Raw genomic sequence first — 40,874 nt, forward strand, 5'->3', positions numbered from 1 at the left:
GCGCCGCGGTGAGCACGCCGTGCAGGTACGCGTACGGTTGTCCGCCGCGCAGCCGGTTGGCGCTGAGGTCGGCGGCGGCGAACAGGCGGTAGATCCACCAGATCGCCGCCGGGATCAGGAACGCCGTCAACGCGACGGCCAGAGCCGGTGGCCCGGGGTGCGCAGGCAGGGCGTCGAGCACGTCGACGAGGATGGAGCCGAGCAGGATGATCGTGAACCCGCCGAGCCGGTCGGGCAGGTGCGCGGGGTCCACCGGCACCCGCGTCAGTCTGCGCCGGCCGAGCCAGGGTGTGAGCAGGTCCACGGCCAGGACGGCCGCCCACAGCCACGGTCGCACGCCCGGCGGGGCGGCGACGGACCCGGCCCAGCACAGGAAACCGACACCGAAGCCTGGCAGGTAGACGTCGCTGACCGCCCGCGCGCTCGCGTCGAGGTGACGGGCCCGCAGATACAGCGCCAGCAGGCAGCCGCGCACCAGCACATAGGCGGCCGGCAGCAGCCAGGTGCGCGGAGCATCCGCGATGCCCAACGTCATGGCACCCGCGCCGGCGGTCGCGGCCAGGACGGCGAACTGGTGGAACGTGTCGCCTTGTTCGAACCGGTTGTCGAAGAACGCCTGCCCCAGCCAGGCCCACCACACGACGACGAACAGCCCGAGCGTCACCGCGAGGTCGGCCGGGTGCACGTCCGGGCCGCTGCCCAGGCGGCCGCTGACCGCCCCGACCGCCACGACGAACGCCAGGTCGAAGAAGAGCTCCAGCCACGAGGTGTGTCGGCCCGGCTGCCCCGCCACCAACAGGGGCGTACGCCTCGAACTCCGGTCGCTCACCGAGCACTCGTACCATGCCAACGTCCTCGGGTCCTGGCCAACCGCCCAGTTCGCCAGCGGGTGGTGGTCACCGCCCGCGCGGGCCGCAGGTGGTCGCCCGGCCCACCGCCCGTGGCCGGCTGTCAGCCCCCGGCGCCCTCTGCCGCCCCGTCCGGCGTGAAGGCGCCATCCGCCTGGCCGGTGTCGAGGTAGACATGTTGGTGCCCCTGCCCGGCGTCGATGTTGATCTGGTCGAGCTGCGCCGCGGCCACCGACCACGTGGTCGTGGCGAGGGTGGCCTGACGGGCCGCCAGCAGCAGGTGGTCCTTGCGTCCGGGAACGGGCGCGGTCGCGGCGAGCGCAACCGTGTCGACCGCGACGGCGGCCTGCTCGACGGCGCCCCGCAGGCCCCCGCGTGCGACGTTGGTCGCGGTGGTGCCCGACGGGGGGTCGGCGAACTGGTCAAGTTGCTGGCGCATGGTCTGCTGCCACTGGCGGACCTGGGAGGCCTCGGGCATGCGTCCGGCTTCCGCGTCCTGCTTGATCGCGCGGATGATCGGCGAGATCTGGTCGCCGGTCCGCCGCGCCATCCCGGTCAGTTCGATGATCTGCTGGACGTCGCGCTCGGCCTCAGCTTCGTGGATCTCGGCGATGCTCGCCTCGGTCGGAGTTGGTCGTCCGGCCGAGAAGCCGATCAGCCCTCCGATGAGGCCCGAGACGAGCACCGCGACGGCGACGCCGGCCAACAGCTGAGTCTTGTAGCGCCGCTGTCTAGCGGGCGGCTGGGCGAGATAGGAGGGCTTCCCAGTTCGACGCGACATCGTGTGCCCTCCTACCGATCCGGCTCTTGGCCCGGAGACTAACGGCTTCTGTGATAGCCGTCGATAGTTCGGTTCTGGGCGCCCGAACTTTGGTCGGTGAGGACCAAAGCTGTCGCGGGGTATGTCGGTGAGACCCGGCCGCAGTCGTTCGCCCGGGGCGCACGCGGCGCGGCGCCCGGACATCGCCGGGCTCCGCGCCGCGTGGTTCGCGCACTCGCCACCGCCCCTTTCGAGGCGTGTCCACCGCTAGCGAGCGTTCGAGCTGTTGAGGGGCGTCAGGGAAGAACCTGGAAGGTGAAGGTCTTGGTTCCGGAGCTGATGGTGCTTCCGGTGGCGGCGAGTTGGCCGGTGACCTCGAAGCTGACGGTGTAGGTGCCGGCCGCGTCGAAGCCCCAGTTGACGTGGGCGTGCGTGTTGCGGCTGACGTTCAGGCTGTCGGGCAGCCCGTTGCCGCTGTCGAACAGGACGGTGGGGATGCCGCCGGACACGGTGTAGATGCTGAAGCTGGCCGGGCCGGCGAAGCTGGTCAGCTTGAACGTGAGCTGGTTGTTCTGCAGCACCCCACTGGGCACGTCGGTGGTGTTCCAGCCCGCCCAGAGCAGGCCGGCGGTGTTGGACTGCGGCAGGACCCACGCCTGGCCGCCGGTGCCGAGGAAGGACCAGGCCGAGCCGGACGGAACGGCGGTGCTGGCGGCGTGGGGCACCTGGAAGACGACGTCGCCGGGCTGGCGTTCCACGTCGGTCGTGCCGGTGCCGTCGAGGACGTCGACGGTGAGCGCGCCGGCGGCATAGTCGACGTCGATGATGTCGACGTGGCCGCTGGACAGCACGACGGGCGCCGCCGTGGCGGGGCCGGCGGTGCCGGCGAGCAGCGCGGCGACCAGGGCGGTGCCGGCCAGGAAGCGGTGACGGATGCGCACGTTGATCACGCCTTCACGGTGAAGTGCAGGGTTGCGGGGGCGGAGGTGATCGTCTGGCCCGTGGCGGCGAGGGTGCCGGTGGCCCGGAGGGTGACGCAGTAGGCGCCGGAGCGGTCGAACGCCCAGTTGGCGTGGCTGTGATCGCCGGCGGTCAGAGCGATCGTGTCGGGCAGTCCGTCGCCGCTGTCGGCGAGGATCGCCGGTTGGCCCACCGCGTTCTCGGTGTAGATGGCGAGTTGTCCGGGGCCGGCCACGGACTGCACCGTCAGAGCGAGCTCGTCGTCGAGGAAGACGCCGGGCTCGACCTCCTCGGCCGCCAGGCCGGGCCAGATCAGGTCGCTGTTCTGCACCTCGGGCAGGATCCAGACCTTCGCGACGCCGGGCGTGCCGAGGAACGCGAAGTCCGGGCTCGCGGGAACGGTGACCCTGGCCTGACGCTTGACGACCAGCTTGACCTCGTCGGCGGCGTACTCGATGTCGTTGTCCTCGTCGTGGACGCCGACCTCGAGGGTTCCGTCCTCGTAGGCGACGTCGGCGACGTCGAGGTGACCGGCGCTGAGCGTGACGAGGGCGCCGCTGTCAGCCTGGGCGGGCGGCGCGGCCGCGACAAGGGCCGCGGTCACGACCCCCGAGGCGAGCAACAGGTGGATGGGCTTGCGCACGTACTGCTCCTTCCCTGCGGTCCCAAGCGGACCGAACGGTTAATGAAAACGATAGTCGTTTCGTTTAAGCGGGGGAAGGGGTTGAACGAGCAGAGCGCCCGCGCTCGTGTCGGCGGACGACGGGCGCGGGCGCTCTGTGGTGCGACGGCTCAGGTGGTGGCCAGCGATCGGACCCGCTGCCGCCGCCGGCCGAGCAGGCCGTAGCGGGGGGCGGCGACCCAGCAACCGGCGAACACCGCGGTCAGGGCGAGCACGATCAGGCCTCCAGATGCCAGGTTGTAGTAGTAGGAGACGTACAACCCGGTGACCGCGCAGGCGACACCGATGGCCGCGGCGAGCAGCATCATCACGCCGAGGCGTTCGGTGAGCATCCGCGCCGCGGCGGCCGGTGTGATCAGCAGCGCCAGAACGAGAATGTTCCCGACCGCCTGCAGGGATATGACGATCGCCAGGGTCACCATCACGTAGAGCGCGGTGTCCAGCCAGAAGACCGGCAGCCCGGACGCCGCCGCGGTCTCCCGGTCCAGACTGACCGTCACCAGTTCCTTGCGCAGCAGCAGAGTCGCCGCGATCAGCACCGCGCCCACCACCGCGACGGTGATCACGTCGCCGTCGGACAGCCCGAGGATCTGACCGAACAGGAAGGAGGCGAGATCACCGGTGTACGTGCTCTGGGTGCTGATCAATACGATGCCGAGGCCGAACGCGAACGCGAAGAACACCCCGATGACGGCGTCCTCCTTGAGCCGCCGGTTCTGCGACACCACCGAGATGGTCAGGGCCGTGACGACCCCCGCGATCGCCCCACCGATCGCGAGGTTCGCGCCCAGCACGTAGCCGACCGCCACCCCGGGGAACACCGCGTGGGCGACCGCGTCGCCGATGAACGCCATCCCGCGCAGCACCACGAAGCTACCGACCACCGCGCAGACCACGCTGGCGAGCACCGCTACCGCGAACGCCCGCTGCATGAACACGTGCTGCCAGGGCTCGGCCAGGATCTCGATCACTTGGGAACTCCCAGCACGGTCAGCAGTTGGTCGGAGGAGGTCACGCCGAAGGCCCTCAGCCAGATCGCCGGATCCCGAAGCTCCGCAGTCGGCCCTTCGGCAACGACCCGCTGGTTGAGCAGGCAGAGCCGGTCGCACGCGGCGGCGGCGGCCGGCAGGTCGTGGGTCGTCATCAGCAGCGCCGTGCCGTCGGCGCGCAGTCGGGCGACCAGGTCGGTGAGCAACTCCTGGGTGGGGACGTCGACCCCGGTGAACGGTTCGTCGAGCAGCAGCACCGCCGGCCGGGACGCCAACGCCCGGGCGACCAGCACCCGTTGCCGTTGCCCCCCGGAGAGCTGCCCGACCGGGCGGTCCCGCAGGTCGGTCAGCCCGGCGCGGGCCAGCGCCTCATCCACCGCCTCCCGGTCGGCGGCCCCGGAGCGGCGTAGCCACCCGATGGCACGGGTACGCCCGGTCAGCACGGCGCCGGCCACGGTGACCGGGAAGTCCCAGGCGAACTCGTGCCGTTGCGGGACGTATCCGATCAACCGCCGCGACCGCGTGACCGGTTCACCGCCGATCAGCACCTGGCCGCTCTCGACGGGCAGCAGACCCAGCACCGCCCGCAGCAGCGTCGTCTTGCCCGCCCCGTTCGGCCCGATGAGCCCGACCATCTCTCCGGCGCCGACGGTGAGGTCGACACCGTCGAGGGCGAGACGTTCACCGAGCCGTACGCGCAGCGATTCCACCCGCAGCGCCGCGGTCACGCCGACTCCGCGCTGGTCAGGCCCGTGTGGCGTCGACGACGAGCGGCGACCAGCAGCAGGGCTCCGACAGCGACCAGCGTGCCGCCGCCGCCGACCGCGGTCAGTACCCACCCCGCACCGGTACGCGGCAGCGGACCCGATCCGGTGTCGGAACCGGTGCCGGCACCACCGTTGCCCGAGCCCGAGCCCGAGCCGAAGCCGCTGCGCGGATCGGTCGCGTCGCCGACGGCGATGGTGAGGGTCTTCGTGTCGGTCACCGCCTTACCCGCGGTGGTGGTGGCGCTCATCTGCACGGCCAGCCGGTAGAGGCCGGGCTTACTGAACGCCCAGTTGCCGTGCGCATGGGTGTTCGGCGGGATGCTCATCTGCTGCGGCAGGGCCTTGGCCGAGTCGAACAGCACGTCGGCCTTGCCGAACGAGCCGGTGAGGAAAAGCGTGAACCGTCCCGGCCCGGTGGCCCCCTTCAGCGCCCAGGTCACGTTGCCCTTCGTGCCCGCGACGACGGACTCGTGCTGGGTGTTCCAGCCGGGCCAGACGATGCCGGACTGTTGCGCCTGAGGCAGCAGCCAGACCGAGTCACCCGGCCTGCCGAGGAAGTCCGCGCCCGCCGGCACCTCGACCTTTGCCGTGTCCCTCACGTGCAGCACGACGTCGGACAACTCCCGCCACACCGGCGGGCTGACGGTGTCGTCCTTGATCCTGATGGTCCAGGCGTCTCCGGTCAGCTGCGGGCCCATGTCGACGTGCCCGTCGGCGATCACCTTCCGGCCGGCGGCGGCGGTCGTGGGAGCAGCCACCTGGGCGGCCGGTGCGGTCAGGGCCCGTGGCGCGGCGGCGGGCTTCGCGCCGGTCCCGGATGGGGCAGCGGACGTGCGCGGGGCGCCACGCTCGTCGGGGGCGGCGGGTCGGGGAAGGGCCGGCGCCGGCAGCGGCGCCGTCGGGCCCGGGTTGATCGTCGGAACGCGCACCCGGTAGCTCTCCTGCGTGCTCACCTCCTCGCCGGAGGGCAGGGTGACCGACGCGGCCAGGGTCACCCGGTGCTCCCCGGCCGCGTCGAACATCCAGATCAGGCTGCCGGCGCGGGTCGCGGCGGGCAGCCGTGCGGTGTCCGGAGCGGCCGGCCCGGTGCCGAACAGCGGAGTCGGCACCCCCAGCGACGAGAGCGTGTACGCGGTGAACCGGCCCGGGCCGTCGACCGCGCGCAGCGACACCTCCACCACGTCGCCGATGGTCGCGCCGCGTCGTACCCCGGTCGTGTCCAGCTGGGGAAAGCCGTTGTCGCCGCTGCTCAGTGACCACACCGGGTGCCCGGGTTGGCCGAGGAACGCGAAGTTCTTCCCGGCCGGGACCCGGCCGGCGGAGCCGCCGGCCGGGCCGAGCAGGACGGCAGCGGGGTCGTGGCCGGGCAGTCCCCGCCCGGCCTGCGTCGCGTCGCGGACCCGCAGCGCGAGCGCCGAGTTGTCGAGGGCGACCGAGACCAGGTCCGTTCCCGCCGCGGTGGCGGTGGCCGGCGCGGCCGTGACCGGGGCGGCGCCGACCATCAGCGCGAGTACGCCGAGCGCCAGGCCGGCGGCTCCGACCCGCATGCATCGCAGTTTCATCATTTCCTTCCCAGGCAGCGCAGGAGTTCGTCGGCGTTGTGCCGCATCATGGCGACGTAGGTGGTGGCGTTGGCGTCGAAGGCGTCGCCGTAGACCAGGCAGATGTCGACGCCCTGGTCGGTGGCGACCCGGCGCAGGACGCTGGCGCGGGCCGCGAGGTTCGGCTCGATGAACACCGCCGGGACCTTGAGGTTGCGGATGGTCTCGGAGAGCTTGGTGACCTGCGCGGCGCTCGGCTCCTGCGCCGGGTTCGGCACCACGAAGCCGGCGATGGTCAAGCCGTAGGCCTTGGCGAGGTAGCCGAACGCGTCGTGGGTGGTGATGAGCTGCCGGCGTTCCGCCGGGATCTTCGAGAGCTGGCCGGCGACGTAGGTGTGCAGGTCGCTCAGGTCGGCCAGATAGCGGTCCCGGTTGGCGTGGTACGTCGGGCCGCCCCCGGGGTCGACCCTGCTCAACGTGTCGGTGATGACCTGCACGTACGCCTTGGCGTTGCGGACGTCCTGCCACAGGTGTGGGTCGATCTCGCCGTGTACGTGTTTGCCGAGCACCGCCTGCGGCAGCTGCCACACCGAGCCGCCCGCGGCACCGAGGAAGCCGAACCGCTTGTCGTCCGGCACCTGCTCGATGGCGCGGTTCGGCACGTCGATGACGACCTGCTCGGCGGGGATGTCGCCCTGCTCGTCGGTACGGGCGAAGACCGTCGCGGTGTCCAGGTCGACGGCGAGATCCGTGTGCCCGGCGTCCAACAGCCGGCTGCGGCCGTCGCGCAGCAGTCCTCGGGGCTCGATCCCGACGGCGAAGGTGAACGTTCCCGAGCCGAGCTGGCGCACCGGGCTGCCGTCGCCGGCGTCGACCGCGGCGGAGAGCGTCACCCGGTACTCCCCCGGCTTGCTGAACGCCCAGTTCAGGTGGGTGTGCGCGTCCGGCGGCAGCACCGCGACGTCCGCGCCGTTCATGCCGTCGCCGTTGTTGTAGTAGATCTGCGGCTGGCCGAGTGCGTCGGTGAGGTAGACGGCGAACTGGCCGGGACCGTCCACTCTGGTCGCCGACAGCCGGATGTCCGCGCTGCGGCTCGGGCCCTTGCCGCGTACCGCCAGCCCGAGCCAGAGCACGTCAAGGCCGACGTCCTCGATCAGCGGGATCAGGGTGGCGCCGTACTGCTCGGCGCCCTCGGCGAGGGAGATGTTCGGTGCGCCCCTCGGCACGTTGTTGTCGAAGAGCTTGATCAGGGCGTGCTCTTCGAGCAGCAGGTGGTTGGTGAACGCCGCGTCGGCGCGGGCGACCTTCGCGGCGTCGGACGGGGTGGGCTCGTAGGAGTGCGGGTCACCCCCGGCGGGCACGACCGTCTCCACGGAGACCCGGTCGCCGCCGACGTTGCGGACCAGATCGGCGAGGATCTCGGTGCTGACGGCCACCGACACTCGCCCGTCGTCCCCGGCCCGGCCTGGTGCGCAGCCACTCGTCAGGATCGCCAGGGCCAGGGCGGTCGCCCCGGCGCGGCGGATGCGTCTCATCACGTGGTTCTCCCCGTGTGGTCGGTGGTGGGTTCGCGGTCGTTGTGGGTGGTGTCGTCGTGGCCGGCTCCGGCCGGTGCCGGGTCAGGGTGGGACCCGGCCGGGGTCGGCTGCGCCGAGGCGGGTATCGTCCCGGCGGCGACCACCTCGGCGCGGCCCTGCGCCCGGGCGAGGTCCAGGGCGCGTCGGAGACGTCGGTGGCGACGCCGTCGAACGCTGAGCAGGCACCACCCCACAAGTCCGCACGCCACCAGCAGGAGAAGCTGCGGCCAGGGCGGCGCCCACAGCGAGGCCCGCGCGACGACGGTGGCCGGTGGTGGGTCGAGGACCTGACCGTCGACCGGTTGCGGTGCCACGGCGGCGGTCGCGGTCAGCCGGACCAGTGGTGGCACGCCGTGCATCCGGACGGTGGTGCGCACGGCGCCGCCGGGCAGGATCTCCGGCAGCGCGGCACCGTCGACGGTACGGCCGGCGAGGCCGAACGGACCGGCCACCTCGAGCGACGGCTGCCCGGTGAGCCGGACGTTGCCGGTGTTGCGGACGTCGAACGTGGCGGTGACGGTGCCGCCACGCAGCGGATCGACCGACCGGTCGTGGTCGACGACGAGGTTCTCCACCGCCAGCGCGGGTGCGAGTTCGCCGGTGACCCGCAGGTGGATCCGGGAACCCACCCGGTGGTCGACGGCGACCTGGTTGCCCTGGCCGTTGGTGGTCGCGGCGGTCAGGGAGGCGACGATGCCACCGGCGTGGTCGCCGGGGGTGGCGTTGCTCGGCACCGTGAGGGTGAAGGGCACGTCGAGGCGGGACGTCGACGGAACGGTCACGGTCTGCCTCGGCAGCCGGACCCATGAGCCGACGTCGACCGGTTGCCGACCGGCCGGCAGCAGGTCGTAGCCGCCGCGCAGGGTGGTGAAGGCGTCGCTCGCGTACAGGGCAAGGGTGACCGGCCGGGTCGAGTGATTGGTGATGCCGACGTGGTCCGTCACGCTCGCGCCCGGGTTCAGCTTGTACGTGAAGGCCGACCGACCGTTCGGCCCTTTCGCCGTCGACGGGGCGATGCTCACGGTGATCGCGGACGGCGGCGCGGACGCGCGAGGTTGGGGCGGCGAGGACGGCCCAGGGCTGGGCGCGGCAGCCGGGACGATCCGCGGAAGCGACGCTGCCGGAGCCGGGACGAGCGAGGTGAGGGCGAGGGTCGCGACGAGGGTGGGGAGCAGGAGCACAGGCACAGCGATCCGTTTCACGAAGGGGTGGCCGTCGCGGCGCTGGGTGGTGGAAGGGCCGGGGCGGACCGTGGTGCGTCCGCCCCGGCCCGGCGGTCAGATCGCCGTCAGGACGAGCGTCGCGGTGTACGTGCCCGCGGCGGTCTCCGTGGGCAGGCTCAGCCGCAGCCCGGCACCGAGGCGTGCGGTACCCCGGCCGGCGCCGTCGGGCGCCGAGCCGAGCACCGCACTGGCGCCCAGCCCACCGTCGGAGCCCACGGCGTAGGGCGCCACCTCCGCTCCGGCGGTGATGCCTTGGCCGTCGGCCTGCGCGAGCACCCGCGGAGTCCATCCGAGGTAGCCCGCACTGAACGACGCACCGCCGTCGGCGGTGAAGTCCTGCGGGATCTGACCCGACGCGCTCCAGCCCGGACTCGCGCCGCGGGTGTCGGTGACGGTCACCGGACGCAGCTCGCCGACGCTCTCCCACCGGTCCCCAGCGGCGGAGAGCTGGGCGGGCGGCAGGACCACGGCGCGGTCGTCGGGGTCGACGCTGATCGTCAGCGCGCCCGCCGTCGCGTCGATGGCCGCCGTGATGGTCTGCGACGCCCCGGGGGTCTCCGGCGGGAACGCCACCCAGAGCGACACCGGTTCGCTGGTGGCGACGACCTGGTGGTCGTCGTCGTACAGCTTCGCCACGTACTCGCAGGCGTTCAGCTCGCGAGTGGCGGTGAAGGTGTAGGCAGCGCCGGCCTCGCCGGGAATCACCGAGAACTGCTCGGCGCCGGCACACCTGCTGAACCAGTGGTAGTGGTCCAGCTCGGTCTGCGGAGTCTGGACCGCGTTGAGCGTGACGGTGTCACCCGGCTGGTACTCCTCGGCCATCCCGTTCACCGCCAGGGCGACGGTCGGGTCGGCGTCGGGCAGGTCCCCGACCACGAACGAGTAGTCGACCGGACCGGTTCTGATCCCGGTGCCGTCGGTCAGCGTCGCATCGGCCTGGAACCTCAGGGTGTAGCTGCCCTCGGCGGTGAACGCCCAGTTGGCGTGGGCGTGGGTGTGCACCGGCACGTCGAGCGCGTCGGGCAGCCCGTCACTGCTGTGGAACTTCACCAGCGGACCGCCGAACACGTCCTGCATGAACAGCGACACCTCGCCCGGCCCGGACACGTCGACCAGGCTCAGCCGCACCTTGTCCCCCGCGAACACCCCGGAATCGAGGGTCGTGGTGTTCCAGCCGGGCCAGAGCAGGTCCGGGTCCTGGGTCATCGGCAGCAGCCAGATCTGCGAGCCGGCCGGCCCGAGGAAGGTGAACCTCGGATCGTCGGGCACCGGGGTCGCCGCCTGGGGCAGCACCTGGAACGTCACGTCCGCCGGATCCCGCGTCACCGCCGGATTGACCGTGTCGTCGTGCACCTTCAGCGACAACCGGCCGTCGTCGTAGTGCACGTCGACCGCGTCGGTGTGCCCCTTCGACAACACCGCCCGGTCGGCTGCCGACGCGGCCGCCGGCGCCAGCACCACACTGGCTGCCAGCACCGCCCCGGCGATCAGGGCCGCCGCACCGGGCGGCCTCGTGGCAATCTTCATACCTCCCCTTCCAAGAGCACACCTCGAAGCGGGTGCCCGGTTCTCACTGCCGGTCGTCGACCGGCAGGTGACTCGTGGGAGCGCGGGTCACCAGGACGCCTTGCGGATGCCCGGCAGCTCACCGCGCAGCGCCATCTCGCGGAACCGCACCCGCGACAACCCGAACCGGCTCAGCACGCCGCGAGGCCGGCCGTCGACCTGGTCACGGGAGCGCAGCCGCACCGGGCTGGAGTCCCTCGGCAGTCGGGCCAACCGGCGTACGGCCTCGTCGCGCGCCGTCGGGTCCGTCCCCGGGTGGGCGATGATCCGCTTCAGCTCCGTCCGACGCTCGGCGTGTCGGGCGACGAGCACCGCTCGGCGGGCCTGCCGGTTGCCCAGGCTGGAGCGAGCCATCAGCGCGCCTCGCGGAACTCGACGTGCCGGCGCACGATCGGGTCGTACTTACGCAGCACCAGCCGGTCGGGATCGTTGCGGCGGTTCTTGCGGGTCACGTAGGTGTAGCCGGTGCCCGCGCTGCTGCGCAGGCGGACGATCGGACGTACGTCGGTCTGGCGGGCCATCAGATCCGCACCCCCCGGCCACGCAGCTCGGCGACGACCTTCTCGATGCCCTTGCGGTCCACCGTCTTCAGCGCCTTCGCGGTGAGAGTGAGGGCGACCCAGCGACGCTCGGACGGCACCCAGTAGCGGTGGTTCTGCAGGTTCGGATTCCACCGACGGCGGGTCCGCCGGTGCGAGTGGGACACGGCGTTGCCGAAGCTCGGCTTCGCCCCGGTCACGTCACAGCGTCTGGACATTCGACTCCTTCTCGAGACGGCAACCTTATCGGTAACGGTTTTCATTTTTATATCAGCCGTTCGGTCGAGTTGCCGCCGGGGGGGGTCCGCACGGATGCCGTCACCCCGACCCCGCGCCCACGGCGCATGTCGGCGCACGCCAGCGCGCGTCCCACCTGGACACCGGGGGGTGACGTGGTCTCGCGCCGGTCGTTTGCCGGCGGCCCTGGCGGCTGTGGCGTGCGCAACGGGCGAGCGAAGGGCGATGTCGGCGCGCGCGTGCGTCAGGACGGCAGCCCACCTCGGGGCGTGAAGCGCCGCCGCGGTCAGGCGTCGCGGGTGTGATCCGCCCGCGGCGGTCGGCAGAGTGCTGGCTCAGACCGCGCAGGCGGCGCAGGTGCCGAAGATTTCCAGCGTGTGGTTGACGTCGGCGAAACCATGCTCCTGCGCGGTTCGCCGGGCCCAGGTCTCGACGGTCGGCCCGGTGATCTCGATCGTGCGGGCGCAGTGCCGGCACACCAGATGGTGGTGGCGGGAGCCACTGCACCGGCGGAACAACTGCTCACCGCTCGGCAGCCGCATGCTGTCCACCTCACCGGCCTCGAGCAGGGCCTGCAGCGTGCGGTAGACGGTGCTGAGGCCGACCGCGACACCCCGGGCGCGCAGGTCGGCGTACAGCGCCTGCGCGCTGCGGAACTCGTCGGAATCGTCCAGCAGGGCGATCACTTCGACGCGCTGGCGGGTACTGCGGCTGGCACCGGGGGAAGCATCACCCATCTGTCCGGCTTTCCTTCCGCCCTCGCGGGTTCTCGACCGTGGCGGCCCCGTTTCCGAGACCGCCACGACTCCCCGGATCCGCCCACCGGAGGTACCACGCTCCACGGCGAATCTGCGCGCAACGATAACCAGTTTCATAATCGTCTTCAAGCACGCTCGTCGTGGCCCGCTGCCGCATGCGGAGCGGGGTCGGTGCGACGCCAGCCGGGCCGGGGACGGTCTCGATGTGCGCCGGCGCGACGACGTCGCCGCGGCGGCGGGCCGACCGGTACGCCTACCGGCGCGGAGCGCCGCCGCTGACGAGTTGGCGCCCGTGAGGGAGGATCAACGCGCGCACTGTGCGCAGGTACCGAAGATCTCCAGGGTGTGACCGACGTCGGTGAAGCCGTGCTGCGCGGCGACCTGGTCGGCCCACCGCTCGACGGCCGGCCCGGCGACCTCGACCGTGCGCCCGCAGTTGCGGCAGACCAGGTGGTGGTGGTGCTTGCTCTGGCTGCACCGGCGGTACAGCTGCTCGCCTCCCGGCAGCCGGGTGGAGTCGATGTCACCGGCGTCGACCAGCAGTTGCAGCGTCCGGTACACGGTCGTCAGGCCGACCCGCGCGTTACGGGCGAGCAGCATCTGGTGCAGTTGCTGTGCCGTATGGAACCCCTCGACCTCCCGCAGCAGCGCCAGCACCTCGCCGCGCTGCCGGGTGTTCCGGGTCACATTCGGCATCGCCTGATTCACCGTGGCCGCCACCCTCCGTGATCCCGGCCGCCGTCGACCGGCCGGTTCCGACGCCCGACGCGCTGTCGGTCGGACCATTATGCGTCGAACGACCGCAGCTGTGGCCGTGCCATTTCGGACAGACCTCGGCGCTCCCGGTCCGCGAGGGGCTGACCAGGCCGGCGTCGGCCCCGCCTCAGCGGTTGACTGCGCGTGACGTCACGGAGAGATTACAACGTCACGGCATCTATCGACATCGACTACCAAAACCGCCAAGGATTCGCTCACGAGCGCCCTGCACCCACAGGGCCCTGTTCTCTGGAGGAAAGAGAACGTGAGTGAACCCCGCAACCTGAGCAGGCGTACCTCGGCCCTGCTCTTCGCGTCGGTCCTGGCGGCCAGCGCCGCGACCGTGACGGGTGGCGCCGCGACCGCGAGCGCCGCCCCGTCCACACCCGACACCGGGCAGGCGACCCCCGCCGAGGCGTTGGGCTCGCACGACGCCAAGCTCCTGGCCGTGGCCGAGGCGAAGCACGCGCCGACGGTGACGCTGATCGTGGCCACCGGGAAGGATGACGCCAGCGCCGTCGCCAACGGGGTCAAGGCCCTCGGTGGAACGGTCAACCGACGCTTCGACCAGATCGGGTACGTCCTGGCCACCGTGCCCACCGCGAAGGTGCTCAAGGCCGCCGCACTGCCCGGCGTCTCCGCGGTCGACCTCGACGAGACCATCCAGCTGCCGGACCCGACCCCCGAGGTGGCACCGTCCGGCGCGAAGCCGGCGAAGCAGGCGGCCACGCTCGCGGGCCCCAGTGCGGGCACCGGCGCGACCAACCCGTACATGCCGACCAACGAGACCGGCGCGGTGGCATTCAAGGCGGCGCACCCCACGTGGGACGGCCGTGGGGTCACCATCGGCATCATGGACTCCGGCGTCGACCTCGACCAGCCGGCCCTGCAGAAGACCACCACCGGCGAGCGGAAGATCGTCGACTGGGTCACCGCGACCGACCCGGTCACCGAGAACGACGGCACCTGGCGGCGGATGAACACCGAGGTGAGCGGACCGTCCTTCACCGCCGCCGGCGCCACCTGGACCGCGCCGGCCGGCGCCTACCGCTTCAACGTCTTCCGCGAGTCCATCACCGCGGCCAGCGACCCCGCTGGCGACGTCAACCGCGACGGCGACACCACCGACGTGTGGGGCATCCTGTACGACCCGCAGACCCACGACATCCGGGTCGACGTCGACCAGGACAACGACTTCACCGACGAGGCCGTGATGCGGCCCTACCGGGAGAAGTTCGACGTCGGACACTTCGGCACCGACAACCCCGCCACCGCCGTACGCGACCAGATGCCGTTCGTGGTCGAGTACCGCGAGGACGTCGACACCAGCCCGCTGAACATCCCGGGCACGTCCGACTACGTCAACATCGGCATCATCGAGTCCACCCACGGCACGCACGTCGCCGGCATCACCGCCGCGAACGACATGCTCGGCAACACCGCCTTCGACGGCGCCGCCCCCGGCGCCAAGATCGTCTCTGCCCGGGCCTGCTCGTGGGGCGGCGGCTGCACCGCCGCGGCGCTGACGACCGGCATGGCCGACCTGGTCATCAACCGCCACGTCGACGTGGTCAACATGTCCATCGGCGGCCTGCCGACGCTCAACGACGGCTCCAACGCCCGCGCCCAGCTGTACAACAACCTGATCAGCACGTACGGCGTGCAGATGTTCATCTCCGCCGGCAACTCCGGCCCCGGCCTGAACACCGTCGGCGACCCGTCCGTCGCCGAGAACGTGGTCAGCGTCGCGGCGAACATCAGCAAGGACACCTGGCTGGCCAACTACGGCTCGGTTGTCCGCAAGGACAACGCCCTGTTCAACTTCTCCTCCCGCGGCCCCCGCGAGGACGGCGGCTTCAAGCCGAACATCACCGCCCCCGGATCGGCGATCTCCACCGCGCCGACCTGGCAGCCGGGCAATCCGGTTCCCGAGGCCGGCTACCCGCTGCCGCCGGGCTACCAGATGCTCAACGGCACGTCGATGGCCTCCCCGCAGGCCACCGGTGCCGCCGCACTGCTGCTCTCGGCCGCCAAGGCGACCGACAAGGGTGTCACCCCGGCCGCGCTGCGCCGGGCCATCTACACCTCGGCCAAGCCGATCGCGGACGTCGCGACGTACGCCCAGGGCTACGGCATGCTCAACGTGCCAGGCGCGTGGAAGCTGCTCGCCAAGAACGTCGAGACCCGTTCGTACACCTCCGACGCCCCGGTCTGCTCGGAGCTGTCGGAGAGCCTGACCCGCTACGACCGCGAGCTGAACCGGTTCGTTCCGAACCCCAACCGAGGCGCCGGCGTCTACAACCGCTGCGCTTCGGCCGAGGGCGGGCAGAAGGTCGGCCAGAGCCGGACCTACCAGGTCAAGCTCACCCGGACCAGCGGCCCGGCCGGCTCGGTCACCCACAAGGTGGCGTTGCGAGGCAACGACGGGACCTTCTCCGCGCCGAAGTCCGTCGCCCTGCCGTTGAACAAGACCGTCACGATCGCGGTCACCGCCAAGCCCAGGTCCACAGGTGCGCACGGCACCATCGTGACCGTCGACGACCCGAAGACCTCCGTGATCGATTTCGAGGTCTCCGCCGTCGTCGTCGCGTCCAACGACGTCACCAAGCCCAGCTTCTCGTTCGCCGCTGAGGGCTCGGTGCAGCGGAACGGTTTCGTCTCGTACTTCGTCACGGTGCCGGCGGGTGCCGGCGCGCTGCAGGTGAACCTGTCGGGCATCGCCACCGGGTCGCAGACCCGCTTCATCGCCATCAACCCGTACGGCGTTCCGGTGGACCCCACCGCGAGCACCGCCTGCTACACCAACTTCTCCGACGCCGCGGCCTGCAAGCCGCAGGAGCGGGACTACCAGAACCCGATCGCCGGGGTCTGGGAGATCGAGGTCGAGTCCCGGCGGACCTCGCCGTCGCTGAACAACCCGTTCCAGCTTCAGGCGCGGGTGCAGGGTGTCACTGTCGAACCATCCGTGATCGACCTGCCGACGGTCACCGCGGGTCAGCCGACCTCGGCGAACTGGACGCTCACCAACGCGTACGGTCCGGTCGCGGTGACCGGTCAGGGCGGCGCGCTGTCCAGCGTGCACACCGAGCGGCCGACCATCGCCGAAGGCGCGCAGCAGGAGTACCTGGTCGACGTGCCCGCGGGCGCGACGAGCTTCACGGCCCGGATCGGCAACACGGCCAACCTCGGTGCCGACCTGGACCTGACGGTGTTCCGCGGCGACACCCAGGTCGGCCAGGCGGCCGACGGTGACTCCGAGGAAGCCGTCACCATCGCCAACCCGCCGGCGGGCAGCTACCGGGTCGTCGTCGACGGATACGCCGTCGACGGGCCGGGCACCAGCACCGCGTACGACTACCGGGACTCGTTCTCGGCCCCGTCGCTCGGTGCGCTCACCGCCCCGGTCACCGCGCTCGCCCTGCCGCACGGCGCCACCGCCACCCTCACCGGGACGGTGACCGCCCAGTCCACTCCGGGCGCCGGTCGGGAGTTGTTCGGCGAACTCGCCATCGTCACCGCCGACGGCGCGGTCGTCGGCCGCGGCGCCGTCCACATCGGTGCCGTCAACTGATCCACTGATCCGACGCTGGGGCTCGTTTCCGATCTTTCGGGACGGGCCCCAGCGTCTACACCTGGACGCCTCGGCGCCCGCAGCCCTACCGCCGCTACTGCCGGGACCGTGACGACCCAAGACCCACGTGAACCCGGTCAAAACGCCCGCAACGGCCGATACACTCGGCCCGCGTCAGCTACCCGCCCCTCCTGCTAGCACGCCTTCGACAATCGGCATGACCGTCCAGCGGTGGAAGGGAGCTGCGTTGACCGCGCCCGAGCACGTCGCCCCAGCGGGCGAGGAGCAGACCGGATCGTCGCAGGCGGTCGCCGACCGACCCCACCCACCGGCGGACGGCCGCGGCGGCGGGCTGCGGTCCCTGATCCCCACCCGGATCGGCTCCGTCGAGATCTTCACGGCGCTGCTCGTCCTCCTGCTCGCCCTGAACGGACCGCTGACCGAGCTGCTCTCCAGGCCGGCCCTCGCCACCTGGACGACGGTCTTCGTCTCGGTGATGGTGCAGGCCGTCCCGTTCCTGGTCTTCGGCGTCCTGCTCTCGGCGGTGATCGCGGTCTTCGTGCCGCGTTCCTTCTGGGCCCGCGCTCTTCCCCGGCATCCGGCCCTCGCGGTCCCCGTGGCCAGCGCGGCGGGCGTCGTTCTTCCGGGCTGCGAATGCGGTGCCGTGCCGATCGCCGGCTCCCTGATCCGTCGGGGCGTCACCCCTGCGGCCGCCCTGGCCTTCCTTCTCGCCGCGCCGGCGATCAACCCGATCGTGCTCGCCGCGACCGCTGTCGCGTTTCCGAACAATCCCGAGATGGTGGTCGGCCGTGCCGTCGCCAGCCTGATCGTCGCCATGGTGATGGGCTGGCTCTGGCTGCGCCTGGGTCGCGCCGACTGGATCCGGCTGCCGCACCGGCCCGACCTCGACCGACTGCCACGCGGCGAGGCATTCTGGTCCGCCGTGCGGCACGACGTGGTCCATGCCGGCGGGTTCCTCGTGATCGGCGCGGCGGCTGCGGCCAGCATCAACGTCCTGGTACCCGAGCGGTGGCTGCAGACTCTCGCCGACCAACCGGTTCTCTCGGTCCTCGCGCTGGCGGCACTCGCCGTGCTGCTGTCCATCTGCTCCGAGGCGGACGCGTTCGTCGCCGCCTCACTGTCACAGTTCTCGCTCACCTCCCGACTCGCGTTCCTGGTGGTTGGTCCCATGGTCGACCTCAAACTGATTTCCATGCAGGCCGGGATCTTCGGCCGGCGGTTCGCCGCCCGCTTCGCGCCGGCGACCTTCGCGGTCGCGGTCGCCGTCGCCGTCGTGACCGGGATGGTGCTGCTGTGAACCGCCAAGCCCAGGCCTGCGTCATGATCCTCCTCGGCGGCGCCGTGCTGCGGGCCACCGTCACGGACCTCTACCTGCGCTACGTCAAGGAGGAGTTGCGCCCCTTCCTCATCGCCGCGAGCCTCGTGCTGATCGCCGCCGCCGCGATGACCCTCTGGTACGAGCTCCGGCCCGCCTTCGCCCTTCACGAGCCGGACGGACCCGCCGCCGACCGGCCGGACGAGGCAGACGCCGCAGCCACGACCGACGAACACGGGCCCGCTCACCACGCCCATCACGAGCCGCGGGTGGCCTGGCTGCTGATCCTGCCGGTCGTCGGGCTCCTCATGGTCGTCCCGCCCGCCCTCGGCTCGTATGCCGCAGGTCAGGCCGGCACCGCTCTGACGTCGGAGGAGGAGTACGAGTATCCGCCGCTGCCCGCCGGCGACCCGGCCAGGACCAGCCTCCTCGACTACGCCGCCCGGGCGCTGTGGGACAAGGGCGAGTCGATCGACGGCCGCCGTGTCCAACTCACCGGTTTCATCACGCCCGGGCCCGAGGGGCAGCCGATCCTTGCCCGGATGATCCTCTCCTGCTGCGCCGCCGACGGCCGACCCGTCAAACTCGGCATGACCGGCGACGCCCCCACCGGCCTGGCCAACGACACCTGGGTCCAGGTCATCGGCCGCTACAGCGACCGGCGCGGGCGCGACCCGATCAACGACGAGGAGATCCCCTATATCGAGGTCGAGTCGTGGCGGGAGGTGCCGGCGCCGGCCGATCCGTACGAGTAGATACCGCCGCGGTCAGCGCCGGTTCACACCGGGTCGGGTTGAGCCGACGAGTCGTCGAGCCAGGGGCCGAGCAGGGCCATGGTGCGCTGGTGGAGGTGGTCCCGGAAGCTCGCCTTCCGGACCTGTCCGGCCGACTCGGCGACCCGACTCTCGTCGAGGTAGGCGCCGCTGGGCACGCTCGGGTCCTGGGCGGCGTGGATGACGTTCGCGGCCCCGTAGGCGGCGGTCTCACCCTGGACCGCGAACATCGCGTGCAGCAGCCGGGTGTCGACGACTCCCGGGTGGACGCTGACGATCCCGGGCCGGTAGTGCCGGGACTGGCGGACGGCGTGGGCGACCAGCGCGAGCTTGGAGCGCGCGTACGCAGCAGCCGGCTGGTAGCCGCGCTCGAACTCAAGGTCGTCCAGGTCGAGGTGGGCGGACAGATGGGTCGCGGACGACACGTGCACCACCCGGCCCGTCTCAGGGATGAGCGGCAGGAGGCGCTCGGTGAGCAGGACGGCCGCCAGGTAGTTGGTTTGCAGCGTCGCCTCGTGGCCGTCCGCGCTGCGCTGGCGGCTCTCGGCGCCGGGGCGGCCCGCGTTGTTGATCAGCAGGTCGACCTGGTCGGTGAGGTTCGCCACCTGGCGGGCCAGGGCCACGACGTCGTCGAGTCGGTCGAAGTCGGCCGGCGCGTAGACCACCTCGGCCCGGCCGGCGTTGCGAACCTCGTCCAGCAGCGGCAGCACCGCCGAGTGTGGCTGCGGCCCGTGGACGATCAGGCGTCGGGCCGATGCGGCGAGGCGCTGGGCCGCGGCCGCACCGATCCCACTGGTGCCGCCGGTGAGCACGACCGTTCCGGGTGTCTGGTCGCCCATCCTCGATCGCCCTCCGCTCACCGTGCGACGTTCGTCCTGCCATCATCGGCCGAGCGGCGCGCCGATGCGGGCTGATTCGGCCCGCGCCTCGCGCACGGGTGGCCCGGCCCGGATCGCCTGATCCCGGGCCGGGCCGGACGCCGACCTGCCGATCAGTTGAACGCGGCGGCGAACATGCCGGGCTGGTAGGAACCTCCCCGCTGGTGCACGATGACGGCGAGCCGGTTGGCCGCGTTGATCAGGGCCACCAGGGCGACCAGGGCGGCGATCTGGTCGTCGTCGTAGTGCGTGCGTACCCGGGCCCACGTCTCGTCGGACACGCCGTGGTGGGCGTCGGCGAGCCGGGTGCCCTCCTCGGCGAGCGCCAACGCGGCCCGCTCGGCCTCGGTGAACACGGTGGACTCGCGCCAGGTGGCGACCAGGTGGAGTCGGACCGAGGTCTCACCGGCGGCGGCGGCCTCCTTGGTGTGCATGTCGACGCACCAGCCGCAGCCGTTGATCTGGCTGGCGCGCAGCGCCACCAGCTCCTGCGTGGACTTCGGCAGCGGCGACTGCTGGATCACCAGGCCGGCGTTGGCGAAGCGCTTGGCGAACTTGACGGCGACCTCGTTGCCGAACATGTCGAATCGGGCATCCATGACTTCGTCCTCTCCCGTGGCGTTGCGCTGGACGAACATGAGATGCCGGCGGCCCGATCCCTGTGACGTGGCGGCTACATGACGCGCGCCACATCGCTCCTGCCCGCCACCGCCACGGCGTATCGGTCCAGCACCAGCCGAGGGATCACCGGGCTGGTGACGAGCGGGGCGGTGACGGCGTCCGCCCCGGCGCGGCGCAGTGAACGGTGGAAGATCCCGTCGCCGAGCAGGTACGCGGCGACCACGACCCGTCGGGCGCCTTCGGCCCGCAGCCCGGCGACGACCTCGGGCACGCGCGGGGTGCTCGTCGAGGCGTACGCGACCCGGGCGGGCATCGGCAGCGCCTCGGCGATCGAGGCGACGTCGGCGCGGGATCGGGCGTCGCTGGAGCCGGCTGCGGCGAGCACGACGGCGTCCGCCGGCCCGGCGGCGGCGATCCGCCGGGCGAGCACGTCGACCAGCTCCGGATCGGGGCCGAGCGGTGGTGTCACGGTGACGTCGTGGCCTGCGGTGGCGTTCGGAACGTCGACGCGTACGTGGTAGCCCGCGCTGAGCAGCAGGGGCAACACGACGGCGGGCCGATCCAACTGGGGCGCGACCTCGGCGAGCCGGGGCCGCTGCACGTCCAGGTAGGACAGGTGCAGGTCCAGCTCCGGTGCGTGCCCGGCGACCGTCCGCGCGAGGCCGCGGATCTGGGTCTGGCCGGCCGCTGAGCGGGTCCCGTGGGCGACCAGGACCAGCGCCGGTGCGCTCATGGGTCGACCCGGAGGCGGAAGCCGCGCTTGACCACCGTTTCGATGTAGCGGGTGTCGCCGAGGGCGGCCCGCAGGCGGGCGACGGCCTGGTTGACGGCGTGGCTGTCCTGGTTCAGGGGCAGGGCGGCGGAGAGCTGGGCGCGGGAGAGCACGGCGCCGGGCCGGGCGGCGAGGCTGGTCAGGATCGCCATCGACGCCGGGGCGAGGGGACGCAGCTCGCCGTGGATCACGACGGCGTGTCCGCGTAGTTCGATCACGGTGCCGGCGACGCGGATGCGCCGGGCCCGACGCGGCAGCTCGTCGGTCACCGCCTTCACGAGCGCGCCGAGTCGGGCCCGTTCGGGCACGAGTGCCGGCACCCCGTGCTCGCGCAACGGGGCGGCGGTGACCGGGCCGACGCAGGCGGCCACGACCCGCTCGGCGAAGAGTCGTAGCAGTCGGGGCGTGTCGGGTGCCGCCGCGTCGAGGAGGGTGCGCACCGCCGGGGCGCTGGTGAAGGTGGCGGCGTCGATCTGCCCGGTGAGGATCAGGTCGACCAGCCGGCGCACCGGGGCGGTGTCGTCTGGTGCCCGCCACCGGTAGACGGGCACCTCGATCACCTCGGCTCCGGCGGCCCGGAGCGCCGCGACGAAATCGGCCTGGGGGCCGCCGTGCAGTTGGACGGCGATGCGCCGGCCGGCGACGCCCTCGTCCAGGAGGCGGCGCAGGATCTCCTCGCACGACTCGGTCGGCGCCGACCACTCCTCGCTGAGCCCGGCGGCGCGGATGGCGCCGCACGGTTTTGCGCCGCGGGCGAGCAGCCGGGCCTGGCGCAGGCGGGTGCGCAGCGGGTCGCCGACGCCCCACCCTTCGGCCGCCTCCAGCCAGCCGCGGAAGCCGATGCCGGTGGTGGCGATGACGATGTCCGGGGCGCGCCCCACGCAGGCGAGAGTGGCGCTGTGCAGGGCTTCGTCGTCGAGCAGCGGCACGATCGTGATGGCGGGTGCGGTCACCACGCGCGCGCCGCGTCGCCGCAGGAGGGCGACGAGTTCGTCGCGGCGCCGCTCGGCGGTGACCGCCACGGTGAAGCCGGCCAGCGGCGGGAGGTCCCCCTCCCCCGCCCGGGCGGCGGCCGGCGACGGTGTGCCGCCGGCCGGCGACGCGGCGACCGCACCGACCGGGGACGCCCCGGTGGCCATCAGGGCACCGCCACTTCGACCAGGCCGTCGCGGACGCGGGCGGGATAGACCGGCACGACCACTCCCGGCACGTCCAGGCACGCCCCGGTGTCCAGGTCGTACGCCTGCTTGTGCATGGGCGACACCACGATGTCCCTACCGCCCCGGGTGCCGACGATGCCCCGGGAGAGCACGTTGGCTGCGCAGAGTGGTTCGTGGTTGCCGGTCGCCCGGACCGTCCCGTCGTGCAGCCGGAAGACGGCGATCTGGACCTCGCCGACGAGCGCGGCGGCGCCTCGTTCCGGGAGCAGGTCGGTCAGACGGCACACCTGGCTCCAGCGGGTACCGGCCGTCGTCGTGGTCATCGGATCACCTCCGTCAGTCGCACCTGGGTTCTCGACGGCACGGGCTGGTCTCGTTCGACGGCGAACGAGATCGCGGGGTCCGGCGCCGCGGGGTCGTTGACGAAGGAGACGAAGCGGCGCAGCTTCTCCGGGTCGTCGAGGACAGCGCGCCACTCGTCCACGTAGCAGGTCGTGTGCCGGGCCATCGCCGCGTCGAGGTCGGCGCAGAGGCCGAGGCTGTCGTCGACGATGACCGCGCGCAGGTGCTCCAGCCCGCCGTCGAGGGCTTCCAACCAGGCGGCGGTGCGTTGGAGGCGGTCGGCGGTGCGGATGTAGAACATGAGGAACCGGTCGATGGTGCGGATCAGCTCCTCGGTGCTGAGGTCCGAGCGGAACAGGTCGGCGTGCCGGGGCCGGAAGCCGCCGTTGCCGCCGACGTAGAGGTTCCAGCCGTTCTCGGTGGCGATGACCCCGAAGTCCTTGCTCCGGGCCTCCGCGCACTCCCGCGCGCAACCCGACACCGCGGCTTTGATCTTGTGCGGGGCGCGCAGCCCGCGATAGCGCAGCTCCAGCGCGATCGCGAGGCCGACGGAGTCCTGCACGCCGTAGCGGCACCAGGTGGACCCGACACAGGACTTCACTGTTCGCAGCGCCTTGCCGTACGCGTGCCCGGACTCGAAGCCGGCGTCGACGAGGCGGCGCCAGATCGCGGGGAGCTGCTCCACCCGCGCCCCGAACAGGTCGACCCGCTGCCCGCCGGTGATCTTCGTGTAGAGACCGAAGTCGCGGGCCACCTCGCCGATGACGATCAGTTTCTCCGGGGTGATCTCACCGCCCGGTATCCGCGGCACCACCGAGTACGTGCCGTCGCGCTGCAGGTTGGCCAGGAAGTGGTCGTTGGTGTCCTGCAGGGCCGCCTGCTCCCCGTCGAGAACATGGCCGGTGCCGAGCGAGGCGAGGATCGAGGCGACGACCGGTTTGCAGACGTCGCAGCCCCGACCGGTGCCATATCGGCCGATCAGCGCGGAGAAGGTGGTGATGCCACGTACCCGGATCAGGTCGAACAGCTCCTGCCGGGAGTGCGTGAAGTGCTCGCAGAGCGCGGTGGACTGGGCCACCCCGCTCTCCGCGAGCAGCGACTTGAGCAGGGGTACGCAGGAGCCACAGGTCGTGCCGGCGCGCGTGCACGCCTTGAGGCTCGGCACGTCGGCGCAGCCGTCGCCGATCGCCGCCACGATCTGGTCCTTGGTCACCGCGTTGCAGCTGCACACCTGCGCGTTCGCGGGCAGGGCCGGATCCGGGGCGCCGGTGGCGAGGAAGTCGGCGAGCCTGCCGGGTACCGGCCCGCCGACCGCCGCCCGCAGCGCGGGATACGCCGACGCGTCGCCGACGAGCACCCCGCCGAGCAGGGTCCGGGCGTCGTCGGTGAGGACCAGCTTGGCGTAGAGGCCGTGCGCGGGGTCGGCGTAGACCACGTCGAGCGGGCCGGTGGTGGCGCCGAAGCTGGCCACGTCCACGCCGAGCAGCTTGAGCTTGGTGGCGGTGTCCGCGCCCGGGAACATCGTTTCGCCGTCGAGCAGTCGGTCGGCGACCACGTCGGCCATCGCGTAGCCGGGGGCGACCAGGCCGTAGCAGCGTCCGCCCTCCGACGCGGTGTGCGCGGCGGTCCAGTCGCGGGTGAGGTCGATCGAGGCGCACTCCCCGATCGCGTAGATCCGCTCGTCGGCGGTGCGGCAGGCCGCGTCGACCAGGACCCCGCCGCGCTCGCCGACCGGCAGGCCCGCGGCCCTGGCCAGTTCGTCGCGGGGGCGCACCCCGGCGGCGAACACCACCAGGTCGGTGTCCAGGGTGAGATCTCCAGCGGTGCTCAGCCGCAGGGCGTCGCCAGCGGCGGCGATGCCGGTCACGGCGGTGCCGCAGTGCACGGCGATGCCCAGTTCCTCGATGCGCCGCCGCAGCATCGCACCGCCGGCCTGGTCGACCTGCACGGGCATCAGGTGCGGCGCGAACTCCACGATGGAGGTCCGTAGTCGGAGCAGCCGCAGCGCGTTCGCCGCTTCTAGGCCGAGCAGTCCACCGCCGACGACCACTCCGCTGCCGCGGGCGCCGGCGTAGTCGCGCAACGCCTCCAGGTCGTCCAGGGTGCGGTAGACGAACCGCCCGGGCCCCTGCGCGCCCGGCACCGGCGGCACGAACGGCCGCGACCCGGTGGCGAGGACCAGCACGTCGTACGGGTAAGCATCGGTGGCGGTGCGCACCACCCGCGCCGCCCGGTCCACCTCGACGGCGGGCTCGCCGCGTCGGAACCGCACCCCGGCCGGCACCCCCGTCGGCGCGAGCGTCAACTCCTCGGCGGTGACCCCCTCGAAGTACGCCGACAGCCGCACCCGGTCGTAGGCCGGTCGACGTTCCTCGCCGAGGACCGTCACCGACCATCGCCGGTCGGCGTCGCGCGCCACCAGTGCCTCGACGAACCGCTGGCCGACCATGCCGTTACCGATGACGACGAGCCTCATACCGCTACCTCCTCGGTCACATCCGTCAGAGCCACCCCGGCCGGAGCCGGCCCTGACCGGGCCGGCGCGGTCGCGGCCGGCGCCCGGGTCATCCCGGGCGGCACCGGCTCGGCGGCGGCCTCGGCCGGATCCACGCTCGCCAGCCAGTCCACGAGTCCACGCACCGCGTCGACGCAACCGCCGCAGCCGGTGGTGGCCCGGGTTCCGGCCACCACGTCGGCGAGGCGGCGTGCTCCGCCACGCCAGCACGCCGTGATCGCCGCCTTGGACACGCTGTTGCAGCGGCACACCACCGCCTGGTCCGGCATGAACGCCGGGGATTCGACCGGTGCCGGGGCCGCCCCGAGCGCCCGGCCGAGCAGCAGGGAACGCCGGTCCACGGGCACCTCGCCGTTGCGGTCGAAGAGCTGCACCAGCGTGCCGACGGTCGGGTTGTCCCCGAGCAGCACCGCACCGGTGAGCCGGCCGTCCCGGACCACCACCTTGGCGTACGTGCCCCGGGCCGGGTCGGCGAAGCAGATCGTCTCGGCGTCCGGCCCGGCGGCCAGCGAGCCCATCGCGGCCAGGTCGATGCCGGCGGCCTTGAGCCGGGTCACCGGGCGGGATCCCCGGTAGGTCGTCGCGCCGCCGGTGAGCCGGTCGGCGACCGTGGCGGCCTGCTCCCAGGCGGGGGCGACCAGACCGTAGACGGTGCCCTGGTGCTCGACGCAGTCACCGATGGCGGAGACCCGCGGGTCACTGGTGCGCAGGGCGTCGTCGACCAGCACCCCCACGTTGACCGCGAGCCCGGCCGCCTGGGCGAGCCCGGTGTCCGGGCATACCCCGCAGGCCACCACCAGCAGGTCGGCGGGGAGGACGGTTTCGTCGGCCAGGCGCAGCCCGTCGCCGCTCCACTGGACGGCCCGCGCGCCGAGGCGTACCCGCACCTCGAGGTCGGCGAGGGTACGGGAGAGCACGCCGCCGGCCTCCGGGTCGAGCTGCCGCTCCAGCAGGTGCGTGCCGGCGTGCGCCACGGTCACCCGCAGCCCGCGTTCGGCCAGCCCTCGGGCGGCCTCGATGCCGAGCAGGCCACCGCCGAGCACCACCGCCGTCGCGCCCTCACGGGCGTCCGTCGTGATGCGTCGGCAGTCGTCGAGGGTGCGGAACAGCGAAACCCCGTCCGCCAGCGTCCCGTCCTCGCGGGTCAGCCCGGCGAGCGGCGGCAGCACCGGGCGGGCGCCGGTCGCCAGCACCAGGGCGTCGTACTCCTGCTCGTCGTCGACGGTGCGGACCACGCGCCGGGCCCGGTCGACGGCGGTGACCGCCGTTCCCAGCCGGACGTCCACACCGCCGGGCGGCTCGACCAGTGGCAGGTCGTCCTCGCCGACCTTGCCGGCCAGCAGCGCCGACAGCAGGATCCGGTTGTACGCCGGATGCGCCTCCGCGCCGAACGCGGTGACCTTCACATCGACGCTGCGGACCCGCAGCTCGGCGGCGAGACGGGCCCCGGCCATCCCGTAGCCGGCGATGACCACCCTCACGAGAGCCCTACACCGGGCGCGGCAGCGACTCGTGCGGCGCACACCTTGAACTCCGGCATCCGGGAGATCGGATCCAACGCCGTGCTGGTCAGCGTGTTGGCGCGGGCCGCGCCGGGATAGTGGAACGGCATGAACACGGTGTCCGGGCGGATCGCCTCGCTCAGCCGGGCCGCCGCCGTGGCGCTCCCCCGCCGGGTCGTCACCACCACCGGCTCCCCCTCGGCCACCCCGAGGCGCACCGCCAGGTCCGGGTGCAGCTCCACGAAGGGGCAGCCGGGCAGCTTGCCGATCCGGCGCGTCTGCGCGCCCGACTGGTACTGGGTCAGCACGCGCCCGGTGGTCAGGTACAGCGGGTACGACTCGTCCGGCTCCTCCGCCGCCGGCCGGTGCTCGACCGCGACGAACCGGGCCCGCCCGTCCGGGGTGCCGAACCGGTCCAGGAAGAGCCGCGGCGTGCCCGGGTGGTCCGGGCCCGGACACGGCCAGAAGACCCCGCCCTCGGCGTCGATACGCGGGTAGCTGATCCCGGAGTAGTCGGCGATCCCGCCCGCGCTGGCACGGCGCAGCTCGTCGAAGACGGTCCGCGGGTCGTCGCCGGTCGTCGCCCCCAGCCGCCCGGACAGCTCGGCCAGCACGGTGAGGTCGGTGCGCACGCCGGGCGGCGGGCCCGACAGCCGGCGGCGGCGGATCACCCGCCCCTCCAGGTTGGTCATCGTCCCGTCCTCCTCGGCCCACTGCGCGACCGGCAGCACCACGTCGGCCAGCTGCGCGGTCTCGGAACGCACGACGTCGGCCACCACCAGCAGCTCCAGCTCGCGCAGCCGACGCTCCACCGCCGCCGCGCGGGGCGCGGAGATCACCGGGTTGGACCCGAAGACCAGCAGCCCCCGCGGCCCTCCCTCGGCGCCGAGGGAGGTGAGCAGTTCGTACGCCGACGGCCCCGGCCCGGGAATGCTGTCCGGGTCGACGCCCCACACGGCGGCCACGTGCGCCCGCGCCGCCGGGTCGTCGATCCGGCGGTAGCCGGGCAACTGGTCGGCCTTCTGCCCGTGCTCGCGCCCGCCCTGCCCGTTGCCCTGGCCGGTCAGGCAGCCGTACCCGGAACCGGGCCGGCCGGGCAGGCCCAGGGCGAGGGCCAGGTTGACGAACGCGGACACCGTGTCGGTGCCTTTGGCGTGCTGCTCGGCGCCGCGGGCGGTGAGCACGATCGCGGTCGACGCGGCGGCGAGCTGCTCCACGGTCGCGTACAGGTCGGCGATCGGCACCCCGGTCAGCCGCTCGACCCGGGCCGGCCAGTAACCGGCGACGCTCCGGCGGACCTGCGCGAAGCCGGTGGTACGCGCCGCGACGTACGCCCGGTCGACCAGCCCCTCGACGACGGCGATGTGCAGCAGCCCGTTGGCGAGCGCCAGGTCGGTGCCGGGCGTGGGTTGCAGGTGCCGGGCGGCCCGGCGGGCGGTCGGGGTGGCGCGCGGATCCACCACGATCAGCCGCGCCGGATCCAGGTGGCGGACGAACGGGGGCATCGTCTCGGCCGGGTTCGCCCCGACCAGCAGCACCGCGTCCGCGGTGGCGATGTCGCTCACCGGGAACGGCAGTCCCCGGTCGACGCCGAACGCCCGCATCCCGGCGGCGGCCGCCGAGGACATGCAGAACCGGCCGTTGTAGTCGATCATGCGGGTGCGCAGCGCCACGCGGGCGAACCGCCCGAGCGCGTACGCCTTCTCGTTCGTCAGCCCGCCGCCACCGAACACGGCGACGCCGTCGCGGCCGTGCCGTCGCTGGATGGCGGTGATCGCGGTGATGATCCGGTCGTAGGCCGCCGCCCAGCTCGCCGGCCGCAGCTGCCCGCTCTCGTCGCGCAGCAGCGGGGTGAGCAGGCGCTGCGGGTGGTCGAGCAGTTCGGCGGCGGTCCAGCCCTTCTGGCAAAGGCCGCCGCCGTTGGTCGGGAATTCGCGGCCGTCGACGACGACCGCGCCCTCGACACGTGTCAGCGTCATCGCGCACTGCAGGGCGCAGTACGGGCAGTGGGTGGCGGTCGCCGTCACGTCAGCGAGACTCGTCGCCAGCTGTTTCCCCGCAGCCAAGCCGCCGTTTCCGGCGTGAAAATCCGATGTCACATCCGTCTCCCAGCCTTGGTGAAGGTGAGCCGCGGCCCTCGGGCCGGTTCTTCCGGCCGCGGTGGCGCGGCGTTCAGACCGCCGCCCCGGCGAGGCTCGGTGAGAACCTGACCAGCACCGTGCGCAGGTAGAACCACCACGTCACGGCGAGGCAGGCGGCGTAGCCGGCGAGGAACACCAGCAGGGCGGCGTCGACCGAGCCGGTCTGCGCGATCGACGTGCCGAAGCCGCGCGGGATGAGGAACCCGCCGAGCGCCCCGACGGCCGAGGCGAGCCCGATCACGGCTGCCGCGTCCGTACGCCCCCGCGCTGCCGCCTCGGCCACGGCCCGCGGATCGTCGCCCGCCCCCGCCACCGCCTGGCTGCGAAAGATCGCCGGAATCATCCGGTACGTCGACCCGTTGCCCACACCGCTGGCCACGAAGAGCAACAGGAAGGCGGCGAGGAACGGGGCGAAGCGGTGCGCGCTGAGGCTGACCAGCACGCCGCCGACGCCCAGCGCCATGACGAGGAACGTCACCGCGGTGACCCGGCTGCCGCCGAGGCGGTCGGCGAGCCACCCACCGACCGGGCGGGCCAGCGAGCCGACCAGCGGGCCGAGCGCGGCGTAGAGCAGCCCCTGCATCTGCGGGAACTGTGACGAGATGAGCAGCGGCAGGGCGGCCGAGTAACCGATGAACGAGCCGAACGTTCCGATGTAGAGCCCGGACATGATCCAGCTGTGCCGGTTACGCAGCACCGCCGCATGCTCGGCCACCGAGGCCCGGGCCACGCTCAGGTTGTCCATGAACAGCCAGGCGCAACACGCCGCCACCAGCACCGGCAGCAGCCACAGCAGCGGGGCGTTCTGCAACCACACCCCGTCGCCCTGAGCCGCGCCGAGCAGCGGCACCGTGATCACCAGCGGCACCGCGAACTGCACCACGGCCACCCCGAGGTTGCCGCCGGCGGCGTTGACCCCCAGGGCGAAGCCCTTTCGCCGCTCCGGATAGAAGTAGGAGATGTTCGCCATCGACGAGGCGAAGTTCCCGCCACCGAATCCGGCGGTCGCCGCCGCCACCAGGAAACACCAGTAGGGCGTGCCGGGGTTGCCGACGCAGGCGACGAGCAGCGTGATCGGCACCAGCAGCAGGACGGCGGAGACCACGGTCCAGTTCCGGCCGCCGAAGCGCGCCACCGCGACGGTGTACGGGATGCGCATCACCGCGCCCACCAGGTTCGGCAGGGCGACCAGCCAGAAGAGCTGATCGACGGTGAACCGGAAGCCGGCGGCGGGGAGACTGACCGCGACCGCGCTCCAGAGCAGCCAGATCGAGAAGCCGATGTGCTCGACGAAGATCGAGTAGACGAGGTTGCGACGGGCGACCCGGCGTCCACCGCCGTTCCAGAATGCGTCGTCCTCCGGGTCCCAGTGCGTGATCCAGCGGCCCCGGCCGCTGGTCGGGGCCGCCGCCGCGTCGGGGGCGGCGGGCGGGGTCAGCGTGGCAGGCATGGCGGTAACTTCCCGCCGCGGCGTTGCCACCCGGTGACCTGGGCCGTGCCGGTCGCGTGAAATACCCGTCACCACCGCCGAGAGGCCATGGTGAAGCTCACCCGTCGGCCGGCAACGGCAGTTCGCGCGGGAGTGCCCACGACGGCAGCGAGCGGTCTCGGCTGATCAAGCGGGTACGCTCGAGACCCGCTGCAGGCTGCGCTGCCAGCCCTTACCCGGCGTCGGCGCGCGTCACCGATCGGATCCGACCAGCCGGTTTCAGCCGCGAGCCGGGCCGTCGAGCCGCCCAGTCTCGTACCCTCGCGCCGCTTCAGGGAGAGGTCACCAGGTGAGCACCCAGACGATGTTGTTGTTCGTGCTCGCCGCCGTCGCGGTCATCGTGGTGGTGCGGTGGGTGGCGGCCCGTACCGGCCTGCCGGCGGCGGCGCTGCTGCCGCTCATCGGCATCGCCTACGCGCTGCTCCCGGGGCCGAACATCAGCCTCGATCCCGACCTCGTGCTCATGGTCGTGCTGCCGCCGTTGCTCTACAGCGCCGCACTGGACTCCTCGTTGTTGGGCATCCGCCGGAACCTACGCATCGTGGTCAGCCTGTCCGTGGTGCTGGTGCTCTTCACCGCGTTACTCGTGGGAATCGGGTTCCACCTGTTCGTCGCGGGGGCGACCCTGGCTGCCGGCATCGCGATCGGCGCCGCTGTCGCGCCGCCCGACCCGGTGGCCGCCCTGGCGGTGGGCCGCCGGGTGAACCTGCCGCCGAAGCTGGTCACGATCATCCAGGGCGAAGGACTGCTCAACGACGCGACCGCGCTGACGATCCTCAGCGTCGCGGTGGCCGCGGCCGTCGGTGGTGAGTTCTCCTTTCCGGCGGCCGTGGGGCAGTTCGTGCTGGCGGCGGCCGGTGGCGTCGCCGTGGGGGCGGTCGTCGCCTGGGCGGTACGGCTGGCTCGACCGCTGACCGTGGACCCGTTGCTGTCCAACGCCATCTCGCTGGCGACGCCGTTCGTCGCCTACCTGTTGGGCGAGGAGTTGCACGTCTCCGGCGTGCTCGCCGTGGTGATCGCCGGGCTGGTCGTCGGCCACCACACGCCCCAGCTCGACTCCGGCGCCAGCCGGTTGCAGACCAGCGCGGTGTGGCGGCTGGTCGACTTCCTCCTGGAAGGCTTCGTCTTCCTGCTGATCGGCCAGCAGCTTCCCGAGGTCGTCCGGGGCCTGCGCCAGTACGACCCGTCCACCATCGCCATCGCCGTCGCGATATCGGTCGGCGTGGTGCTGCTGCTACGCCCCGCGTGGCTGGGGTTGACCCAGTCGCTCCCCCGGTCGCTGCACACCCGCCTGGGTGGCATCTCCGACCAGGACGACCCCGACGAGACCAGCAGCAGCCGGCAGGTCGCGCGCGCGGACCGCAACGCCCGCCGGCTCAACCGCCGCGAAGTGGTGGCGCTGAGCTGGTCCGGCACCCGTGGCGTCATCAGCCTGGCGGCGATCTTCACGCTGCCGCTGACCACCGAGAGCGGCGCGCCCTTCCCCGACCGCAACCTTCTGCTGTTCTGCACCTTCGTGGTCGTCCTGGTGACGCTCGTCGGGCAGGGCCTGACGTTCGCGCCGCTGGTACGGATGCTGGGCCTGCGCGCCAACGAGACCGACCAGGCTCGGATCCGCAACGAGGCCCGCTCGGCGGCGGTCGAGGCTGCCCTGGCCCGCCTGGACGAGGTCGCCGCCGACGACCGGGACAGCGCGGAGGCCGTCAACACCACCCGCACCCAACTGCTGACCCGGTTGGCGCGCTACCGCGGGCGGCTCGACCTGCTGGAGCAGACCGAGTCGGCCGAGCTACCCACCTCACCGCAGTACGAGACGGCGCTACGGGTCCGTCGGGCGGCCATCGGCGCGCAGCGAGAGGAGCTGCTGCGCTGGCGCGACGCCGGCCGGCTGCCCGACGAAGGGCTCCGCATCCTGGAACGGGAACTCGATCACGAGGAGTTGCTGCTCCCGAACCGGGCATCGCGCTGACCCGGTTTCCGTGCCGTCCGTCGGGGTACCGCCGCTTCAAGACCGACGGAGGGACGTGGCCGGTGAGCAACCCGGAGCAGCAGCGCGACGACGACATCGCGATTCCGCAGGATGCGGCGGCACGGCGGACCCGGGCGGCGCAGGAGGCGCACGGCGGGAGCATGGCGCCGGGGATGGTGGACGACACGGGACATCCGGTCACCACGGCGCCGGCCGACCGCCTGGCCGACACCGACGGCACCGACTGACGGCCGTTCCGGGCGCACCGACAGCGCCGCGGTGTCACCGATGGCGGCGGCGACGCGGGAGCGGTCCGTCAGGCCGTCGGACGGACCGCGATCACCAGGCCGTCCACCGGTCGGGTCGGGATGCGGTGCAGAGGGATGCGAAGGTCCTGCTCGGGCACCGTGTAGGCCAGGCGGGCCAGCCGCACGGCGAGATCCCGCAGCAACGCCACGGTGATCAGCTCGCCGGGGCAGCGGTGGCCGGTGCGTGGATCGCCACCGCCCTGCGGCACCAGCTCGAACGGCCCGATCTCCCGGCCGAGGAAGCGCTCCGGGCGGAACCGGTACGGCTCCGGCCAGAGTCGGGGGTCGTGGTTCTGTCCGTACAGATCGAGCAGCACGATCGCGCCGGCCGGGATGGGCACCCCCTCCCACGCCAGGTCGGTCACCGCCCGCCCGCCGACGAACGGCGCGAACGGATAGAACCGGCGGACCTCGTGCGCGTACGCCTCGGTGAACGCCGGTTCGGCCGAGCCGAGCCGGTCCCGATGCGCCGGCCAGCGGTGAAGCGCGTGCCCGGCGAAGGCCACGAACCAGCTCACCGCGACCGTGGGCCGGATGATGTTGAGCAGCTCGACCGCGGCGACGCAGGGGTCCAGCGTCTTGCCGTCGACGTCCCGGTGCTCCGCCACCGCCGCGACCGCGGAACCCGGTGCGGCGCTCGACTCGCCCCGGCGGACCTGCTCGATCAGCGTGGCCAGCCAGTTCTCCCGGCGGGTCCGGGCCCGCCGGGCCCGCCAGTGCCGGGGACCGGCGGTGGCGAAGCCGTCGACCATGGCGACGAGGTCGCCGGCGAGCACCGGCACCTCGGCCGGCGCGAGCGGGATGCCGGTCCAGTCGCAGACCGCCCGGGTCAGCACCTGGCTGACCTCGTCGAAGAGGACCACCGGGCTCCGGGTCGGCCAGTCCCGGGCGGCGGCCTGCCAGGCAGCGGCGGCCCGGTCGACCAGGCCGTCGATGCCGCCGTTCATCAGCAGCCCGACGAGCAGTTCCTTACGGACCCGGTGCGCCGCGCCGTCGAGGGTGTGCACCGCGTGGTGGCCGAACAGGGTGCTCTGCACCGGGCCCGGGATCGCTCCTTGCCGGCGGACGTTCCGCTCGTCGTAGAAGAAGCGCGCGGCGGCCGGACCGTGCAACGCCACGGCGCGCTGCCCCAGCAGCCGAGTCCGCAGTACGTCCGCGTCGGCCCGGCGCAGCCGGTTGGGCAGCCAGGCGTAGCCCTCCAGGGCGAGCGGAAGAGCGTTGTCGAGGCGAATGGTGGAGCGTGTGGGCATGGTGCAGTCCTGCCCGGCGGGCCCGGCGGTAAACCACGCCTCCTCGTTCAGGCGGGCCGGCGATCTGTGGTCAGGCGCGCGGTCCGAGGAACAGGCCACCACTCGCGTCGATGACCTGACCGGTGATCCAGCGCGCCGCGTCGGAGGCGAGGAAGGCGACCACGTCGGCGACGTCGTCGGCGCCTCCCAGCCGATCGAGTGCCGTCATCGCGGTGATGAGTTCGGCCAGGCCCGGCGCCTCGAAGGCCGATCCGTTGGTCGCCGTGCGGGTGGCGCCGGGAGCAACCGCGTTCACCGTGATCCCCCGGGTCCCGAGCTGGCTGGCGAGGGTCAGGCTCATCGTCTCGAGCGCGCCCTTCGTCATGGCGAACGACGTCTGGGTGGGGTTGGCCATCCGGGTCGCCACGGATGAGATGTTGACGATGCGGCCACCGTGGCGCAGCAGCGGCAGTGCTCGCTCGATGATGAAGTACGGCGCTCGTACGTTCACCGCGAAGAGGTGGTCGAACTCCGCGCGCGTCGTGACCGCGAGCGGGCCGGCGGGCACGGCCGCCGCGTTGTTGACGAGGATGTCGAGTGGCCGCCCGGCCAGGGCGGCCTCGACGCCCGCGAAGAGCGTCTCGACGTCGTCGTCCACACCCAGCTCCGCACGGACGGCGCGTGCGCTCCCGCCGGCGCGTTCGATCTCGTCGACGGTCGCCGCCGCACCGTCCTTGTCCGCGCCGAAGTGCACGATGACCGCTGCCCCGTTCGCCGCCAGGCGGGCCGCGATCGCCCGCCCGATGCCGCGCGACGCTCCGGTCACCAGAGCTGTCCTACCGGCCAGATCAGTCATGCTCATCCACCTCACGATGCGAGTTGCTACCGAACTGGTAGTTACTACCAGTGCGGTAGTGTCTATCACATGCCCGACCAGCACTCAACGTTGCGAGCACAACGACGAGCCGACACGCAGCGCGCGATCCAGGCGCACGCGGTACGGCTGTTCACCGAGCGCGGATACGACGCCACCACCGTGACCGACGTCGCCGAGGCCGCGGGCGTGTCCCCCATGACCGTCTACCGGCACTTCCCCACCAAGGAGGACCTCGTCCTCATCGACCAGCACGGCCGGCTCGTCGCCGAGCGGATCGCCGCGACGCCGACCACACAGCCCCTGGTCCGGCGCATCGGCAGCGCGCTCATCGACTCGGCCGCGACGTTGACCGGCGGCCGCGACGGAGACGCCCCGACCGCGAACGGGCAGTTCCTGCTCGCCCGCCTCCGGCTCATGATCTCGACGCCGGCCCTGCGGGCCAAGCACCTGGACAACCACTACGCCCTGCAGCAGGCCATCGTCGCCGCCCTCGCGGACGACGCCACCGACCCGGACGCGCCGTTCCACGCTCAAGCGGCGGCCAGCGCCTGCCTGGCCGCCATGCACACGGCACTGGTGCGCTGGGCCGAGGAGGACGGACGGAGCGAGCTGTCCGACCTGATCGCGAAGGCGCTCGCGGCCGCCTTCGGCGACGACATCGTCGGAACCGGTCCGGCGGACGCGTGAGAAGGACTTCCGCGGCATGCCATGGCGGCGCCGGGGCGAAACGTGTCAGTGAGTTCCGTTCGGGTAGTCCGCCGGATGGGATCGGGGCAGATCGCGGACCACGGGTTCCTGGCGGATGGCCGGAGCGCCGCATTGGTGGACAGCGCGGGTTCGGTGAACTGGTGGTGCCCGGCACGGTTCGACGCTCCGTCGGTCTTCGCCCGGCTGCTCGACGACGACGCCGGGCACTGGGAGATCCGTCCCGAGGGCCCGTTCCGGACCGAACGTGCCTATCTGGTCGACTCGCTGGTGCTGCGCACCGTCTTCAGTACCGCCACCGGCAGTGTGGCGATCACCGACGCACTGGCCTTGGAGCCGGGCGCGCGCGGCCATGACGTCGGTCTGCAGTCGCCGCGAGTGCTGGCTCGGGTGGTGCGAGGGCTCTCGGGCGAGGTCCCGATGCGGCTGCACTACCGGCCGCGGTTCGAGTACGGCCGGATGACCGCCCAGTTGGTGTGGCAGGACGCCGCGTTGGTCGCCGCCGCGGCAGCGGCCCGGCTGAATCTGCGTACCAGCGTTCCGCTGTCCGCCGAGGGCGGCGAGGCGTTCGGATCGTTCACGGTACGGGCCGGGGAAACCCACGACTTCACCCTCGCGTACGCACCGGCGTACAACGCCGGCCCGCCGGCGGTGTTGGACGCCCAACAGGTGATCGACGACGCGGCGGCGGGCTGGCGGTCGTGGCTCGGTCTGCACGACTACCAGGGTCTCTACCGTGAGCAGGTGCGACGCAGCGCGCTGGTGGTGCAGGGCATGACCTACCGGCCCAGCGGGGCGGTGGTTGCCGCCCCGACCATGTCGCTGCCCGAGGAGCTGGGCGGGGCGCGGAACTACGACTACCGCTACGTCTGGATCCGCGACTTCAGTTTCACCCTGGACGCGCTCTGGCGAGTGGCCTGTACCGACGAGATCACCCGGCAGGTGGGGTGGCTGGCCCGGTCGATGGGGATGGCCGAGGGCATCGTGCCGATCATGTACGGCGTCGAAGGAGAGCGGGACCTCACCGAACACCACCTCGACCACCTGGCCGGCTACGCGAACAGCCGACCGGTGATGGTCGGCAACGATGCCTGGCGGCAACGTCAGAACGACGTGCACGGTGAGACACTGAGCGCGGCCTGGCTGATGCGCGAGCACCTCGACCCGATACCACCGGATTTCCGGGACGTGTTCTGGGCGATGACCGAACGGGCCGCGCGGGACTGGCACCTGCCCGACGCGGGAATGTGGGAGGCACGTGACGCCGAGCGCCACTACGTGTCGTCGAAGGTGCAGTGCTGGACGGCGCTGGACCGGGCTGTCCGCTTCGGTACCCGGCTCGGCTCGCAGGAAGACGTCGCGCGCTGGACGACGGCCCGGGACGAGGTACGCCGCGCCGTGCTCAGCCGGGGTTGGAGCGAGCGGGTGGGGGCCTACACGGGTGCCTTCGACAGCGACGACCTGGATGCGTCGGTCCTGCTCATGCCGCTGGTCGGCTTCCTGCCGGCGACCGACCCGAGGATGCGGTCCACGATTCGGATGGTCGAGGAGCGGTTGTCCGACCATGGCCTGCTGCGTCGCTGGGAGGGCGACCCCGCCGGCTTCGTCATCTGCTCGTTCTGGCTGATCAGCTGCCTCGCGCTGGCCGGTGAGCGCGACCGGGCCGGCCAGCTCTTCGAGCGACTGACCTCCCAGGCCAACGACCTGGGTCTGCTCGCCGAACAGATCGACCCGCGCAGCGGAGAGCAGCTGGGTAACTTTCCCCAGGCCTTCTCCCACATCGGCCTCATCAACGCCGCCGGAGACCTGACCGACCTCGACGCCGGACACCGCGACTTTCCGCCGGCACCCGATCGCCTCATCCCCGCCAGTCAGGAAGGCCATCCGGAGAGCGAGCACTGACCGGGCCGGTAGGGCCTACTCGCGGTGGGCTGAGGGCCCTGGCCGCACCAGGTGCTGCGGAAACGTGACCGGTCAACGGTCCCGGCGGGCGTTGAGCCGGGCGGCCTGGCGGGTCAGGTGGTCGCGCTCGGCGAGGTTGGCGGCCTTTCGGGCCGCCTCGGCGTACAGCCGTGCCGCCGTCGCCAGGTCGCCGTCGCGCTCGTGGAGGTACGCCGCCACCGCCGTGCGGCGGGGCACCGCCTCGTCCAGCGCGGCGAGCGCTGCGAGCCCGGCTCGCGGTCCATCGGCCTCGCCGACGGCCACCGCGCGGTTGAGCCGGACGACCGGACTGTCGGTCAGGCGCGCGAGTTCGTCGTACCACTCGACGATCTGCACCCAGTCCGTTTCCTCGGCGGTGGGCGCGTCGGCGTGCAGGGCCGCGATGGCGGCCTGGGCCTGGAACTCGCCCAGCCGGTCGCGGGCGAGGGCCGCCTGCAGGATCTCGACGCCCTCGGCGATCGACGTGGTGTCCCACCGGCCACGGTCCTGCTCGGCGAGCGGCACCAGGCTGCCGTCCGGCGCGGTCCGGCTGGCGCGCCGGGCATGGTGCAGCAGCATGAGTGCGAGCAGCCCCGCCACCTCGGGGTGGTCGATCGCGGCCGCGAGTTGCCGGGTGAGCCGGATGGCTTCGGCGGCCAGGTCGACGTCGCCGGAGTAGCCCTCGTTGAAGACCAGGTAGAGCACGCGCAGCACGGTGGCGACGTCGCCGGGCTGGTCGAACCGCAACCCCGAGACGGTGCGCTTGGCCCGGCTGATGCGCTGCGCCATGGTCGCCTCGGGCACCAGGTAGGCCTGAGCGATCTGGCGGGTGGTCAGCCCGCCGACGGCGCGCAGCGTGAGCGCGACCGCGGACGACGGCGTCAGCGACGGGTGAGCGCACAGGAAGTAGAGCTGGAGCGTGTCGTCCACCCCGGGCGCGGGCCCGGGCGCCGGCTCGTCGTCGACGAGGTCCTCCCGCCGGCGCCGGGCGGCGTCCGCCCGGGTCGCGTCGAGGAACCGGCGCCAGGCCACGGTGACCAGCCAGCCCTTCGGGTCCCGCGGCGGGTCGGCCGGCCAGACGCGGACCGCCTCGACCATTGCGTCCTGCACGGCGTCCTCGCCCGCCGCGAAGTCGGCTCCGCGGCGGACGAGGATGGCGAGCACGCTCGGCATGAGGCTCCGGAGCAGGAGCTCGTTCACCTCAGTGGCACTCCGTGATGGTGGGCGACGCAGTCAGGAACGGGCGCAGCTCGAGCCACTCGTGGATCGGCTTCCCACCCGCGCCGGGAGCGGCCGACAGCTCCCCGGCCAGTTCGACGGCACGCTCGTAGCTGTCGACGTCGATCACCATCCAGCCGGCGATGAGGTCCTTGGTCTCGGCGAACGGGCCGTCGGTGACCGGCGGGCGCCCCTCGCCGTCGTACCGGACGAACGTCCCCTCGGGGGCGAGGGCCTGGCCGTCGACGAACTCGCCCGTGGTCTCGAGCCGAGCCGCGAAGTCGTTCATGTACTGCACGTGCGCCGAGATCTCCTCCGGCGCCCACTGGTCCATCGGCACGTCGTTGACCGCAGCCGGCGCGCCGCGGTAGTGCTTCAGCAGCAGGTACTTGGCCATCGTGTTTCTCCTCGGTGCTGGTTGCGACCCATTCTCGTCGCGCTCACCCAGGGGACGGAGCCGGCCACCGGTCCTCGACATCGCCCTCCGAAAACCGCAAGAACGAAGAGTCACTCCGTGCTGGGCGCGGCTCCGGACGACTCGGCGTGCGCCCGCTCCCCGTCCTGGTCGAACATCGTGAGGATCTCGACCGGCCCGCCCAGCGCGCCGATGGAATGCGGGATCATGGTGGAGAACTCCGCCGCCTCACCCGGACCGACCGTCAGCCGGCGCTCGCCGAGGTAGAGCACGGCGGTGCCGCTGAGCACGGTGAACCATTCCCGGCCGGGATGGACAGCCAGACTCCCGGGACCGGTGCGCCGTTCGGGAGTGATCCGCATCTTGGCCACCAGGCGGCCACCGTGCTGGGCCGCGTCGCGCGACAGCACCCAGGTGGTCAGACCGACCTCCTGATGCCGCACCGGCCGGATGATCACGTCGGCGTCATCGATCGGCTCCACGAGATGATCGATCGTGGTGTCCAGCCCATGGGCGAGTGCGACGAGCTGGTCGAGGTCGATGCGACGGTGACCCGTCTCGATCCGGCTCAGCGTCGACGCGCTGATGTGGCACCGGGCGGCGAGCGAGTCGAGGCTCCAGCCGCGCGCCTGGCGCAGTCCGCGGATGCGTTGACGAACGACATCTGACAGATCGGCCTGGGACATAGCCGCCACGATACTCGGCTTCTTGCCGAAATCGCAAAGCCCCTTGCCGCTATCGAATCGGACCCTACCGTTGAGCCCAGACAGCGCTGACCTGTCTCCTTCGCACAACTCAGCAGGAGTCGAGAAATGGACAAGGTTCACGGCCAGCAGGGATCGCCGCACGGGGAGCACCCCGCGTTCGGCCCGCGATGGTGGGAGCAGCACTACCAGGGGCACGCGGGTACACCCGGCTCGCCGAGCCCCCAGCTGGTGGCCGAGCTCACCGGCTTTCCCGTCGGGTCCGCGCTGGACGCGGGCTGCGGACGTGGAGCTGACGCGCTCTGGCTCGCCCGGCAAGGCTGGCAGGTGACGGCGGTCGACGTCTCGGCGACAGCCGTCCGCGACGCCAAGGACCTCGCGGCACGCCAGGAACCTGACGTCGCCTCGCGCGTCTCCTGGCTGGTGGCCGACCTGACGACCTGGGAACCCCCGGAGCAGTACGACCTGGTGCTCAGCCAGTACGTCCACCCCACCATGCCCTTCAGCGAGTTCGTTGCCCGGCTGGCCCAGGCCGTCGCCCCAGGCGGAACGCTGCTCGTCGTCGGGCACGCTCCTGGCGACGAGCACTCGGCGGCCCACGCCCCCGAGCAGGCCTCGATCGGTCTCGACGCGGTGACAGGTTCGCTGAGCACGGAGTTGTGGCGCGTCGACGTGGCGGAGTGCCGGACCCGCCAGGTCGGGCACGGTTCGACGGGAATGAGCATCCAGGACCTGGTCGTCAGAGCCCATCGCAGGCCGGCGTGAGGACGCCTCATTCCCAGGGAAGTTTGAGCAGGGCGAGTTCGGCCAGGCTTCGTAGGTCTTCGCGGCTGGCGCCGGAGGCGGCCCGGACCGCGAAGCCCTGGGACAGGGCGATGACGTACACCGCAGCGTGCCGGGGCTCGACGGTTGACGGAAGGTCGCCGGCCTCCCGGGTGCGGGTGAACCGCTCGGTGAGCATGACCTCGGCGGCCTGGCGGCGGGCGCACAGGTCGGCCCTCGTCCAGATCTGACCAACGACCCCTCGCGGTGGGCGATGAGCCGCTGCACGCATCTACACCGCGCCGCAGCGCCCGGCCGGGCTGCCCAGTGGGCAGCCCGGCCGGGCGGCGGGTACGGCGGTCAGGAGCCGCAGGTGTTGAGCATGCTCTGCAGCGCGGACTTCTCCGAGGACTGCAGGGTCAGGCTCCAGTTGTACTTCACGGTGATCCACATCTTGCTGTAGG

38 protein-coding genes (1 of these 38 cut by a window edge) are annotated in these 40,874 nt (G+C 72.3%); 8 read left to right on the forward strand and 30 right to left on the reverse strand.

Annotated features, from left to right (window positions below; all coding sequences use genetic code 11):
* The 15 genes from ACIBBA_RS22180 to ACIBBA_RS22250 all read right to left on the reverse strand — a co-directional run.
* Window positions 1–829: the 5' portion of a low temperature requirement protein A gene (locus ACIBBA_RS22180; protein WP_396699874.1), read on the reverse strand. Its footprint begins 332 nt before the window's first position; only the first 829 of its 1,161 coding nucleotides appear in the window; its start codon is at window positions 827–829; its stop codon lies off the left edge, out of view.
* A 122-nt stretch (window positions 830–951) separates the two neighbouring features.
* Window positions 952–1,554: a hypothetical protein gene (locus tag ACIBBA_RS22185; RefSeq protein ID WP_396699875.1), complete on the reverse strand. Its 603-nt coding sequence runs from the start codon at window positions 1,552–1,554 to the stop codon at window positions 952–954.
* Window positions 1,555–1,904: 350 nt separating this feature from the next.
* Window positions 1,905–2,558: a choice-of-anchor M domain-containing protein gene (locus tag ACIBBA_RS22190; protein WP_396699876.1), complete on the reverse strand. Its 654-nt coding sequence runs from the start codon at window positions 2,556–2,558 to the stop codon at window positions 1,905–1,907.
* Window positions 2,555–3,211, reverse strand: coding sequence for a choice-of-anchor M domain-containing protein (locus ACIBBA_RS22195; RefSeq protein WP_396699877.1), 657 nt, complete (start codon window positions 3,209–3,211; stop codon window positions 2,555–2,557). Before ACIBBA_RS22195 ends, ACIBBA_RS22190 begins: the two co-directional genes overlap by 4 nt.
* A gap of 149 nt (window positions 3,212–3,360) precedes the next feature.
* Entirely contained in the window at window positions 3,361–4,182 is an 822-nt protein-coding gene (locus ACIBBA_RS22200; protein ID WP_396699911.1) for an anchored repeat-type ABC transporter permease subunit, read from the reverse strand.
* Window positions 4,183–4,217: 35 nt separating this feature from the next.
* Window positions 4,218–4,967 (reverse strand): anchored repeat-type ABC transporter ATP-binding subunit, encoded by a 750-nt coding sequence (locus tag ACIBBA_RS22205; RefSeq protein ID WP_396699879.1) that lies wholly within the window; start codon window positions 4,965–4,967, stop codon window positions 4,218–4,220.
* The gene (locus ACIBBA_RS22210; protein ID WP_396699880.1) at window positions 4,964–6,553 is read right to left on the reverse strand and encodes a TIGR03773 family transporter-associated surface protein; all 1,590 of its coding nucleotides are present in this window, start codon (window positions 6,551–6,553) and stop codon (window positions 4,964–4,966) included. Before ACIBBA_RS22210 ends, ACIBBA_RS22205 begins: the two co-directional genes overlap by 4 nt.
* 14 nt (window positions 6,554–6,567) lie before the next feature.
* Window positions 6,568–8,082: an anchored repeat ABC transporter, substrate-binding protein gene (locus ACIBBA_RS22215; RefSeq protein WP_396699912.1), complete on the reverse strand. Its 1,515-nt coding sequence runs from the start codon at window positions 8,080–8,082 to the stop codon at window positions 6,568–6,570.
* The gene (locus ACIBBA_RS22220) at window positions 8,082–9,227 is read right to left on the reverse strand and encodes a WxL protein peptidoglycan domain-containing protein (RefSeq protein WP_396699913.1); all 1,146 of its coding nucleotides are present in this window, start codon (window positions 9,225–9,227) and stop codon (window positions 8,082–8,084) included. The genes ACIBBA_RS22215 and ACIBBA_RS22220 overlap by 1 nt, the downstream gene beginning before the upstream one ends.
* A gap of 174 nt (window positions 9,228–9,401) precedes the next feature.
* Window positions 9,402–10,874, reverse strand: coding sequence for a choice-of-anchor M domain-containing protein (locus ACIBBA_RS22225; RefSeq protein WP_396699881.1), 1,473 nt, complete (start codon window positions 10,872–10,874; stop codon window positions 9,402–9,404).
* Window positions 10,875–10,961: 87 nt separating this feature from the next.
* Window positions 10,962–11,267: a 30S ribosomal protein S14 gene (rpsN, locus tag ACIBBA_RS22230; RefSeq protein ID WP_396699882.1), complete on the reverse strand. Its 306-nt coding sequence runs from the start codon at window positions 11,265–11,267 to the stop codon at window positions 10,962–10,964.
* Window positions 11,267–11,434 carry a 50S ribosomal protein L33 gene (rpmG, locus tag ACIBBA_RS22235; RefSeq protein ID WP_278178688.1) on the reverse strand — a complete coding sequence of 56 codons (168 nt, stop codon included), beginning with the start codon at window positions 11,432–11,434 and terminating at the stop codon, window positions 11,267–11,269. Before rpmG ends, rpsN begins: the two co-directional genes overlap by 1 nt.
* Window positions 11,434–11,670, reverse strand: a complete 237-nt coding sequence (gene rpmB, locus ACIBBA_RS22240) for a 50S ribosomal protein L28 (RefSeq protein WP_396699883.1) — start codon at window positions 11,668–11,670, stop codon at window positions 11,434–11,436. Before rpmB ends, rpmG begins: the two co-directional genes overlap by 1 nt.
* Window positions 11,671–12,024: 354 nt before the next feature.
* Window positions 12,025–12,426 carry a Fur family transcriptional regulator gene (locus ACIBBA_RS22245; protein ID WP_396699884.1) on the reverse strand — a complete coding sequence of 134 codons (402 nt, stop codon included), beginning with the start codon at window positions 12,424–12,426 and terminating at the stop codon, window positions 12,025–12,027.
* A gap of 324 nt (window positions 12,427–12,750) precedes the next feature.
* Complete coding sequence (locus ACIBBA_RS22250) at window positions 12,751–13,143, reverse strand: Fur family transcriptional regulator (protein ID WP_396699885.1); 393 nt, start codon at window positions 13,141–13,143, stop codon at window positions 12,751–12,753.
* A gap of 325 nt (window positions 13,144–13,468) precedes the next feature.
* Here ACIBBA_RS22250 and ACIBBA_RS22255 point away from each other — a divergent pair, with 325 nt between their 5' ends.
* The 3 genes from ACIBBA_RS22255 (at window position 13,469) to ACIBBA_RS22265 (ending at window position 18,865) form a co-directional block, all read left to right on the forward strand.
* Window positions 13,469–16,774: a S8 family serine peptidase gene (locus ACIBBA_RS22255; protein WP_396699886.1), complete on the forward strand. Its 3,306-nt coding sequence runs from the start codon at window positions 13,469–13,471 to the stop codon at window positions 16,772–16,774.
* A gap of 247 nt (window positions 16,775–17,021) precedes the next feature.
* Window positions 17,022–18,092 (forward strand): permease, encoded by a 1,071-nt coding sequence (locus ACIBBA_RS22260; RefSeq protein WP_396699914.1) that lies wholly within the window; start codon window positions 17,022–17,024, stop codon window positions 18,090–18,092.
* Window positions 18,089–18,865 carry a TIGR03943 family putative permease subunit gene (locus tag ACIBBA_RS22265; RefSeq protein ID WP_396699887.1) on the forward strand — a complete coding sequence of 259 codons (777 nt, stop codon included), beginning with the start codon at window positions 18,089–18,091 and terminating at the stop codon, window positions 18,863–18,865. Before ACIBBA_RS22260 ends, ACIBBA_RS22265 begins: the two co-directional genes overlap by 4 nt.
* Before the next feature lie 23 nt (window positions 18,866–18,888).
* On the opposite strand, the gene ACIBBA_RS22270 is transcribed toward ACIBBA_RS22265, so the two are convergent.
* From ACIBBA_RS22270 to ACIBBA_RS22310, 9 genes are all read right to left on the reverse strand, one after another.
* Complete coding sequence (locus ACIBBA_RS22270; protein WP_396699888.1) at window positions 18,889–19,722, reverse strand: SDR family NAD(P)-dependent oxidoreductase; 834 nt, start codon at window positions 19,720–19,722, stop codon at window positions 18,889–18,891.
* 152 nt (window positions 19,723–19,874) lie between these two features.
* Window positions 19,875–20,360, reverse strand: a complete 486-nt coding sequence (locus ACIBBA_RS22275) for a carboxymuconolactone decarboxylase family protein (RefSeq protein ID WP_396699889.1) — start codon at window positions 20,358–20,360, stop codon at window positions 19,875–19,877.
* Window positions 20,361–20,434: 74 nt separating this feature from the next.
* A complete protein-coding gene (locus ACIBBA_RS22280) occupies window positions 20,435–21,115 on the reverse strand; it encodes a sirohydrochlorin chelatase (RefSeq protein WP_396699890.1) in 681 nt (226 codons plus the stop codon).
* Complete coding sequence (locus ACIBBA_RS22285) at window positions 21,112–22,293, reverse strand: uroporphyrinogen-III synthase (RefSeq protein WP_396699891.1); 1,182 nt, start codon at window positions 22,291–22,293, stop codon at window positions 21,112–21,114. Before ACIBBA_RS22285 ends, ACIBBA_RS22280 begins: the two co-directional genes overlap by 4 nt.
* Window positions 22,293–22,637, reverse strand: coding sequence for a nitrite reductase small subunit NirD (gene nirD / locus ACIBBA_RS22290; RefSeq protein ID WP_396699892.1), 345 nt, complete (start codon window positions 22,635–22,637; stop codon window positions 22,293–22,295). Before nirD ends, ACIBBA_RS22285 begins: the two co-directional genes overlap by 1 nt.
* Window positions 22,634–25,132: a nitrite reductase large subunit NirB gene (gene nirB / locus ACIBBA_RS22295; protein WP_396699893.1), complete on the reverse strand. Its 2,499-nt coding sequence runs from the start codon at window positions 25,130–25,132 to the stop codon at window positions 22,634–22,636. The genes nirD and nirB overlap by 4 nt, the downstream gene beginning before the upstream one ends.
* Window positions 25,129–26,652, reverse strand: coding sequence for an FAD-dependent oxidoreductase (locus ACIBBA_RS22300; protein ID WP_396699894.1), 1,524 nt, complete (start codon window positions 26,650–26,652; stop codon window positions 25,129–25,131). The genes nirB and ACIBBA_RS22300 overlap by 4 nt, the downstream gene beginning before the upstream one ends.
* On the reverse strand, window positions 26,649–28,652 hold the full coding sequence (locus ACIBBA_RS22305) for a molybdopterin oxidoreductase family protein (RefSeq protein WP_396699915.1): 2,004 nt from the start codon (window positions 28,650–28,652) through the stop codon (window positions 26,649–26,651). The genes ACIBBA_RS22300 and ACIBBA_RS22305 overlap by 4 nt, the downstream gene beginning before the upstream one ends.
* A gap of 193 nt (window positions 28,653–28,845) precedes the next feature.
* The gene (locus ACIBBA_RS22310; protein WP_396699895.1) at window positions 28,846–30,264 is read right to left on the reverse strand and encodes an MFS transporter; all 1,419 of its coding nucleotides are present in this window, start codon (window positions 30,262–30,264) and stop codon (window positions 28,846–28,848) included.
* A gap of 343 nt (window positions 30,265–30,607) precedes the next feature.
* On the opposite strand from ACIBBA_RS22310, the gene ACIBBA_RS22315 reads away from it, so the two are divergent.
* Both ACIBBA_RS22315 and ACIBBA_RS22320 read left to right on the forward strand, forming a co-directional pair.
* Window positions 30,608–32,272: a Na+/H+ antiporter gene (locus ACIBBA_RS22315; protein WP_396699916.1), complete on the forward strand. Its 1,665-nt coding sequence runs from the start codon at window positions 30,608–30,610 to the stop codon at window positions 32,270–32,272.
* A gap of 62 nt (window positions 32,273–32,334) precedes the next feature.
* A complete protein-coding gene (locus ACIBBA_RS22320) occupies window positions 32,335–32,520 on the forward strand; it encodes a hypothetical protein (protein WP_396699896.1) in 186 nt (61 codons plus the stop codon).
* 68 nt (window positions 32,521–32,588) lie between these two features.
* On the opposite strand, the gene ACIBBA_RS22325 is transcribed toward ACIBBA_RS22320, so the two are convergent.
* Together ACIBBA_RS22325 and ACIBBA_RS22330 are read right to left on the reverse strand one after the other, a co-directional pair.
* Window positions 32,589–33,830, reverse strand: coding sequence for a cytochrome P450 (locus ACIBBA_RS22325; RefSeq protein ID WP_396699897.1), 1,242 nt, complete (start codon window positions 33,828–33,830; stop codon window positions 32,589–32,591).
* A gap of 70 nt (window positions 33,831–33,900) precedes the next feature.
* A complete protein-coding gene (locus ACIBBA_RS22330) occupies window positions 33,901–34,671 on the reverse strand; it encodes an SDR family oxidoreductase (protein WP_396699898.1) in 771 nt (256 codons plus the stop codon).
* A 63-nt stretch (window positions 34,672–34,734) separates the two neighbouring features.
* Between ACIBBA_RS22330 and ACIBBA_RS22335 the strand changes: the two genes are divergently transcribed.
* The gene (locus tag ACIBBA_RS22335; RefSeq protein WP_396699899.1) at window positions 34,735–35,373 is read left to right on the forward strand and encodes a TetR/AcrR family transcriptional regulator; all 639 of its coding nucleotides are present in this window, start codon (window positions 34,735–34,737) and stop codon (window positions 35,371–35,373) included.
* A gap of 75 nt (window positions 35,374–35,448) precedes the next feature.
* The gene (locus ACIBBA_RS22340; RefSeq protein WP_396699900.1) at window positions 35,449–37,293 is read left to right on the forward strand and encodes a glycoside hydrolase family 15 protein; all 1,845 of its coding nucleotides are present in this window, start codon (window positions 35,449–35,451) and stop codon (window positions 37,291–37,293) included.
* Window positions 37,294–37,365: 72 nt separating this feature from the next.
* Here ACIBBA_RS22340 and ACIBBA_RS22345 read toward each other — a convergent pair whose 3' ends face one another.
* From ACIBBA_RS22345 to ACIBBA_RS22355, 3 genes are all read right to left on the reverse strand, one after another.
* Window positions 37,366–38,511 (reverse strand): RNA polymerase sigma factor, encoded by a 1,146-nt coding sequence (locus ACIBBA_RS22345; protein ID WP_396699901.1) that lies wholly within the window; start codon window positions 38,509–38,511, stop codon window positions 37,366–37,368.
* Between the two features lies 1 nt (window position 38,512).
* Window positions 38,513–38,926: a YciI family protein gene (locus ACIBBA_RS22350; RefSeq protein WP_357060071.1), complete on the reverse strand. Its 414-nt coding sequence runs from the start codon at window positions 38,924–38,926 to the stop codon at window positions 38,513–38,515.
* A 110-nt stretch (window positions 38,927–39,036) separates the two neighbouring features.
* Window positions 39,037–39,792, reverse strand: coding sequence for a helix-turn-helix domain-containing protein (locus ACIBBA_RS22355; RefSeq protein ID WP_396699902.1), 756 nt, complete (start codon window positions 39,790–39,792; stop codon window positions 39,037–39,039).
* On the opposite strand from ACIBBA_RS22355, the gene ACIBBA_RS22360 reads away from it, so the two are divergent.
* Window positions 39,757–40,413, forward strand: coding sequence for a class I SAM-dependent methyltransferase (locus tag ACIBBA_RS22360; RefSeq protein WP_396699903.1), 657 nt, complete (start codon window positions 39,757–39,759; stop codon window positions 40,411–40,413). The two genes, ACIBBA_RS22355 and ACIBBA_RS22360, sit on opposite strands and share 36 nt — an antisense overlap.
* Before the next feature lie 7 nt (window positions 40,414–40,420).
* On the opposite strand, the gene ACIBBA_RS22365 is transcribed toward ACIBBA_RS22360, so the two are convergent.
* Entirely contained in the window at window positions 40,421–40,609 is a 189-nt protein-coding gene (locus ACIBBA_RS22365) for a hypothetical protein (RefSeq protein WP_396699904.1), read from the reverse strand.
* Between the last annotated feature and the right edge of the window lie 265 nt (window positions 40,610–40,874).

Source organism: Micromonospora sp. NPDC051006, assembly GCF_044456245.1.
In the GTDB taxonomy this organism is placed as follows: domain Bacteria; phylum Actinomycetota; class Actinomycetes; order Mycobacteriales; family Micromonosporaceae; genus Micromonospora.

Coding starts and splice junctions, on each gene's coding strand:
- ACIBBA_RS22200 (WP_396699911.1), bottom strand. CDS start 4,182: ATGCAGCGGGCGTTCGCGGTAGCGGTGCTCGCCAGCGTGGTCTGCGCG.
- ACIBBA_RS22210 (WP_396699880.1), bottom strand. CDS start 6,553: ATGCGGGTCGGAGCCGCCGGCCTGGCGCTCGGCGTACTCGCGCTGATG.
- ACIBBA_RS22215 (WP_396699912.1), bottom strand. CDS start 8,082: ATGAGACGCATCCGCCGCGCCGGGGCGACCGCCCTGGCCCTGGCGATC.
- ACIBBA_RS22225 (WP_396699881.1), bottom strand. CDS start 10,874: ATGAAGATTGCCACGAGGCCGCCCGGTGCGGCGGCCCTGATCGCCGGG.
- rpsN (WP_396699882.1), bottom strand. CDS start 11,267: ATGGCTCGCTCCAGCCTGGGCAACCGGCAGGCCCGCCGAGCGGTGCTC.
- rpmG (WP_278178688.1), bottom strand. CDS start 11,434: ATGGCCCGCCAGACCGACGTACGTCCGATCGTCCGCCTGCGCAGCAGC.
- rpmB (WP_396699883.1), bottom strand. CDS start 11,670: ATGTCCAGACGCTGTGACGTGACCGGGGCGAAGCCGAGCTTCGGCAAC.
- ACIBBA_RS22245 (WP_396699884.1), bottom strand. CDS start 12,426: ATGGGTGATGCTTCCCCCGGTGCCAGCCGCAGTACCCGCCAGCGCGTC.
- ACIBBA_RS22250 (WP_396699885.1), bottom strand. CDS start 13,143: ATGCCGAATGTGACCCGGAACACCCGGCAGCGCGGCGAGGTGCTGGCG.
- ACIBBA_RS22270 (WP_396699888.1), bottom strand. CDS start 19,722: ATGGGCGACCAGACACCCGGAACGGTCGTGCTCACCGGCGGCACCAGT.
- ACIBBA_RS22275 (WP_396699889.1), bottom strand. CDS start 20,360: ATGGATGCCCGATTCGACATGTTCGGCAACGAGGTCGCCGTCAAGTTC.
- ACIBBA_RS22280 (WP_396699890.1), bottom strand. CDS start 21,115: ATGAGCGCACCGGCGCTGGTCCTGGTCGCCCACGGGACCCGCTCAGCG.
- ACIBBA_RS22285 (WP_396699891.1), bottom strand. CDS start 22,293: ATGGCCACCGGGGCGTCCCCGGTCGGTGCGGTCGCCGCGTCGCCGGCC.
- nirD (WP_396699892.1), bottom strand. CDS start 22,637: ATGACCACGACGACGGCCGGTACCCGCTGGAGCCAGGTGTGCCGTCTG.
- nirB (WP_396699893.1), bottom strand. CDS start 25,132: ATGAGGCTCGTCGTCATCGGTAACGGCATGGTCGGCCAGCGGTTCGTC.
- ACIBBA_RS22305 (WP_396699915.1), bottom strand. CDS start 28,652: ATGACGCTGACACGTGTCGAGGGCGCGGTCGTCGTCGACGGCCGCGAA.
- ACIBBA_RS22310 (WP_396699895.1), bottom strand. CDS start 30,264: ATGCCTGCCACGCTGACCCCGCCCGCCGCCCCCGACGCGGCGGCGGCC.
- ACIBBA_RS22315 (WP_396699916.1), top strand. CDS start 30,608: ATGTTGTTGTTCGTGCTCGCCGCCGTCGCGGTCATCGTGGTGGTGCGG.
- ACIBBA_RS22325 (WP_396699897.1), bottom strand. CDS start 33,830: ATGCCCACACGCTCCACCATTCGCCTCGACAACGCTCTTCCGCTCGCC.
- ACIBBA_RS22330 (WP_396699898.1), bottom strand. CDS start 34,671: ATGAGCATGACTGATCTGGCCGGTAGGACAGCTCTGGTGACCGGAGCG.
- ACIBBA_RS22335 (WP_396699899.1), top strand. CDS start 34,735: ATGCCCGACCAGCACTCAACGTTGCGAGCACAACGACGAGCCGACACG.
- ACIBBA_RS22340 (WP_396699900.1), top strand. CDS start 35,449: ATGGGATCGGGGCAGATCGCGGACCACGGGTTCCTGGCGGATGGCCGG.
- ACIBBA_RS22350 (WP_357060071.1), bottom strand. CDS start 38,926: ATGGCCAAGTACCTGCTGCTGAAGCACTACCGCGGCGCGCCGGCTGCG.
- ACIBBA_RS22360 (WP_396699903.1), top strand. CDS start 39,757: ATGGACAAGGTTCACGGCCAGCAGGGATCGCCGCACGGGGAGCACCCC.
- ACIBBA_RS22365 (WP_396699904.1), bottom strand. CDS start 40,609: ATGCTCACCGAGCGGTTCACCCGCACCCGGGAGGCCGGCGACCTTCCG.